Source organism: Streptomyces sp. NPDC041068, from assembly GCF_040647455.1.
Lineage (GTDB): Bacteria > Actinomycetota > Actinomycetes > Streptomycetales > Streptomycetaceae > Streptomyces.
Genome location: NZ_JBEZCG010000003.1, coordinates 601,761 through 643,296, shown reverse-complemented (window position 1 = coordinate 643,296; position 41,536 = coordinate 601,761). Strand labels below are relative to the sequence as shown.

28 protein-coding genes are annotated in these 41,536 nt (G+C 71.6%); 14 read left to right on the top strand and 14 right to left on the bottom strand.

What is annotated here, in order from left to right; genetic code table 11:
* The first annotated feature begins 752 nt into the window (after positions 1-752).
* Together AB0B50_RS09945 and ptsP are read left to right on the top strand one after the other, a co-directional pair.
* Positions 753-1,202: a PTS glucose transporter subunit IIA gene (locus tag AB0B50_RS09945; protein ID WP_362328192.1), complete on the top strand. Its 450-nt coding sequence runs from the start codon at positions 753-755 to the stop codon at positions 1,200-1,202.
* A 77-nt stretch (positions 1,203-1,279) separates the two neighbouring features.
* Entirely contained in the window at positions 1,280-2,950 is a 1,671-nt protein-coding gene (gene ptsP / locus AB0B50_RS09940) for a phosphoenolpyruvate--protein phosphotransferase (RefSeq protein ID WP_362328190.1), read from the top strand.
* Between the two features lie 59 nt (positions 2,951-3,009).
* On the opposite strand, the gene AB0B50_RS09935 is transcribed toward ptsP, so the two are convergent.
* Both AB0B50_RS09935 and AB0B50_RS09930 read right to left on the bottom strand, forming a co-directional pair.
* A complete protein-coding gene (locus tag AB0B50_RS09935; RefSeq protein WP_362328188.1) occupies positions 3,010-3,903 on the bottom strand; it encodes a hypothetical protein in 894 nt (297 codons plus the stop codon).
* A gap of 88 nt (positions 3,904-3,991) precedes the next feature.
* Entirely contained in the window at positions 3,992-5,977 is a 1,986-nt protein-coding gene (locus AB0B50_RS09930) for an acetoacetate--CoA ligase (protein WP_362328186.1), read from the bottom strand.
* Between the two features lie 215 nt (positions 5,978-6,192).
* On the opposite strand from AB0B50_RS09930, the gene AB0B50_RS09925 reads away from it, so the two are divergent.
* Positions 6,193-8,556 (top strand): glycoside hydrolase family 31 protein, encoded by a 2,364-nt coding sequence (locus tag AB0B50_RS09925; RefSeq protein ID WP_362328184.1) that lies wholly within the window; start codon positions 6,193-6,195, stop codon positions 8,554-8,556.
* A gap of 45 nt (positions 8,557-8,601) precedes the next feature.
* Here the strand turns inward: AB0B50_RS09925 and AB0B50_RS09920 are convergent, their stop codons facing one another.
* Positions 8,602-9,132: an NUDIX domain-containing protein gene (locus AB0B50_RS09920; RefSeq protein WP_362328182.1), complete on the bottom strand. Its 531-nt coding sequence runs from the start codon at positions 9,130-9,132 to the stop codon at positions 8,602-8,604.
* A gap of 73 nt (positions 9,133-9,205) precedes the next feature.
* Between AB0B50_RS09920 and AB0B50_RS09915 the strand changes: the two genes are divergently transcribed.
* The 5 genes from AB0B50_RS09915 to glpK all read left to right on the top strand — a co-directional run bounded on the left by AB0B50_RS09915 (position 9,206) and on the right by glpK (position 14,544).
* Positions 9,206-10,012: a M15 family metallopeptidase gene (locus AB0B50_RS09915; protein WP_362328180.1), complete on the top strand. Its 807-nt coding sequence runs from the start codon at positions 9,206-9,208 to the stop codon at positions 10,010-10,012.
* A gap of 194 nt (positions 10,013-10,206) precedes the next feature.
* The gene (locus tag AB0B50_RS09910) at positions 10,207-10,653 is read left to right on the top strand and encodes a zinc ribbon domain-containing protein (RefSeq protein WP_362328178.1); all 447 of its coding nucleotides are present in this window, start codon (positions 10,207-10,209) and stop codon (positions 10,651-10,653) included.
* Complete coding sequence (locus AB0B50_RS09905) at positions 10,650-11,840, top strand: lipid-transfer protein (protein ID WP_362328176.1); 1,191 nt, start codon at positions 10,650-10,652, stop codon at positions 11,838-11,840. The genes AB0B50_RS09910 and AB0B50_RS09905 overlap by 4 nt, the downstream gene beginning before the upstream one ends.
* A gap of 387 nt (positions 11,841-12,227) precedes the next feature.
* Complete coding sequence (locus AB0B50_RS09900; protein WP_362328174.1) at positions 12,228-12,983, top strand: MIP/aquaporin family protein; 756 nt, start codon at positions 12,228-12,230, stop codon at positions 12,981-12,983.
* A gap of 40 nt (positions 12,984-13,023) precedes the next feature.
* Entirely contained in the window at positions 13,024-14,544 is a 1,521-nt protein-coding gene (gene glpK / locus AB0B50_RS09895; protein ID WP_362328172.1) for a glycerol kinase GlpK, read from the top strand.
* A gap of 159 nt (positions 14,545-14,703) precedes the next feature.
* Here glpK and AB0B50_RS09890 read toward each other — a convergent pair whose 3' ends face one another.
* The 5 genes from AB0B50_RS09890 to AB0B50_RS09870 are packed head-to-tail and all read right to left on the bottom strand — an operon-like array spanning position 14,704 to position 23,023.
* Complete coding sequence (locus AB0B50_RS09890) at positions 14,704-15,309, bottom strand: ATP/GTP-binding protein (protein WP_362328170.1); 606 nt, start codon at positions 15,307-15,309, stop codon at positions 14,704-14,706.
* Positions 15,290-19,030, bottom strand: coding sequence for a hydantoinase B/oxoprolinase family protein (locus AB0B50_RS09885; RefSeq protein WP_362328168.1), 3,741 nt, complete (start codon positions 19,028-19,030; stop codon positions 15,290-15,292). The genes AB0B50_RS09890 and AB0B50_RS09885 overlap by 20 nt, the downstream gene beginning before the upstream one ends.
* A 25-nt stretch (positions 19,031-19,055) precedes the next feature.
* Positions 19,056-19,499 carry a DUF742 domain-containing protein gene (locus AB0B50_RS09880; RefSeq protein WP_362328167.1) on the bottom strand — a complete coding sequence of 148 codons (444 nt, stop codon included), beginning with the start codon at positions 19,497-19,499 and terminating at the stop codon, positions 19,056-19,058.
* A 9-nt stretch (positions 19,500-19,508) separates the two neighbouring features.
* Complete coding sequence (locus AB0B50_RS09875; RefSeq protein WP_362328165.1) at positions 19,509-19,949, bottom strand: roadblock/LC7 domain-containing protein; 441 nt, start codon at positions 19,947-19,949, stop codon at positions 19,509-19,511.
* Positions 19,946-23,023 (bottom strand): nitrate- and nitrite sensing domain-containing protein, encoded by a 3,078-nt coding sequence (locus tag AB0B50_RS09870; RefSeq protein WP_362328163.1) that lies wholly within the window; start codon positions 23,021-23,023, stop codon positions 19,946-19,948. The genes AB0B50_RS09875 and AB0B50_RS09870 overlap by 4 nt, the downstream gene beginning before the upstream one ends.
* 444 nt (positions 23,024-23,467) lie before the next feature.
* Here AB0B50_RS09870 and AB0B50_RS09865 point away from each other — a divergent pair, with 444 nt between their 5' ends.
* The gene (locus AB0B50_RS09865; protein WP_362328161.1) at positions 23,468-24,106 is read left to right on the top strand and encodes a hypothetical protein; all 639 of its coding nucleotides are present in this window, start codon (positions 23,468-23,470) and stop codon (positions 24,104-24,106) included.
* Positions 24,107-24,453: 347 nt separating this feature from the next.
* Here the strand turns inward: AB0B50_RS09865 and AB0B50_RS09860 are convergent, their stop codons facing one another.
* Positions 24,454-25,794, bottom strand: a complete 1,341-nt coding sequence (locus AB0B50_RS09860) for an FAD-dependent oxidoreductase (RefSeq protein ID WP_362328159.1) — start codon at positions 25,792-25,794, stop codon at positions 24,454-24,456.
* A complete protein-coding gene (locus AB0B50_RS09855) occupies positions 25,791-26,114 on the bottom strand; it encodes a bifunctional 3-phenylpropionate/cinnamic acid dioxygenase ferredoxin subunit (protein WP_362328157.1) in 324 nt (107 codons plus the stop codon). Before AB0B50_RS09855 ends, AB0B50_RS09860 begins: the two co-directional genes overlap by 4 nt.
* Positions 26,115-26,304: 190 nt before the next feature.
* Between AB0B50_RS09855 and AB0B50_RS09850 the strand changes: the two genes are divergently transcribed.
* From AB0B50_RS09850 to AB0B50_RS09830, 5 genes are all read left to right on the top strand, one after another.
* On the top strand, positions 26,305-27,135 hold the full coding sequence (locus tag AB0B50_RS09850) for an IclR family transcriptional regulator (protein ID WP_362328155.1): 831 nt from the start codon (positions 26,305-26,307) through the stop codon (positions 27,133-27,135).
* Between the two features lie 375 nt (positions 27,136-27,510).
* On the top strand, positions 27,511-28,596 hold the full coding sequence (locus AB0B50_RS09845; protein WP_362328153.1) for an S-(hydroxymethyl)mycothiol dehydrogenase: 1,086 nt from the start codon (positions 27,511-27,513) through the stop codon (positions 28,594-28,596).
* Between the two features lie 110 nt (positions 28,597-28,706).
* On the top strand, positions 28,707-31,112 hold the full coding sequence (locus AB0B50_RS09840) for an FAD-dependent oxidoreductase (RefSeq protein WP_362328266.1): 2,406 nt from the start codon (positions 28,707-28,709) through the stop codon (positions 31,110-31,112).
* An 11-nt stretch (positions 31,113-31,123) separates the two neighbouring features.
* Positions 31,124-32,278, top strand: a complete 1,155-nt coding sequence (gene solA / locus AB0B50_RS09835; protein WP_362328151.1) for an N-methyl-L-tryptophan oxidase — start codon at positions 31,124-31,126, stop codon at positions 32,276-32,278.
* Positions 32,275-33,420: an aromatic ring-hydroxylating dioxygenase subunit alpha gene (locus AB0B50_RS09830; RefSeq protein WP_362328149.1), complete on the top strand. Its 1,146-nt coding sequence runs from the start codon at positions 32,275-32,277 to the stop codon at positions 33,418-33,420. Before solA ends, AB0B50_RS09830 begins: the two co-directional genes overlap by 4 nt.
* On the opposite strand, the gene AB0B50_RS09825 is transcribed toward AB0B50_RS09830, so the two are convergent.
* The 4 genes from AB0B50_RS09825 to AB0B50_RS09810 form a co-directional block, all read right to left on the bottom strand.
* A complete protein-coding gene (locus AB0B50_RS09825; RefSeq protein ID WP_362328147.1) occupies positions 33,410-38,077 on the bottom strand; it encodes a hypothetical protein in 4,668 nt (1,555 codons plus the stop codon). The genes AB0B50_RS09830 and AB0B50_RS09825 overlap by 11 nt on opposite strands.
* Positions 38,078-38,168: 91 nt before the next feature.
* Complete coding sequence (locus tag AB0B50_RS09820; protein ID WP_362328145.1) at positions 38,169-39,062, bottom strand: hypothetical protein; 894 nt, start codon at positions 39,060-39,062, stop codon at positions 38,169-38,171.
* Positions 39,063-39,165: 103 nt separating this feature from the next.
* Positions 39,166-40,692, bottom strand: coding sequence for a hypothetical protein (locus AB0B50_RS09815; protein WP_362328143.1), 1,527 nt, complete (start codon positions 40,690-40,692; stop codon positions 39,166-39,168).
* A gap of 59 nt (positions 40,693-40,751) precedes the next feature.
* Positions 40,752-41,468 carry a GntR family transcriptional regulator gene (locus AB0B50_RS09810; RefSeq protein ID WP_362328141.1) on the bottom strand — a complete coding sequence of 239 codons (717 nt, stop codon included), beginning with the start codon at positions 41,466-41,468 and terminating at the stop codon, positions 40,752-40,754.
* Positions 41,469-41,536 lie beyond the last annotated feature (68 nt).

The window sequence follows — 41,536 nt, the reverse complement described above, 5'->3', positions numbered from 1 at the left end:
GTGTTAAGCACGCCGCCAGCGTTCGTCCTGAGCCAGGATCAAACTCTCCGTGAATGTTTTCCCGTAATCGGGACGACACACACGAGAGCGGAACCAAGGAGAGGAATAATCTCCCGGTTCACAGCGTCCTCGCTGTGCTGCCTGCACGGTCATGCCGTACAGGACTTTTTCAAAGGAACCTCGCCACCGGACTGCTGTCCAGTAGACGGGGTATCAACATATCTGGCGTTGACTTTTGGCACGCTGTTGAGTTCTCAAGGAACGGACGCTTCCTTTGTACTCACCCTCTCGGGCTTTCCTCCGGGCGCTTCCCTTCGGTGTTTCTTTTGTTCTTGCGTTTCCGACTCTATCAGACTCTTTCGTGTCCGATTTCCTCGGTGCCTTTCCGGTTCCCGCTCCGGCCTTTCAGCCTTCGCGTTTCCCTTTCCGGCGGCTCCGACTTTATCAGATCTCATTCGTCTCTCTGACCACGATCACCGCAGGCATGCGGAACCGGACCCAGAGATTAGGATCTGACGTGAAGGATGCTGCCGAGACCGGACGCTGTACCGCGTCCCACGGCCTCAGGCAGGAGTCCGACTCTACATCCGGTCCGGGGCAGGCGCAAATCGTTTGTGCTCTGCCTCTACGTCTGCCAACCGGGACCTCACATGCGGAACCGGGACTTCTTATGACTTACCCTTCTGAACAGTGCGCCGTCCAGGACAGGTAGTGACGGCGGCCATGAATCTCCACCCCCTGGGAGGCTTGCCATGACGAGTGTTTCGTCCCCGCTTGCAGGACGTGCCATTGGGCTCTCTGCTGTACCGGATCCCGTGTTCTCCGGCGCGATGGTCGGGCCCGGCACGGCCATCGATCCCGTGCGCGAGGCGTCCGAGGCCGTCTCTCCCGTGGACGGCATCGTCGTCTCCCTTCACCCCCACGCCTTCGTGGTGGTCGACGATCAGGGCCACGGCGTGCTGACGCACCTCGGCATCGACACCGTTCAGCTCAATGGCGAGGGCTTCGAGCTGCTCGTCAACAAGGGCGACACCGTACAGCGTGGCCAGGCCGTGGTGCGCTGGGACCCGGCCGCTGTCGAGGCCGCCGGCAAGTCCCCGGTGTGCCCGATCGTGGCCCTCGAGGCCACGGCCGAGTCCCTCTCCGACCTCGTCGAGGACGGCGACGTGAAGGCCGGCGACGCTCTCTTCAGCTGGAAGTGACGTCATCGCCGTCGCTGACGGCAGGTAGTTCAACCACCGCGGCGGCTGGGCCCGTCGCACTATCGGAGACGGGTGAAATGGAGACAACGCTGCGAGGCGTCGGTGTGAGCCACGGTGTGGCGATCGGCGAGGTTCGGCACATGGGTACGGCGGTTCTCGAGCCGCCGGCGAAGCAGATTCCCGCGGAGGAGGCCGAGCGCGAACAGGGGCGCGCTCGCCAGGCGGTGGAAGCTGTGGCGGCCGACCTGATTGCGCGCGGCAATCTGGCCGGTGGCGAGGCCCAGGCGGTGCTCGAGGCGCAGGCCATGATCGCCCAGGACCCGGAGCTCATGTCCGACGTCGATCGGCGCGTGACGGTCGGCAGCACGGCCGAGCGTGCCGTGTACGACGCGTTCTCCCACTACCGCGAACTGCTGGCCGGTGCCGGTGAGTACATGGCCGGTCGTGTGGCGGACCTCGACGACGTGCGGAACCGTATCGTCGCGCGGCTGCTCGGCGTCCCGATGCCCGGTGTGCCGGACAGCGACCAGCCGTACGTACTGATCGCGCGTGACCTCGCGCCCGCGGACACCGCGCTGCTCGACCCGGCGCTGGTCCTGGGCTTCGTCACCGAAGAGGGCGGGCCCACCAGCCACAGCGCGATCCTCGCGCGTGCGCTCGGGGTGCCGGCTGTCGTTGCGCTGCCGGGTGCCGGTGAGCTCGCCGAGGGCACGGTTGTCGCCGTCGACGGCAGCACCGGTGAGATCTTCGTGGACCCGAGCGCCGAGAAGCGGGAGCAGCTCGAGGCCGCCGCCGCCGAGCGCAAGGCCGCGCTCGCCGCGTCGACCGGGCCGGGTGCGACGTCCGACGGGCACAAGGTTCCGCTGCTCGCCAACGTCGGCGGTCCCGCCGATGTCCCGGCTGCCGTCGAGGCGGGTGCCGAGGGCGTCGGTCTGTTCCGTACCGAGTTCCTCTTCCTGGACGACAGCACCAAGGCGCCGTCCGAGGAGAAGCAGGTCGAGGCGTACCGCAAGGTGCTCGAGGCCTTCCCCGAGGGCCGTGTCGTCGTGCGTGTGCTGGATGCCGGTGCGGACAAGCCGCTGGACTTCCTGACGCCGGCCGACGAGCCGAACCCGGCGCTGGGCGTGCGTGGGCTGCGGTCGCTGCTCGATCACCCCGAGGTGCTCCGGACGCAGCTGACCGCGCTGGCCAAGGCCGCCGAGGGGCTGCCCGTCTACCTCGAGGTCATGGCGCCGATGGTCGCGGACCGCACCGACGCCAAGGCGTTCGCCGACGCGTGCCGCGAGGCGGGGCTGCAGGCCAAGTTCGGCGCGATGGTCGAGATTCCGTCGGCCGCGCTGCGGGCGCGCTCGATCCTCCAGGAGGTCGAGTTCCTGTCGCTGGGCACCAACGACCTGGCGCAGTACGCGTTCGCCGCGGACCGTCAGGTGGGCGCCGTGTCCCGGCTGCAGGACCCGTGGCAGCCCGCGCTGCTCGACCTCGTCGCGCTCTCCGCTGAGGCGGCGAAGGCCGAGGGCAAGAGCTGTGGCGTGTGCGGTGAGGCCGCGTCCGATCCGCTGCTCGCATGCGTGCTGACCGGTCTGGGTGTCACCTCCCTTTCGATGGGTGCGGCGTCCATTCCTTACGTGCGTGCGACGCTCGGCAAGTACACGCTGGCGCAGTGCGAGCGTGCCGCGTCGGCGGCGCGTGCCGCGGACACCGCCGAGGAGGCCCGCAAGGCCGCGCAGGCGGTGCTTTCGGGCGAGTAATCGGCCGCTGGCTGTTTCCAAGGGGCGCTCCACCGACTGGTGGGGCGCCCCTCGGGCGTTCAGTGCGTGTGCCCGCCGTGGGGCTCGCCGGCTTCGAGGTCGGGGGCCGCGCAGTAGTCGACGCCGGATTCCGGGGCGACGAGCTCTCCGGAGATGGCGTCGGTGCAGTACGCGTCGAAGACCTCGGCCGCGGTGAGGGGTTGGAGTCGTCCGCCGTTCAGGCGCCAGCCGTGGACGCGGTCGCGGGTGCCGTCGGCGCCCGCGCGCAGCACCATGCCCGCCGCGCGGTGGGTGGCGATGCCGACGGCGAGGACCGAGGTGAACTCCAGGGCCTCGGTCTCGTCCAGTCGGGCCCGGCCGTCGGCTTCGATCTCGACGTGGAGTGCGGCGAGGAGGGTCTCCGCGTCCGAGGGCACGCTGCACACCAGGTGCCGGGTGCCTGGGCCGGAGGGGTCGAGGGCCTTGGTGATCAGCTCCGAGGCCCGGGTGAACGCGGCCCGGCCGATGTCCTCGCCGCAGGTCGCGCAGGTGCCTGCGCGGGCGAGCACCATCGTCGCGTACTCCCAAGTGGCCTGCCTGACCGCTTCGTCGACGAGGTCGGGGACGAGGTCGGCGAGGGGCTGGCCCTCGTACGGGATGGTGGGGCCGCCTGCCGCCAGTTCGGAGGTGAAGCGGGTGCGGCTGACGGGGGCGTCCGGGTCCAGGCCCGTCTCGGCGCAGTACTCCTCGAACTCCTCGGGGTCGAAGAGCGCGACGGTGGTGTGCCCGCCCTGGGAGGCGAGGCTTCTGAGCAGGGTCTCGACCTGCTGGAGATAGGTCTCGTGGTCGTCGAAGGTAAAGGTGCGGTAGCGGCGCATCGCCGCGAAGTCCTCCTCGTCGGCCAACAGGCCGATGGTTCCGGCGACTTCGCGGCGCAGGGCGCGTCGCATCGTGTCGTGTCGGCTGTGCGCCATGGTTCCCCCTGCATTCGGTCGATCAATGCTCACTCAGCGTAACGAGAGGCACTGACAACGCCTGCCGAGCTGCGGGGGAACGTCGGTGTCAGGTGCGCTTGCGGGCCAGGTCCTCGTAGAACCCGAGGAGGTCGAGGTTGTCGACCGAGCCCGGATTGACCGCCTTGTCCAGTGCTGTGCCTTGGAGGAGACGCTTGACGGGGACCTCGATGCGCTTGCCGGTGAGGGTGTGCGGGATGCCGGGGACCTCGATGACCTCGTCGGGGACGTGGCGGGGTGAGAGCTGCTCGCGGATGGTGTGCTTGATGCGGTCGCGCAGGGCGTCGTCGAGTGCGGCGCCCTCGGCGAGGTGCACGAAGAGCGGCATCCAGTAGCCGCCGTCGGGCTGCTCGACGCCGATGACGAGGGACTCGCGGATCTCCGGGAGGCGTTCGACGGCTTCGTAGATGTCGGCGGAGCCCATGCGGACGCCCTGCCGGTTCAGTGTGGAGTCGGAGCGGCCGTGGATGACCACCGAGCCGCGTGAGGTGAGGGTGATCCAGTCGCCGTGCCGCCAGACGCCGGGGTAGGTGTCGAAGTAGCTGTCGTGGTAGCGGGTGCCGTCCGGGTCGTTCCAGAAGTGGATGGGCATGGACGGCATGGGGTTGGTGACGACCAGTTCGCCGACCTCGTCGGTCAGCGGCTTGCCCTGCGGGTCCCAGGACTGGAGGTCCGTGCCCAGGCAGGGGGCCTGAAGCTCGCCGATGTGGACGGGCAGGGTCGGTACGGCCCCCGCGAAGCAGGAGCAGACGTCCGTGCCGCCGCTGACCGATGCCGTCCACAGGCCGCCCGGGGTGTCGGCGAACTCGTCGTGCAGCCAGCGGAAGCCGTCGGGTGGCAGCGGGGAGCCGGTCGTGGCGACGCACGTGACCCTGGAGAGGTCGAAGTCGCGGGCCGGGTGGACGTCCGCCTTGCGGCAGGCCATGACGTATGCGGCCGAGGTCCCGAAGAGGGTGGCCCCGGTGCGTTCGGCGATGCGCCACTGGGCGCCGGTGTCGGGGTAGCCGGGGCTGCCGTCGTACAGGACGATCGTGGTGCCCGTCAGGAGGCCGGAGACGAGGAAGTTCCACATCATCCAGCCGGTCGACGTGTACCAGAAGAAGCGGTCGTCGGGGCCCAGGTCGCAGTGCAGGCCGAGCTGCTTGAGGTGTTCGACGAGGATGCCGCCCTGGGACTGGACGATCGCCTTGGGTAGGCCGGTGGTGCCGGACGAGTAGAGCACCCACAAGGGGTGGTCGAAGGGGACCTGTTCGAAGGTGGGGGCCACGTCGGCGGAGGTGAGGTCCGCCCATTCCAGGGCGCCTTCGGGGGCTTCGGTGCCGAGGAGCGGGATGTGGACGACCGCGCGGAGGCTGGGCAGTTCGGAGCGGAGCTCGGCGACGGTGTCGCGGCGGTCGTGCTCCTTGCCGCCGTAGCGGTAGCCGTCGACGGTGAACAGGACGACCGGCTCGACCTGCTGGAAGCGGTCCAGGACGCTGCGGGCGCCGAAGTCGGGGGCACAGGAGGTCCACACGGCGCCGACGGCGGCGCTGGCCAGGAGGGCGACGACGGCCTGCGGGATGTTCGGCAGGTAGCCGCTGACGCGGTCTCCGGGGCGTACGCCCAGCGTGCGCAGTTCCGCTGCCAGGGAGCCCACTTGGCGGCGCAGCTCGGCCCAGGTGACGGGCTGCGGGTCGTGGCTCTCGTCGACGTGGAGGAGTGCGGGGGTGTCCGCGCGCGCCGGGTCGTCGGCGGCGCGCAGTGCGTGCTCGGCGTAGTTGAGGGTCGAACCGGGGAACCACTCGGCGCCCGGCATGGTCCGCTCGCCCAGCACGCGCGCGTAGGGGGTCGAGAACCGGACGTCGAACCAGTCGGTGACGGCCTTCCAGAACGTGTCGAGCTCGGTGACCGACCAGCGGTGCAGCGCTTCGTAGCCACCGTCGGCCGGGGCCCCGTGGTGCTCGGCGGCCCAGGCCTGGAACCTGGTGACCTGGGCGTCGGCGATCCTCTCCGGGCTCGGCTGCCAGAGCGGCGCAGGGTTCGCTGAGGACGTCATGGGGCGGCTCCCGGACTGTACGCGTCGTATGCGTGTGAGGTGCGCACGTGCTGGGTGTGCGCGTGAACACGGCTGAAGGGGACGATGCCACGTGATCGACTTCCGCACCAGGGTGTGCCCCACACAGTCGGTTCCGGGGCTATGTGCCGTCGTCCCAGGTGAACGGCAGTTGAACGAAGCACACACGCGGCTTCTTCGGTGGCAGGGTGAGCAGCATGAACGGTCGTGACCTGGTGCGTTCGGTGAAGGCGGTCGGCATGGTCGGCACGGCGCGGGGGTTGCGCACGGTGCGCTCGTCGTGGCGCAGGTGGCGGACGGACGCGGCGGGGCTCGCTCCTCGGGGTGCCGAGCGGGCGCGGGTGCCCGGCACGGTGACGGCCGTGGAGCCGGGGCCCGGTGGTGGTGTGGTGCGGTTCGCCCGTTCCGAGCTGCGTGTGCGGGTGACCACCGGTGGGGCCGTCTTCTGGGGTTGGGACGGTGCCGGGCCCGAGCCTTCGTACGCGCTGTCGTGCCGGAGTCCCGAGCCGGATCCGCGGGCCGTGCTCGAACCCGACAAGGAGGGCGGCTGGCGGGTGGTGTCGGAGCGGGCGACGGTCGTCGTCTCGCGGCACGGGGCCGTCGAACTGCGCACGCCCGGCGGCGTGATGCTGCGGCGCGATCTGCCGCCGCGCTGGTGGGAGCCGGTCGAGGGCGGCGCGGCGCGTTGGGTGCAGCGGTCGGAGGTGGCGGCGGACGCACGGTTCTTCGGGCTCGGGGGTCGGGCCGGCGGGCCGCGGCTGCGGAACGGGACGTACCGGCTGTGGAACACCGATCCGGGTGGTTCCTTCGGGCCGGAGGACGATCCGCTGTACATCACCATGCCGGTGCAGATGGTGGTGGCCGACGCGGGTGCGCATCTGGTCTTCCACGACAACTCGTGGGAGGGCTCGGTCCATGTGCACGAGGGCGAGGAGGGGGCCGGGTCCGGTCATGACCGGACCGGGTCGTGCGAGGTACGGATGGACGGCGGGCCGCTGCGCTGCTGGGCGATGGTCGGTACCCCCGCGCGCGTGCTGCACACCTGGGCGTCGCTCACCGGGCCTCCGGCGCTGCCGCCGTCCTGGGCGCTCGGGCACCATCACGCGCGGTGGGGCTTCGGTAGTGAGCAGGAGGTGCGGCGGATCGTGGCGGGGTATCAGGAGCGCGGGCTGCCGCTGGACGCCGTGCACCTGGACATCGATCACTACGAAGCGCATCAGGTGTTCACCGTCGACAAGGAGCGATTTCCCAAACTGCCGCAGTTCGCGGACGAGTTGCGCAGGGACGGGATCCGGCTCGTCTCGATCGTCGATCCCGCGGTGAAGGCCGAGCCGGGCGTCGAGGTGTACGACAGCGGGACCGCGGCCGACGCGTTCGTGCGGGACGGCGCGGGGCGGGCGGTGCGCGGTGTCGTATGGCCCGGGGAGGCGGTGTATCCGGACTTCACCGACCCACGCGCGCGGGAGTGGTGGGGCCGACTCTACGAGGAGCGTATCGACCAGGGGTTCGCGGGGTTCTGGCACGACATGAACGAGCCGGTGTCGTTCGCCGCGTTCGGTGAGGCGACGCTGCCGCGTTCGGCGAGGCACTCCTTGGAGGGGCGCGGTGGCGACCACCGGGAGGCGCACAACGTGTACGGCCTGGCGATGGCCCGTGCCGGGTACGAGGGGCTGCGTGAACTGCACCCCGAGGAGCGGCCCTTCTTGTTCTCGCGTTCCGGGTGGGTGGGCATGCAGCGCTACGGAGGGACGTGGTCCGGTGATGTGTCCACGGGCTGGCCGGGGCTGCGCGCGTCGCTGTCGCTGGTGCTGGGGCTCGGGTTGTGCGGTGTGCCGTACTCGGGTCCCGATGTGGGCGGGTTCGACGGCAGTCCCTCGCCGGAGCTGTATCTGCGGTGGTTCCAACTGGGGGCGTATCTCCCGCTGTTCCGTACGCACGCGGCGATCGAGGCGGGGCGGCGCGAGCCCTGGGCGTTCGGGGACGAGGTGTTGGAGCACGCGCGTGTGGCGCTCGTCGAGCGCAGGCGGTTGTTGCCGTACTTCGTGACGCTGGCCCATCTCGCGCGGCGTACGGGCGCCCCTTATGTGCGGCCCTTGTGGTGGGCCACTCCGGAGGACCGGGGTCTGCGGGACTGCCAGGACGCGTTTCTGCTCGGGGACTCCTTGTTGGTGGCCCCGGTCATGGAGAGCGGTGCGGTGCGGCGTTCGGTGCGGCTGCCGCGGGGGCGGTGGTACGACACGGTGACGGGGAAGGCGTACGAAGGGGGCGGTCAGGTGTTGGTGGACGCTCCGTTGTCGCGCATCCCTGTGCTTGCGCGGGCGGGCACGGTGGTGCCGGTCAGGGGGCACGACGGCGGGCTCGAGCTGGAGGCGTGGGCGCCTGCCCAGGGACGTACGGGTGGGGGGCTCGTGGTCGCCGACACGGGTGACGGGTGGACAGAGGCGCCGCTCGAGCGGTTCACGACGCGGTGGAGCGAGGGGCGCGTGGTCGTCGAGAGGGACGGCGGTGAGGACGGGCCCGCACCGGGGCGTCCGGTGCGGGTGCGGGGGCTCGGCGGCTAGGGCAGGCCATGCGGGGGCCGAGGACCCCTTCGGCGGCTCGCGAGGTCAGTAGCGGCCCTCGAACCACGCGCGTGCCGCCAACGTGTGCAGCGGGAAGGCGAGTTCGTCGGGGCGGCGCAGCAGATGCCAGCCCTCGGTCTCGTCCGTCGGGGCGGAGACCGGCAGGTCCGTGGCAGGGCGTTCGGGCAGGAGGCCGAAGACCAGGAGGTAGCCGTCGGGTGCGCTCATGACGTCGGCCAGGCGGATGTCACGGCTGTGCGCGCCGATGCCCGTCTCCTCCTTGAGCTCGCGCACGACGGCGTCGCGCCAGTCCTCCCTGTCGTCGATGAACCCTCCCGGCAGGGCGATGCCCCCGCGCGCGGGAGGGATGGTGCGGGTCACGACGACCAATCCGGTGCCCTGTGTGTCGTACACAGGCTGGAGGGCGACCGCGACGGGGAGCGGATTGCGGTAGGCCACGGCGCCGCAGGCGGCGCAGGTGCGGGGCCAGCCGGAAGGCTGGTCTTCGTAGGCCACTCCGCAGCTCGAACAGTGGGAGCCTGGAACGGAGTTGGCGGGATGTGGGGATGCGGACACGCCGCGGACTGTATCCGATCCCCGCCGCGTCGGTCTTTCGCGGGTGGCGGTGATCCTGGTAGACGCAGGGGGCATGACAGGACTCGTCCCCGCCCTGCGGAATCTCGCCGTCGGTGCCGCCGCTCTGCTGGCCGTGACCGCCGCCCCTTCCCCCGCGCACGCGAAGCCCGAGCCGAAGGCTCCCGAGGAGTTCGTGGCACTGCGGGACGTCGACCCGACGATCATCCAGGAGATGCGCTACTTCACTCCGCACAACTTCGTGGGTGAGCGCGTCGACGGCTACAGGAAGCCGATGTGCATCCTCACCGAGCCCGCCGCCGAGGCGCTGCACAAGGCGCAGCGCACGCTGCTGCGCAAGGGCTACTCCCTGAAGGTGTACGACTGCTACCGGCCGCAGCGGGCCGTCGACCACTTCGTTCGCTGGGCCGAGGACCTGGGCGATGAGCGCATGAAGGCGGAGTTCTATCCCCGTGTCGACAAGTCGCGGCTGTTCGCGGACGGGTACATCGCCAAGAAGTCCGGGCACAGCCGCGGCTCGACGGTGGATCTGACGGTGGTGAGGCTGCCGGCCGCACCGACCCGCCCGTACGTCCCCGGGGAGCCGCTCACGCCGTGCCACGGGCCGCGGAGTGAGCGTTTCCCCGACAACTCGGTGGACATGGGTACGGGGTTCGACTGCTTCGACACGCTGTCGCACACGGACGATCCCCGCGTCACGGGCAAGCAGCGGATCAACCGCGATCTGCTGCGGAACGCGCTCACCAAGGAGGGCTTCGTCAATCTCCCCGAGGAGTGGTGGCACTTCACGTACAAGCCCGAGCTGTTCCCCGACACGTACTTCGACTTCCCTGTGTCGCGCAGGTCGCTCCAGGGCGGATAGCACCTCGTGCGGCGGAGGGTGTCCGGGTCCACCCCCGTCGGCCCCGGACACCCTCTCCGATACTCGGACGCGAGAGCGGACCATCCGGTTCACCTGCGGACGCCGCACTCTCCCCGCACTCCTCCCCCCTGCCGAAATACGGTTGCCCGTGGCACACTCCTGACGTTCCGTCAGATCCATCGCCTGGAGGAGCCTTGTCGCGTGCGTGCACGCCCGTAGTCGCCAACTGGTTCGCCGGGGAGGGTGAGGACTTCCGGCTTCTGGGTACGCGCTGTTCCGCGTGTGCCGCCGTCTTCTTTCCACGCGAGGACGGCTTCTGCCGCAATCCCGGCTGCGGAGGCGGCGAGCTCGTCGAGGTGTCCCTGTCGCGGCGCGGGCGCATCTGGTCGTACACCGACGGCCGCTACCGGCCACCCGCACCCTACGTCTCCGACCCGGAACTTCCTTGGCAGCCCTACACGTTGATCGCTGTGGAGCTGGAGGCGGAGCGCATGGTGGTGCTCGGCCAGTCGGCTCCGGGGGTCTCCGTCGCCGATCTGGAGGTCGGCATGGAGGTGGAGGTCGTCCCCGGCGTGCTCGACGAGGACGACGAGACGACGTGGACGACATGGCACTGGCAGCCGGTGGGGGTGAGCGCATGAGCGGCGAGGTGGCGGTGCTCGGCGCGGGCATGCACCCCTGGGGCAAATGGGGCCGCGGATTCGTCGAGTACGGAGTGGTGGCGGCACGCGCGGCACTCGCGGACGCCGGGGTCGACTGGCGGGACGTGGGCTCGATCGTCGGCGCGGACACGGTGCGGGGAGGCTATCCCGGGTACGTCGCCGGGGCGACGTTCGCCAAGGCCCTCGGCTGGCAGGGCGCACGGGTCGCGAGCGTGTACGCGGCGTGCGCGTCCGGCGCCCAGGCCATCAACACGGCACGTACACAGATCCTGGCCGGCATGGCCGACGTGGTCCTGGTGGTCGGCGCCGACGCGGCTCCCAAGGGGTTCTTCCGGCCCGCGGGCGGCGACCGGCCCGACGACCCCGACTGGCTGCGGTTCCGCGTCCTCGGCGCGACCAACCCCGCGTACTTCGGCCTCTACGCCCGCCGCAGGATGGCCGTCCACGGCGACACTCTGGAGGACTTCGCCCAGGTCAAGGTGAAGAACGCCGCATCGGGCGCGCTCAACGCGAACGCGCGCTACCGCAAGGCCGTCACCGTCGACGAGGTCGCCGCATCGGCCGTCGTGGCCGATCCGCTGAGGCTCCTGGACATCTGCGCCACTTCGGACGGGGCCGCGGCCCTCGTCCTCTCCAGCATGGAGTTCGCGCGGCGCCACGGAGCGGCGGATCCGGTGCGCGTCCGCGCGGTGTCCACGGTCACGCCGACCTATCCGAGGACGGTCCTTGACCTGCCGGACATCGCCACGGACTCGGCCGCGGCCGTGGACCCCGCCGACGGGACGTACCGCGCGTCCATCGCGCGAGCGGCGTACGAAGAAGCGGGCATCGGCCCCGACGACCTGTCCCTCGCGGAGGTCTACGACCTGTCCACCGCCCTGGAGCTGCAGTGGTACGAGGACCTGGGGCTCTGCGGCGAGGGCGAGGGCGCCAAGCTGCTGCGCGAAGGGGCGACCGCCCCTGGCGGACGCATACCGGTGAACACCAGTGGCGGACTGGCCTCCTTCGGAGAGGCCGTGCCCGCTCAGGCCATCGCTCAAGTCTGCGAGCTCACCTGGCAGTTGAGGGGGACGGCGGGGGCGCGGCAGATCGAAGGGGCGCGTGTGGGGATCACCGCGAACCAGGGGCTGTTCGGGCACGGGTCCGCGGTCGTCGCGGTCCGCTGAGTTCATGCCCGGCACTCCGACCGGTACGCCGAGGGACGCTCCGACGGGAAGCGCTCCCACCGGTTAACCGTTGCCGTCCGCGACCTTGACGCTCCATCACCATCGGTGAACACTTCCGGGTGTCAGTCGGCGTCGCCGTACCTCGGCTCCACGGCGTTCAGAACCTCTGCGCGCGCGAAGGGTCACGTACATAGGGCCTGCTCACCGGGTCATCCCCCAGGAGCGACGCGACTGCGACGGCACGCTCGTCGTGGACGCCGGGCGGGGCGCGGGAGACTCCCTGCCTCCGGCCGAATCAGCCGGGCGTATCCAGGCAGTAGTCGTGGGAAACGCACCCTTCACGGAGTACCGGGGCGCACCGCCCCGGGCGAGGGCCTAGGAGCCGCCATGTACTCGAATGGGGACATCTTCGTCGGTGAGGTCATCGGCACGGCGATTCTGATTCTGCTCGGCGCCGGCGTCTGTGCCGCCGTCACGCTCAGCCATTCGAAGGCGAAGGCCTCCGGGTGGGTCGTCATCGCCTTCGGGTGGGGCTTCGGTGTGCTCGCGGGGGCCTACACCGCAGGGCCGCTCTCCGGCGGCCACCTCAACCCCGCCGTCACGCTCGGCATCGCCATCGACACCGAGAAGTGGGACAAGGTCTGGGTCTATCTGCTCGGGCAGATGGTCGGCGCGGTGCTCGGCGCCGTCCTCGCGTACCTCGTCTATCTCGCGCAGTTCAACGCGAACGTCACACGGGGCGCGAAGGGCGACTCCGAAGGCGTGCACCAGCCGACGCCGACGCTCGGCATCTTCTCCACCATCCCGGAGATCCGGAACCCGGTCGCCAACCTCGTCACCGAGGTCATCGCGACCGTCGCGCTGGTGCTGCCGATCCTCGCCTTCGGTCTGACCAAGGGGCTCGGCGAGTCCGGTACACAGACGCTGATCGTGGCCTTCCTGGTCGTCGGCATCGGTCTCTCGCTCGGCGGGCCCACGGGCTACGCGATCAACCCCGCGCGCGACCTCGGTCCGCGCATCGTGCACACGTTCCTGCCGATCCCCAACAAGGGCACGTCCGACTGGAGCTACGCGTGGATTCCGGTGGCCGGACCGCTGATCGGCGGAGCCCTCGCGGGGCTCATCTACAACGCAGCCTTCTGAGTCTGCGCATCGACCCGAGTCTTCTCGTCAAGGGGTAGCCATGCCGGACAGCTCCGAGAAATTCGTCGCCGCCATCGACCAGGGCACCACGTCGAGCCGCTGCATCATCTTCAACCAGGACGGCGCTATCGTCGCCGTGGACCAGCGCGAGCACCGCCAGATCTTCCCCAAGCCCGGCTGGGTGGAGCACGACGCCACCGAGATCTGGTCCAAGGTGCAGGCGGTGGTCGCGGGGGCGATCGCCAAGGCCGGGCTCCGCGCCGACCAGGTCAGCGCGCTCGGCATCACCAACCAGCGTGAGACCACGGTCCTTTGGGACCGCGCCACGGGCAAGCCCGTGCACAACGCGATCGTCTGGCAGGACACCCGCACCTCGGCGCTCTGCAACGAACTGGGCGGCGCGGACGGCCAGGACCGCTTCCGCGAGCAGACCGGACTGCCCCTTGCGAGCTACTTCTCCGGGCCCAAGGCGGCCTGGCTGCTCGACAACGTGCCGGGACTGCGGGCCCGCGCGGAGCGGGGCGAGATCGCCTTCGGCACCATCGACTCCTGGCTGATCTGGAACCTCACGGGCGGCACCGACGGCGGCAAGCACGTCACCGACGTCACCAACGCGGGCCGCACCATGCTGATGAACCTGGAGACGCTCCAGTGGGACCAGTCGATCCTGTCGGCGATGAACGTCCCCGAGGCGGTCCTGCCGGAGATCAGGTCGTCGGCCGAGGTGTACGGCACGGCCGTGGGGCAGCTCTCCGGAGTGCCCGTCGCCTCCGCGCTCGGCGACCAGCAGGCGGCCGTCTTCGGACAGGCCTGCTACGACACCGGGACGGCCAAGAACACGTACGGCACGGGCAGCTTCCTGCTGCTCAACACCGGTAACCGGCCCGTCCCTTCGAAGAGCGGGCTGCTCACCACGATGGGCTACAAGATCGGCTCCGAGGCGCCCGTGTACTGCCTTGAGGGGTCGATTGCGATCACCGGCGCCCTGGTGCAGTGGTTCCGCGACCAGCTCGGCATCATCCGCAGCGCCGACGAGATCGAGCCGCTCGCGGCGAGCGTGGACGACAACGGCGGCGCGTACATCGTGCCCGCGTTCTCCGGTCTCTTCGCCCCCTACTGGCGCTCCGACGCGCGCGGCGTCGTCACCGGTCTCACCCGGTACGTCACCAAGGGGCACCTGGCACGCGCGGTCCTGGAGGCGACCAGCTGGCAGACCCGTGAGGTCGTCGACGCCATGTACCAGGACTCCGGGGTGCGGATCACCACCCTCAAGGTGGACGGCGGCATGACCAAGAACAACCTCCTGATGCAGCACCAGGCGGACGTCCTCGGCGTACCCGTGATCCGTCCGAAGGTCTCCGAGACGACCTGTCTGGGCGCGGCGTACGCGGCCGGGCTCGCGACGGGCGTGTGGAACGACCTCGACGAGCTCAAGGCGCATTGGCAGCAGGACGTCGAGTGGTCGCCGCAGATGGACGCGGAGACGCGCGAGAAGGAGTTCCACAACTGGCACAAGGCGGTGGAACGGAGCTTCGGCTGGCTGGAGGACGGAGAGGGCTGAGCCGAGCCGAGCTGCGGCCCGTACCCCGGTCGGCGGGGGTACGGGCCGTAGGTCCTTGAACGGCCTTGAGGCCCTGCGACTTTCAGGCCATGCCTTTTGGGGCCCTGCAGTTCTCGGACGATGCGGTTCTCGGACGATGCGGTTCTCGGACGATGCGGTCTAGGTGGTCGCGGGCTCCCTCACGGCGGCCGCGGCCGCCATCGCGTGCTCGACGACGTCGATGAGGACCTCCTTGACGGACTCGCGGTCCCGCGCGTCGCACAGGACGACGGGCACCTGCTCGTCGAGGTCGAGCGCCTGGCGCACGGCGTCGGCGGGGTAACGGTCCGCGCCCTCGAAGCAGTTGACGCCGACGACGAAGGGTATGGAGCGGCGCTCGAAGTAGTCGACGGCGGCGAAGCAGTCCTCCAGGCGGCGGGTGTCGGCGAGGACCACGGCACCCAGTGCCCCGGTGGCCAGCTCGTCCCAGAGGAACCAGAAGCGGTCCTGCCCGGGTGTGCCGAAGAGGTACAGGACGAGGTCCTCGCGGAGCGTGATGCGGCCGAAGTCCATGGCCACCGTGGTGGTGTGCTTGCCCGCCACGCCGCTGGTGTCGTCGATGGGGCGGCCGACCTCGCTGAGGGTCTCCTCGGTGCGCAGCGGCTTGATCTCGCTGACCGCCCCGACCAGCGTCGTCTTGCCGACGCCGAAGCCGCCCGCCACCAGGATCTTCAGCGTCACCGGCTCGACGGGGGCCTTGCCGCGCTCAGAACGCCTGAAGATCATCGCTCACTTCTCCTGCATCGGTGACTGCGTCAGTGACTACGTCGGTGGTGTCGCGCGGGGCCGGTCCGTATCCGCCGCCGCCCGGGGTTTCGATCACGAGTACGTCGCCGGGGCCCAGGTCGGCCGAGTCGCTGCCGCCGAGTTCCAGGACGCCGCCGTTCGCGCGTTCCACGCGGCCCGCGCCGAGCGCGCCGGTGGCGCCGCCCGCCATGCCGTACGGCGCGACCCTACGGTGCTGCGACAGGGTGGACACCGTCATCGGCTCGCGGAAGCGGATGCGGCGCACGGCCCCGTCCCCGCCGCGCCACCTCCCGCTGCCGCCGCTGCCCGGCCGGACCGCGAACTCCTCCAGGAGGACGGGCAGCCGCCACTCCAGGACTTCGGGGTCGGTGAGCCGCGAGTTGGTCATGTGGGTCTGTACGACGGGCGCCCCGTCGAAGCCGTCGCCCGCTCCGGAGCCGGAGGCCACCGTCTCGTAGTACTGGTGGCGGTCGTTGCCGAAGGTGACGTTGTTCATCGTCCCCGATCCCTCGGCCTGCACGCCCAGGGCGGCGTAGAGCGCGCCCGTGATGGCCTGCGAGGTCTCCACGTTGCCCGCGACGACGGCCGCGGGCGGCTCGGGAGCGAGCAGGGAGCCGGGCGGCACGATGATGCGCAGGGGGCGCAGACAGCCGTCGTTGAGGGGGATGTCGTCGTCGACGAGGGTGCGGAAGACGTACAGGACCGCGGCGTTGACCACCGCGAAGGGAGCGTTGAAGTTCGTGGCGAGCTGAGGCGACGTACCGCTGAAGTCGACGGTCGCGGAGCGTTCTTCGCGGTCGACGGTGACACGGACGTGGATCGTGGCGCCCGAGTCGGTTTGATAAGCGAACTCGCCCTCTTCCAGGACGTCGATGACACGGCGTACGGATTCTTCGGCGTTGTCCTGGACGTGCTTCATATACGCCTGGACGACGTCGAGGCCGAAGTTGTCGATCATCCGGGCGACTTCGTCGACGCCCTTCTGGTTGGCGGCGATCTGTGCGCGCAGGTCGGCGAGGTTGGTGTCCGGGTTGCGCGAGGGATAGCGGGCTTCGGTGAGCAGGCTCCAGGTCTCGGCCTCGCGGAAGCGACCCTCTTCCACGAGGAGCCAGTTGTCGAAGAGGACGCCCTCCTCCTCGATGGTGCGGCTGCCCGCGGGCATGGAGCCGGGGGCGATGCCACCGATCTCGGCGTGGTGGCCGCGCGAGGCCACGTAGAAGAGGATCCGCTCCTGTGAGGTGTGGTGCTCCCCCGGTGAAATGCCGTGCTCCCCCGGCCTGTCGAAGACCGGGGTGATGACGGTGACGTCGGGGAGGTGGGTGCCGCCGTGGTAGGGATCGTTGACCGCGTAGGTGTCCCCGGGGCGCATGGTGCTGCCGCGGCGTTCGATCACCTCCTTCACGCTGGTGCCCATCGAGCCCAAGTGGACGGGGATGTGCGGGGCGTTGGCGACGAGGTTGCCGTCGGGGTCGAACAGCGCGCAGGAGAAGTCGAGCCGTTCCTTGATGTTCACCGACTGCGCCGTGGACTCCAGGCGGGCGCCCATCTGTTCGGCGATGGACATGAAGAGGTTGTTGAAGACCTCCAGGAGGACAGGGTCGGCGGCGGTGCCGGCGGTGGAACTCTCCGGCGCCGCGACGCGTTCCATGACCAGGTGGCCCGCCTCCGTCGTCGCCGCCCGCCAGCCGTCGTCCACGACCGTCGTGGCACTGGCCTCGGTGATGATCGCCGGTCCGATGACGGTCTCGCCGGGCGGCAACTCCTCACGACGGTGCAGGAGTACGTCGTGCCAGGCGCCGCCGGTGTGCAGACGCACGCGCTGCGGGGTGCCCGGTGTCACCTCGCCCGCAAGGGCCGACAGGTCGGGCTGTTCGGTGAGCCCGGTGGCCTCCACGGAGAGGGCCTCGACGACGACCGGCCGATCCAGCGTGAAGGAGTACGTGGCGCGGTGGCGGTCCTCGAAGGCCCGGGTCATGGCGTCCGGGTCCGTGAGTTCCACGGTCAGGGCGGTGTCCGTGCCGTCGTAGCGCAGTTGGGCACGGCGGGTGACGCGGATGCGGTCGCCGGGCACGTCCTCGGCGAGGAGTTCGTCGCGGGCGGCGCTCTCCAGATCGTCGGCGGTCTTGAGGACATGGGGCATCGACGACGCCTCCAGCGGCGCCTCCACCGACTGTTCGCGCATCGCCGTGGTGTCGGCGAGGCCGATGCCCAGGGCGGAGAGCACACCGGCCATCGGGGGCACGAGGACGGTGCGGATGCCGAGCGAGTCGGCGACCATGCACGCGTGCTGGCCGCCCGCGCCGCCGAACGTGGTCAGGGCGTAGCGCGTGACGTCGTGGCCCTTCTGGACCGAGATGCGCTTGATCGCGCCCGCGATGTCGGCCACCGCGATCCGCAGATATCCCTCGGCGACCTGCTCGGGCGTGCGGTCGTCGCCGGTCGCCTCATGGATCTCGCGGGCCAGCTCCGCGAAGCGGTCGCGGACGAGCGCGTCGTCCAGGGGCTCATCGCCGTCCGGGCCGAACACCCTTGGGAAGTGGGTGGGTTGGACGCGCCCCAGGGCGACATTGGCATCGGTGACGGTGAGCGGCCCGCCACCCCGGTAGCTCGCCGGGCCCGGGTCTGCGCCCGCCGAGTCGGGGCCCACCCGGTAGCGGCTGCCGTCGAAGTGGAGCACGGAGCCGCCGCCCGCGGCGACGGTGTGGATGTCGAGCATCGGGGCGCGCAGCCTGACCCCGGCGATCTGCGTGGTGAAGACCCGCTCGTACTCGCCCGCGTGGTGCGACACGTCCGTCGACGTGCCGCCCATGTCGAAGCCGATGACGCGGTCGAAGCCGGCCAGGCGCGACATGCGGGCCATGCCCACGATGCCGCCCGCCGGGCCGGACAGGATCGCGTCCTTGCCGCGGAACTGGCCGGCCTCGGCGAGACCGCCGTTGGACTGCATGAACATCAGGCGGACGCCGTGGAGTTCGTCGGCGACCTGCTGGACGTAGCGGCGCAGGACCGGTGAGAGGTACGCGTCGACGACCGCGGTGTCCCCGCGCGGGACGAACTTCATCAGAGGGCTGACCTCGCTGGAGAGCGAGACCTGTGGGAAGCCGGTGCGGACGGCGAGGTCGCCGATGGCCCGTTCGTGGGCGGGGTACAGATGGCTGTGCATGCAGACGACCGCCACGGAGCGGATGCCGTCGTCGTACGCCTGCCTCAACGGCCCCTCGATGCCCTGCAGATCGGGTGGGCACAGCACGTCGCCGTCGGCGGTGACGCGCTCGTCGACCTCGATGACCCGGTCGTAGAGCAGTTCGGGGAGCACAATCCGGCGGGCGAAGATCTGCGGGCGGTTCTGGTAGCCGATGCGCAGGGCGTCGCGGAAGCCGCGGGTGACGACCAGGGCGGTGGGTTCGCCCTTGCGCTCCAGGAGGGCGTTGGTGGCGACGGTGGTGCCCATGCGGACGGTGTCGACCGCCTCCGCGCCGCCTTCTGCCCCGCTGCCGGTCCCGCCTTCTGCCCCGCTGTCGGTCCCGCCGTCGGTCCCGCTGGCTGCGAGGAGTTCTCGGATTCCCGCGACCGCCGCGTCCTGATACCTGGCCGGGTTGTCGGAGAGCAGTTTGTGCGTGCGGAGGCGACCGTCCGGGTGCCGCGCGACGATGTCGGTGAAGGTGCCGCCCCTGTCGACCCAGAACTGCCAGCCAGTCACGTTCTCACTCCCGCTTCCGCGCTGTTCAGAGCGCCCGGAGGCCGTTGATCACGTCGCGCAGAATACTCTCGTCCGGCAGCTCGGCCGGGGGTACGGGGCGGGTCACGTGCACCAGTTCGTCGTCCACGAGATCACCGATGAGGACGCGGACCACGCCGATGGGCAGGTCGAGTTCGGCCGCCAGCTCGGCGACCGACTGGGGCGTGTCCCGGCAGAGTTCGACGATGTCCACGTGCTCCGGAGACAGCGTCTGGTCGGCCTCCGGCACTCCGTAGGCACGTGCTTCCGCGATGACGACCGCGATCAGGTCGAGGCGGTGCTGGCCGACGCTCGTGGTGCGGCCGCGCGTCATGGCGTACGGCCGCACCACTGGACCGGCGTCGTCGTCGAACCAGTGGGGCGTCTCCTGCGCCCCCGGTATCCCCTGTCCGGCCTCTGCTCTCTGCGTCCCTCGACCGTCGTCGCTCATGACCTCCCACTACCCCCCGGCGGGCAGGTCCGTGCGCGGCGCCGTACCCAGATGCACACCCACCCTCTTGACCAGCAGCGTCATTTCGTACGCCACCAGGCCGACGTCGGAGTCCGCGTCCGACAGGACGGCGAGGCAGCTGCCGTCGCCCGCGGCCGTGACGAAGAGGAACGCGTCGTCGAGCTCGACCACGGTCTGGCGGACCCTGCCCGCCTCGAAGTGGCGGCCCACGCCCTTGGCGAGGCTGTGGAACCCGGAGGCGACGGCGGCGAGGTGCTCGCTGTCCTCCCTGGTCAGGTTCTTCGACACGCCGGTCGGCAGGCCGTCGCCCGAGAGCACGAGCGCCTTGCGGATGCTGGCGACGCGCTGCACCAGGTCGTCGAGGAGCCAGTTCAGCTCTCCCCGTCCGCCGGTCGTGGTGGTGCGTGTGTCGGCCTTCGGTGCGGTCATCGACCGTCCCCCTCAGATGTCGTTCCTGGTGCTGTGCCGTCCGTGGCGTCGTCGCCCGCGGCATTCTCGTCGCGGCCGCGCTGCCAGCCCCGCTGCAGCGAGGCCATGCGGCTGCGTACCTCTTCCGCGTCACGCTCCTCCGGCCGGGTCTCGGCGCGGTCGGTGCGGCGGTCGGGGCCGTCCTTCAGCTGCGGGGCGAGACTGGCCTGCCGGACACGGCGGGGCAGTCCGCCCGGAGCGGTCGTGGTGGTGGAGCTCCGGTCCCGTTCGGTCTCCGCGGCGGGGGCCGGTGCGGAGCGGGGCCTGGTCGTGCCCCGGTCCTGGGTGGTGGTGCGGCGGCCGCGACGGGGCAGCTCCGGCGGCGCGTCGTCGACGGCCGTGACGTCCCGGTGCGGTGGGGCGAGATCGGGCCATTCGGTGCGGGACCGCAGTGGCTGCGGAACCTCGTCCTCGGGTACCGGGTCCAGGGGCCTGCTGTCCGAAAGCCCGCTCTCCGTAGACCTGCTCTCCGTAGACCTGCTCTCCGTAGACCTGCTCTCCGAAAGCCTGCTCTCCGTGGACACGCCTTCCGAAGGCCTGCCTCCTGGGAACCTGCTCTCGGAGAACCGGCTGTCCTGACTCCGGCCGTCCTGACTCCGGCCGTCTTGCGTACGGCTGTCCTGGCTCCGGCTGTCCTGTGCGCGGCCGTCGTGCGTGCGGCTGTCCTGCGGCCTGCTGTGCGTGACCGGACGGCCGTGCGAGCTGACCAGCTTCGGGGTCCTGCGGCGCGGCAGCGGAACGGGGCCTACGGAGTGGGCGTCCTCGGCCGGTTCGTCGTCGACGTGGGTGGGGCCCACGTCCCGGCGGATCGGTTCCGCGCGGCTCGCCTCGCGGTCGTCGCGGGCCTGCTGGTGCTGCTCGCCGGGCGTGCCCGCGATCCGGCGGCGCGGGCGGAAGAGTCCACCGCGCTCGCTGTCCTCGTCGTCGAGCGCGCCGGGGAAGGCGTCGAGGTCCACCATGCCGACGGGCGCCTCCAGTTCGACGGGGCCGTCGAGGACGGAGGCGGGCAGGCCGGGAAGTTGCACGGGCACCTGGGAGAGGGCCGCTGTGCGGTCGGCCGTCTTGTCGGTGCCCACCGCGGGCTCCTTGGCCTGCGGCCGGTCGAGGCGGAAGCCGACGCCTCCGGTGTCGGGCACGTCGTCGGTGAGCAGTGCCTCCGGGATGAAGACGACGGCGGTCGTGCCGCCGTACGGAGAGGGCTGCAGCGAGACGCGGACGCGCTGGCGCTGCGCGAGCCGGCTGACCACGAACAGGCCGAGCCGGTCGGTGTCGGACAGCTCGAACTCGGGGGTCTCCGCAAGCCGCAGATTGGCGTCCAGGAGCGCGTCGGGAGCCATGCCGAGGCCCCGGTCGTGGATCTCCAGGGTGAAGCCGTTCGCGACGTGCTCGCCGAGGACCTGCACCGCGGTGTGCGGGGGCGAGAACACCGTGGCGTTCTCCAGGAGTTCGGCCAGCAGGTGCGTGAGGTCGGCGACGGCGGGTCCGGTGACCGCGATGCGGGGCAGGCGGCGGACCTCGATGCGTTCGTAGTCCTCGACCTCGGCGACGGCGGCGCGGACGACGTCCATGAGCTGGACGGGCTTGCGCCACTGCCGCGAGGGGGCCGCGCCGGAGAGGATCACGAGACCCTCGGCGTGCCGCCGCATGCGGGTGGTCAGGTGGTCGAGGCGGAAGAGGTCGGCGAGCTCGTCGGTGTCCTCGGTCCTGCGCTCCATGGTGTCCAGGAGGGTGAGCTGCTTGTGCAGCAGGACCTGACTGCGGCGGGCGAGGTTGACGAAGACCTCGGAGACGCCGCGACGCAGGTCGGCCTGTTTCACGGTGGCCTCGACGGCGGCGCGCTGCAGGGTGTTGAGGGCCTGCCCGACCTGTCCGATCTCGTCCTTGCCGTACGTGAGGCGGGGCGCCTCGGTCTCCACGTCCACCTGCTCCCCGGCCGCCAGGCGGCGCAGGACGCCCGGCAGCCGGACGCCGGAGGCCTCGTGGGCCTCCAGCCGCAGGCGGCGCAGGTCCTTGATGAGACTGCGGCCGATGCGTACGGACATGAAGAGCGAGAGCAGCAGGGCGAGCAGGCCGAGCACACCGGCGAGGATCACACGCAGGATCACGTCGAAGGCCTCGGGCTCGACGCGTTCCCGGAAGCGGTCGCTCGCTTCGATGTCGCGCTCGGAGAGGTCCTTGAGGACCCTGCCCGCGGCGCCGTCCCAGTGCGAGGACGTCACCGCGCGCGGGGTGCCGGGCGAGGACTCGACGACGTCCTGCTCCGCCTTGCGGAGTTGGGCGGTCTCGGCACCCTTCCAGTAGCGCTCGTAGCCGCCGCGCTCGTCCTCGGGAAGCTGCGCGAGGTTCACCTCGTACAGGAGGGTGCGCTGCGCGCGGAGCTCGGAGATCTGCCGGAGCTCACCGCCGGTGATCCGCCGCGCGACGAGTGCCGAGCCGATCATCGCGTCCTCACGGGACAGCAGTTCACGCGCGCGTGAGACGCCGACGAGCGCGCGGCCCTGCTGGTCGAAGCTCACGTCGTCGAGGCCCGCGAAGCCGTTGAGGCTGTTGAGCAGTTCGAAGCAGGGGTCGATCAGCTTGGTGTACATCTTCAGGGCGCCGACGCGGCCGATCGTGCCCTCTTCGACGCTGCGGCGCAGTGACTCGACGCCGTCCAGGGCCTCGACGAGCGCGGTCAGACGCTTGCCCGAACCGCTGTCGATGCTTCCGCGAACGTTCGAATCCGCGGCGTTCGAGCGGACCTTGGAGATCACGTCGTCGGTCGCGGAGCGGCTGCGGCGCAGTGCGGCCATGGCGTCCGACGCGCGCGGGTCGGCGAGGTAGACGGCGGTCTGACGGCGCTCCTGCTGAACGACGCGGACCGTGTCCTCGACCGGGTAGCCGATCTTGTCGACGACGTTGGCGGTGTCGATCAGTCTGACCGCCTCGCGGCCGGTGATGACGGTGGCGAAACCCCAGATCGCGGTCAGGGAAACCAACGGCACGAGCAGCAGTGCCACGATCTTCCGGCGGATGGACTTCCCGCGAAAGCGCATGGCCTCCCCTAGATCGGCCCCCTGAGGCCGTTGCACGGGCCAGGGGCACACATGTGCGTCAACAAACGGCGCGAGCCTACTACCGACTCACGAGCAACTCGAAGACGCATCCGAGCGCTTTTCAGCCGTGACGCGAAAGGGACGTCCCTAGTTGTCCCTCCATTACGGGAGATTGCGTCCCAGCATGTGGCGCATGCCACCCGCCCCCATCCTCCGTTCCACGCACGCCAGTTGGCCGGAATTCTTCGCCGCACGGAAGCGGAGCGGGAATCTTTCCGATCTCCCGCTCGTCCAACAGGAAGAGAGCCGCGGGTCTGGGGCACGGCGCAGGGCAGGCGGCATATAGCGCAGCAAAACGGGCAGCCACAGGTGAGTTGGGCCTGAGGGCTTGAGGACCTGAGGATGCTCCATGAACGGCCGCGAGGCAGCGGGGGGAGTGACGAAATGATGGGCACGGCAGAGCGCCACAGGGCGTCCGGGAGTGTGACACCCGGGAGCGGCACGTCCGCCCCCGGCGGACGTGCCGCCGAGGGAACGGACAAGGCGGCACCGGTCGGCACAGCGGCACCGGTCAGCGAAGCGGCACCGGTCGGAAAAGCGGCGCTTGACGAGGTCGCGGCGGCGTGGGGTGCGGTGCCGCGGGAGGCGGCGGTGCAGGAGGCGGTGCCTCAGGAGCGTGAACGCCCCGCGCCGAGGCCGTCGTTGTGGGTCGAGGAGCCCGCCCGCAGACGGCGGCTGCCGGATCCGGTGCGCACGGCCGCCGTGCGGGCCGTGATCATAGTGGCGGCCACCCTGGTGCAGGCGATGATCGCCGTCCTGTGCACGCTCGCCGGGTCCTGGCTCTCCTTCCCCATGGTCCTCAGCAGCGTGGCCAGCACGGTCGTGGCCACCTGGGGCGTGCTCGACGTATGGGTGACCCGCCAGGTGTGGAACCAACGGCACGGAGTCGTGTCGATGCCGAGCAGCACGGCGCGGCGGCTGCGGCGCGAGCGGCGTAAGGCCCGACGTCAGGCGCGGGCCGCTGCGCGCGGCAAGGAGCGGATACAAAGGCGGGGTGGGGCGGGGCAGTTGTCGCACTCCTGAGTGTGCGGTAGGGCGGAGCAGCTGTGGCGCTCCTGGGCGCGAGGGAGAGCGGGGGCAACTGTCGCACTCCTGAGCGCGAGAGAGGGCGGCGCAACTGTGGCTGTGGCGCTCCCGAGTCGGTGTGCGGCGGGGCTCGGCGTCTGAGCTGCCGTACGCCTCGGCACATCGGGGCGCCGCAGAGCGTCGGCGCGCCGCAGGGCTTCCGGACATCTCAGCGCGTCCGCACGGCACAGCACGGCCGGACATCTCAGCACGTCCAGACATCTCAGCGCGTCCGCACACCTCCGCGCACCCACGCCCCGCAGAGCCCCCGCACACCACAGCGCATCCGCACACTCGGGCCCGCCTCAAACCCCCGCGGGTTCCCCCGACCCCTCCCCGGCCCGAGCGGCGGCCAGCTCCCTGCGCACCTTCATGAACGGTCGGGCCCGGTCGATCGCCAGGACCGCTGTCGTTCGGCCCTCCCGTTCGTAGACGGCCAGGAAGCCGCCCTCACCCAGGGCGTCCGGGGAGCCCTCGACTACGCGCACCGTGTCGCCCTCGCCCCTCCGCCCCGCGAACTGGATGCGGGAGCCGTACTGGTCCGACCAGAAGTACGGCAGCGGGCGCGCCGTTTCGACCGTGCGCCCGGCCAGCAAGTTCCGTACGGCGAGGCGAGGTTGCTCCGTGGCACTCGTCCAGTGCTCGGCGCGGATTCCGCCCGCTCTGGCGACATCGCCCACCGCGACGACCTGCGGCAGGGCGGTGACACAGCCGTCGTCGCACAGGACGCCGTCGTCCACGGCGAGGGGCGAGCCCGCGAGCCACGCGGTGTTGGGTGCCGCCCCGATGCCTACGACGACCACATCGGCGGGCAGCGCCCGGCCGTCGGCGAGGTCCACCGCGGCGACGGCTCCTCCACGGCCCATGGTCACTACGCCTCCAACACCCGTGGTCACTGCACCTCCACCACCCATGGCCGCCGCGCCGCCGCCCGAACTCCCTCCGCCCGAACTCCCTCCGCTCTCACGCCCCGCACCCCGCAGCCCCGCCACTCCCACGCCCGTCAGCAGCCTCGCCCCGCCGCGCGCGTGCAGCCCCGCGCACACCGTTGCCATCTCGGCCCCCAGTTGGGCCACGAGCGGCACCGGCGCGGCCTCGACGACCGTGACGTCATGCCCGAGCGCCACGCACGAGGACGCGGTCTCCGCCCCGATGAAGCCGCCGCCGATCACCACGACGCGCCGCGGTCCCCGGGTCAGCTCCGCCCGCAGCGCGCGGGCGTCGTCCAGAGTCCGCAGAGTGTGGACGCCCGCGAGCCGGGGCCCGGGAAGGGAGCGCGCGGACGCCCCGGTGGCGATCACCACGCCGTCGGACGGCAGGGCGCGGCCGTCGTCGAGCACGACGGTGCGGCCCCGTGCGTCGAGGGCATGCGCGCGCGTGCCGAGAATCCACTCGGCGTCCAGCTCCTCGCTCTCCTCCGCGTCGGACAAGGCGAGTTGACCCTCTTCCGCGCCCCCGGACGAGTCTCCGGTGAGGAACTCCTTGGACAGCGGCGGCCGGTCGTACGGCTGATGCGGTTCCGCTCCGACGACGACCAGGCGACCGTCGAAACCCTGGGCGCGCAGTTCCCGCGCCGCGTAGAGGCCGGCGAGCGAGGCGCCGACCACGGTGACGGTCCTCAGCCGTCCCGCGGTGCCGACGCTCATGCGGCGGACCCCTCCTCGGTGGCGGTGAGGCTCACGTGGATCATGCCGTCCTCGACGTACACCTGGTGGGTGCGCACGGACCGGCGGGCGGGCAGGCACGTGGGCCGGCCCGTGCGGAGATCGAATGAGGCGGCGTGCAGCGGGCATTCGACCAGACAGCCCTCAAGCCATCCCTCCGACAGGGACGCGTCCTGGTGGCTGCATGTGTCGTCGATGGCGAAGAGCTCGCCGTCGGCGTTGAACACCGCGACGGGCGGCGTGGTGTCGAGGCGGACGGACTCGCCCGCGGGGAGGTCTTCGAGGCGGCATACGGGAATCATGGGCCCCCCTCTTGATGTCATTCGGCCCGGTCCTCGCCCCTTCTGGGGCCAAGACCCTTCGGTAACATGATGTTTCGCATGGCGCACGAGGGAGCGCTATGCGCAACAGAATCCGGGCGGGGCGCCCACCGCGTCAAGGGCTTCCCGAATACGCGGCTTCAACAGGCCGCCAGGTGGTGAGAGTTCAGATATGACGGGCACGCGGAAACAGGCTGATCAGGACAGGGAGACGCACCGGGAATCACGGGAGAGGCAGCCGAAGGGAGCCGCCGGATCCGTCCAGTCCGTGGACCGCGCGGTGAGCGTGCTGGAGATCCTCGCGCGCCACGGGGAGGCCGGAGTCACCGAGATAGCCGACGAGTTGGGCGTCCACAAGTCGACGGCCTTCCGGCTCCTCGGGGTGCTCGAGAACCGCGGCCTCGTCGGTCAGGCGAAGGACCGCGGGAAGTACTTCCTGGGCGCGGGCGTACTCCGCCTGGCGGGGGCGGCGGCAGTGCGCATGGACATCTCCCAGGAAGGCGGCCCGGTCTGCCGCGAGCTCGCGGACGAGCTGGGCGAGACGGTCAACATCGCGGTCCTGGACGACGACGCCGCGGTCAACATCATGCAGGCCAGGGGCCCGGCGTCGGTGACCGCACAGAACTGGCTCGGCCGGCGCACGCCGCTGCACGCCACCTCCAGCGGCAAGGTGCTCCTCGCGCATCTGCCGACGACGCTGCGCGAGGGACTGATGGCCCGCACGCTGCCGCGCCTGACCGAGCACACGGTGACCGGCACGGTGGCGCTGCGCGGCGAGTTGGAGACCGTGATGGAGCAGGGGTTCGCCGTCGCCGTCGAGGAGTTGGAGGTGGGCCTCGCCGCCGTCGCCGCGCCCGTGCGTGCACACGACGGCAAGGTGATCGGCGCGCTCAGCGCGTCGGGGCCCGTGTACCGCCTGACCGAGGACCGGCTGACCGAGCTCGCCAAGCGCACGGTCGCGGCCTCCGTGGAGCTCTCGCGGCGGATGGGGTACGGCTTCTGACGGACCGTCCGGCACGACGTCACCGAGTACGCGAGGGCCGGGCGTCGGCGCCTCGAGGTCGACCGCCGGGCCGCGGAGACGAGGGCGGGGGCCAGGACGGAGACGAAGGCGAGGACGGAGACGAAGGCAGGAGCGAGGGCGAAGACAAGGGCGGGGCCAGGGAACTCCTGGCCCCGCCCTCCCGTGTGTCGGCCTCGTTTCGCCGCGCCCCCGCTGATTTGCGAAGGCTTAACTCCGCCCTCTTGACGGCCTCTTGATGGCGTTCCCACTATGTCTCTCATAGCGCAACCGATCGTGCAGTGCGCAACACAACATCTTCCATCCCGCGCCGCCACAACGTCTTCCCGTCATGCGCAACAGCAGAGGAGCCTGGCCGTGCCCCACGAGGTCCGTGCCGTCGTCGCCGCGAAAAAGGGCGCACCCGTCGAGGTGCAGACGATCGTCGTGCCAGATCCCGGCCCGGGAGAGGTACTCGTCTCCGTGCAGGCCTGCGGGGTCTGCCACACGGATCTGCACTACCGGGAGGGCGCGATCAACGACGACTTCCCGTTCCTGCTCGGCCACGAGGCGGCCGGCACCGTCGAGGCGGTCGGCGCGGACGTCGCCGACCTCGTGCCCGGCGACTGTGTGGTGATCGCCTGGCGCGCGCCCTGCGGATCCTGCCGGTCCTGTGTGCGTGGCCGCCCCTGGTACTGCTTCGACTCGCGCAACGCCGCACAGCCCATGACGCTCCTGGACGGCACCCCGCTCAGCCCGGCCCTCGGCATCGGCGCCTTCGCGGAGAAGACCCTGGTGGCCGCGGGCCAGGCCGTGAAGGTCGACCCGGCGGCACGCCCCGACGCCGTGGCCCTGATCGGCTGCGGCGTGATGGCGGGGTACGGTGCCGCCGTGAACACCGGCGGGGTGGGCCGCGGCGACACCGTCGCGGTCATCGGCTGCGGCGGCGTCGGCAACGCTGCGATCGCCGGGGCGTCCCTGGCCGGGGCCCGCCGCGTCATCGCCGTCGACATCGACGACGCGAAGCTGGACGGTGCGACCCGGTTCGGGGCCACGCACACCGTCAACTCCCGTGGCACGGACCCGGTTTCGGCGGTCCGTGAGCTGACCGGCGGCCACGGCGTCGACGTCGCGATCGACGCGGTCGGCATCCCCACCACGTACAAGCAGGCCTTCTACATGCGCGACCACGCGGGCGTGCTCGTCCAGGTCGGGGTGCCCGATCCGGAGATGGTGATCGATCTGCCGCTGCTCGACCTGTTCTCGCGCGGCGGCGCCCTCAAGTCGTCCTGGTACGGCGACTGCCTGCCCACCCGTGACTTCCCGATCCTCGTCGACCAGTACCTCACCCGCCGTCTCGACCTGGGCGGCTTCGTCTCCGAGACCATCGCCCTGGACCAGGTGGAGGAGGCGTTCGTGCGAATGCAGCGGGGCGAGGTGCTGCGATCGGTGGTGGTCCTGTGAGCAGCGCTCAGGGTTCATGCCCTCGCACCACCCGGCCCCAAGGTCCCCGGGGCGCCACCCGTGCCCGGGATCCACACGCCGACGGGCCCGAAGGCCCCCGCGTCGTCGTCATCGGCGCTGGCGTCGTCGGCTGCTCGCTCGCCGACGAGCTGACCGAGCGCGGCTGGACCGACGTCACCGTCCTGGAGCAGGGGCCGCTGCCCGCGCCGGGCGGATCCACCTCGCACGCGCCGGGCCTGGTCTTCCGGACGAGCCCGTCCAAGACCCTGACCGCCTTCGCCACGTACACCGTGGAGAAGTTCGGCGCCCTGGAGTCGGACGGCCTACCCTGCTTCAACCCCGTCGGCGGCCTCGAACTCGCCACCACGGCCGAGCGCTGGTCCGACCTGCACCGCAAGGCCGGGCTGGCCGCGTCCTGGGGCGTGCGCGCCGAACTCGTCGGCCCCGCCCGCTGCAAGGAACTGTGGCCGCTCGTCGACGAGACCAAGGTGTACGGCGGTCTGTACACGCCCGAGGACGGTCTGGCCCGCGCCGTGCCTGCCTGCCGCGCGCAGATGGAACGGGCACGCGCGCGTGGAGCACGATTTCTCGACCGGCACACCGTGACAGGCATCGAGCAGGACGGCGGCCGCGTCACCGCCGTCGTCACCGACCGCGGCACCTTCCCCGCCGACCACGTCGTCTCCGCGGCCGGATTCTGGGGCCCGGTGATCGGCCGGATGGCAGGCGTCGACGTCCCGCTGCTCCCCCTCGCCCACCAGTACGCGAGGACCGCGCCCCTGCCCGAGCTCACGGGGGTCAACGATCCGCGTACGGAGGCCTCGCGTCCGATCCTCCGCTTCCAGGACCGCGACCTGTACTTCCGCGAGCACACCGACCGCATCGGCATCGGCTCGTACGCCCATCGCCCGCTGTCCGTCGACCCGTTCACGGTTCCGGCGTACGACGACTCCGCGGACATGCCGTCCTCGTACCCCTTCACCGAGGAGGATTTCGCGCCGAGTTGGGAGGACTGCCGTTGGCTGCTCCCCGCCCTGAGGCGGACGGAGATCGAGGAGGGCTTCAACGGCGTCTTCTCCTTCACGCCCGACGGCATGCCCGTGCTCGGCGAGTCCCGCGCCCTGCGCGGCTTCTGGCTCGCGGAGGCCGTGTGGGTCACGCACTCCGCGGGCGTCGCCAGGGCGGTCGCCGAGTGGATGGTCGACGGGCGGCCTTCGCTCGACCTGCACGACTGCGAGCTGACGCGCTTCGAGGACGCGCAGCGCTCCCCCGCGTACGTCGCCGAGCGCGGCGCCCAGCAGTTCGTCGAGGTCTACGACGTGATCCACCCGCTCCAGCCGATGGAACGGCCGCGCCCCCTACGGGTCAGCCCCTTCCACGCCCGCCAGCAGGAGCTGGGCGCGGTCTTCCTGGAGGGCGGCGGCTGGGAGCGCCCGCACTGGTACGAGGCCAACTCCCGCCTGGCCGACGGCATCGAGGTGCCCGAGCGCGACGCCTGGTCCGCCCGCCACTGGTCCCCGATCGCGGCGGCCGAGGCGCGCGCCACCCGCGAGAAGGTCGCCCTCTACGACATGACGCCGCTGCGCCGCCTGGAGGTCACGGGCCCCGGCGCCCTCGCCTTCCTGCAGCGCATGACCACCAACAACCTCGCCAAGAAGCCCGGTTCGGTGACGTACACCCTCCTCCTCGACGAGACGGGCGGCATCCGCTCCGACCTGACCGCGGCCCGGCTCGCGCCCGACCGCTTCCAGGTGGGCGCCAACTCCCCCTCGGATCTGGACTGGTTGCTCCGGCACGCCCCCAGGGACGTACACATCAGGGACATCACCTCGGGGACCTGCTGCGTCGGCGTCTGGGGGCCGCTGGCCCGCACGCTCGTCCAGCCGCTCACCCGCGACGACTTCTCGCACGAGGCGTTCGGCTACTTCAAGGCCAAGGAGACCTACATCGGGCACGTCCCGGTGACCGCGATGCGCCTGAGTTACGTCGGTGAACTGGGCTGGGAGCTCTACACCACCGCGGACCTGGGGCTCCGCCTCTGGGACACGCTGTGGGAGGCGGGGCGCGAGCACGGCGTGATCGCGGCGGGACGGTCCGCCTTCAACAGCCTGCGTCTGGAGAAGGGCTACCGCGCCTGGGGCCAGGACATGACCACCGAACACCACCCCTACGAGGCGGGCGTCGGCTTCGCGGTCCGCATGAACAAGGGTGATTTCGTGGGCCGTTCGGCGCTGGAGGGGCGCGGGCAGCCTTCACGGAGACTCACCCCCCTCCTGCTCGACGACCCCGCCGCCGTCGTCCTCGGCAAGGAGCCCGTGTACGTCGACGGCGCCCCTGCCGGGTACGTCACCAGCGCCTCCTACGGGTACACCCTGGGCCGCTGTGTCGCGTACGCCTGGCTGCCGCCGCTGGAGGCGGGCACGGGCGTGCACGTCGAGTACTTCGGCGAGAAGGTTCCCGCGACGGTCGCCGAAGAGCCCCTGTTCGACCCGGAGATGACCCGCATCCGCCGCTAGGAGGCCCTGACGTGTCCCCCACCTACGACGTGATCGTGATCGGCCTGGGCGGCATGGGCAGCGCCGCCGCCCACCACCTGTCCGCGCGCGGCGCCCGCGTCCTCGGCCTGGAGAAGTTCGGCCCGGTCCACAACCGCGGCTCCAGCCACGGCGGTTCGCGCATCACCCGCCAGTCCTACTTCGAGGACCCCGCGTACGTACCGTTGCTCCTGCGCGCCTACGAGCTCTACGACCGCCTCGAACGCGACACCGGCCGCGACATCGCCACCCTGTGCGGCGGTGTGATGCTGGGCCGCCCCGACAGCCGCACGGTCTCCGGCTCACGCCTCTCGGCCGAGCGCTGGGACCTGCCCCACGAGATGCTCGACGCCAAGGAGATCCGCCGCCGCTTCCCGACACTGACGCCGCGCGACGACGAGGTGGCGCTGTACGAGGCGCGGGCGGGCCTCGTCCGCCCCGAGAACACCGTGGCCGCGCACCTCCAGCTGGCGACCCGGCAAGGCGCCGACCTGCACTTCGAGGAGCCGATGACGCACTGGGAGCCGTACCGGGACGGCGTCCGCGTGCACACCACCGAAGACGTCTACACAGCGGGCCAGTTGGTGATCTGCCCGGGGGCGTGGGCACCTGGGCTGCTGACCGATCTCGGGGTGCCTTTCACCATCGAGCGGCAGATCATGCACTGGTTCCAGCCCACCGGCGGCGTGGAGCCCTTCCGGCCGGAGAACCACCCGATCTACATCTGGGAGGACGCGGAGGGCGTCCAGGTGTACGGCTTCCCCGCCATCGACGGGCCCGGCCTCGGCGCGAAGGTCGCCTTCTTCCGCAAGGGCACGCCCTGCACCCCCGAGACGATCGAACGCACGGTCCACGACCACGAGGTCGCCGCGATGGCCGCACAGGTGGCGCGGCTGATCCCCGACCTGCCCGGCCGCTTCCTCAAGGCCGCCACCTGCATGTACTCCAACACCCCCGACGAGCACTTCGTCATCGCACGCCATCCGGCACACCCCGGCTCGGTCACCGTCGCGGCCGGCTTCTCCGGGCACGGGTTCAAGTTCGTACCCGTGGTCGGCGAGATCGTCGCCGACCTGGCCCTGGACGGTGCCACCGGGCATCCCATCGAGCTGTTCGACCCCGGCCGGCTCACGGCCGCGCCCGTATGAGGAGTACGACAACCGTGACGACGAGCCCCTCCTTGCCCCCGAGTCTCATCGCGACCCTCCCCGGCCCCTCCTACACCGACCCGGAGATCTTCCGCCAGGAGCAGGAGCGCGTCTTCGAGGCGCTCTGGTTCTGCGCGGTGCGCTCCGCCGACCTCGACGAACCCGGCGACTTCCGCACCGTTCCGGTCGGCCGGGAGAGCGTCCTGGTCAGCCGGTCGCGCACCGGGGAGCTGCGTGCCTTCCTCAACGTCTGCCGCCACCGCGGCGCCCGCCTGTGCACCGAGGAGTCAGGACAGGTGCGGCGCGCCCTCCAATGCCCGTACCACGCATGGACGTACGACCTCGAAGGACGCCTCGTCGCCGCGCCCAATCTGACGAAGATGCCGGACGTGGACCGCGCCGCGTACGGCCTGGTGAAGGTGGCCCTGCGGGAGTGGCTCGGCTATGCCTGGGTGTGCCTGGCCGACGAGCCGCCCTCCTTCGAGGAGACCGTGATCGGCGCCGCGGTCGAACGCCTGGGCGACGCGGCGTCCATCGAGCATTACGGAACCGAGCGGCTCGCGCTCGGCAGGCGCATCACGTACGACGTACGCGCCAACTGGAAGCTGATCGTCGAGAACTTCATGGAGTGCTATCACTGCGCGACGATCCACCCCGAACTCACCGATGTCCTGCCGGAGTTCGCGGACGGGTTCGCCGCCCAGTACTACGTCGGGCACGGCGCCTCGTTCGGCGAGGAGGTCGGCGGCTTCACGGTCGACGGCAGCGCGGGCTTCGGCCGCCTTCCCGAGGTATCCGAGGACCAGGACCGCCGCTACTACGCGATCACCGTGAAGCCGACCGTGTTCATCAACCTCGTCCCCGACCACGTGATCCTGCACCGGATGTTCCCGATGGCCGAGGACCGCACGGTCGTCGAGTGCGACTGGCTGTACGCACCCGAGGTCGTCGCCTCCGGAGCCGACCTGGCGAAGTCCGTGGAGCTCTTCCACCGGGTCAACGCCCAGGACTTCGCGGCCTGCGAGCGCACCCAGCCCGCGATGGCGTCACGCGCCTACCGCGAGGGCGGGGTGCTGGTGCCGACCGAGCACCACATCGGCCTGTTCCACGAGTGGCTGACGAAACGGCTCGCTACGGAGTGACCGGATTCGGCCGCTTGTACATCCGCGTCGCCGTGATCTCCCCGTGCACCGTCTCGCCGTCCGGGTCCTGCTGCGGCAGGCCCGGACGCAGGTGCTCCTCGACGCTGATGTACTTCAGGCCCGCCCGCAGGTCCGCGTCGTTCCGCAACCGGATGACCAGCGGGAACTCCGCGAGCGCGGTCGTGTCGAACAGGCCGGTCGTGTAGAGCAGCTGTACGCCGAGGGCGTCCGAGACGGCCCGCTGGAGCTCCAGGAGGTACGTCGCGTTCGCGCGGCCGATGGGGTTGTCCAGGAAGAGCGTGCCCGCGTGCCGGTGCTTGTCGCGGCCCCGGTCGTTGCTGCGCAGGGCGGCCATCGTGCAGTACAGGGCGATGGCCGCGGTGAGCAGCTGACCGCCGGAGAACACGTCGCCCATCTGACCGACCGGCACGCGCTCGGCGCGCAGCACGGCGTCCGGCTTGAGGATCTCGACGGCGACGCCGCGCGGCTCCAGGGCGGCCTGAACTCCGCGCAGCAGCAGGGACATTCCGTCGCGCCGCATGTCCGAGTTCTTCTTGACGGCCGCGCGCGTGGCCTCGTCGATGACCTCGCCGAGCCGCTCGACCAGCGTGGCCTGGTCGGGCTCCTCGAAGCGGACGCGCAGGAACTCCTGACCCGACCACTCACCCAGGCCCTCGGGCAGGCGGGAGAGGCGCTGGGCGGACCTCAGGGTCGCGAGCGCGGACTCGACCAGGCCCCGCAGTCGGTCGACGATGCTGTCGCGGTTGCGCTCCAGCTGCTCCAACTCGTCGGTGAGGACGCGCAGTCGGGGCGCGAAGGCGTCGGCCCACTTCTTGGCGTGCTCGGGCAGCGCGGAGGCGGGCAGCTCGCGGATCTGCTGCCGGGCGGGGGTGCGCACCTGCTCGTACCGCGTCGAGTTCGCGTGGCGTACGAGGATGTCACTGGCCTCGCGGACGGCGGACTCGGCGGCCGACAGATCGGCGGCGCAGCCGCGCAAAGAGCGGCGGGCCTCGGCGGCGGACTGGCGTGCTTCTTCGAGGGAGCCGGGGTAGGCCTCGGGGGTCTCCTCGCCCTCCTCCTCCTGGTGCTCGCGCAGGAGGTCGCGCAGCAGGGCCGCGGTCTCGTCGAAGCCGCCGGCCGCGTCCTCGGTGACGCGGTGGGTGTGCAGCAGGGCGGCGTGGGCCTCCTTGGCGCGGCTCAACGCCTCGGTGTGCGCGGCCAGTTCGCCGGTGGCGGTGCGCAGCAGGGCCTGGGCCTGCTCGGCGTCGGCGGGGACGAGGCCTTCGGGGAGCTCGGTGTGGGCCTCGCCGTCCTCGGGGGCGTGCCGCTCGGCCTCGCCGCGCAGCCGGCCGAGCTGCTCGCTGGCGGTGGAGGCGCGGGCCTCGATGAGCTGGACCTGGGCCTCCGCGCGCGCGGCGGCTGCCTGCCGGGACGGGCCGTCGGAGCCGTCCGGGCCTTCGAGGAGCAGGGCGGCGCGGGTGCGGACCTTGTTGCTGAGCCGGTCGAGCTCGGCGAGGGCGGCGCTCTCGTCGCTCTCGGCGCGGGCCTGTTCGGCGCGGAGGTCGGCGCCGACACCGACCTTCTCGTAGAGCTGGGAGGCGGCGCGGTAGGCCTCGCGCAGGGCGGGCAGCGACGCCTTGGGGGCCTCGCTCTCCTCCGGTACGTCCTCGGGAGCCCCGGCGATCTCGGCACGCTCGGCGCGCAGCGCGCGGGCGGTGCGGCGGGCGTCGTCGGCGGCGCGCTGGGCGGCGCGGCGGTCCTCGTCGGCGGCGCGGGCGCGGTCCAGGCAGGTCTGGGCGCGGGCCTCGGACTCGACGGCGTCGTCGGCCAGTTCGCGCAGCTTGGCCTGCCAGCCGGCCCGCTCACGGAGCCGGAACGCGAGGCCCGCGAGGGCGTCGGCGGCGCGGCGGGCGCGCTGGGCCGCCTCCTGGCGTTCGTCACGCACGCGTGCCGCCTCGCCTGCGGCCTCGTCGGCCTCGGCGCGCGCGGTGCGGGCCTCGGCCAGCTCGGCCTCGGCCTCCTCGGCGAAGGCGCGCGCTTCCCGGGCCGCGGCGGCGAGCTCGGCGAGGCGGCCGCTCGGGCAGCCGCCGCGCCAGGAGTTCAGGCGGGCGGCGAGCTCGCGGTCCTTGGCGAGGCGGACGGCGAGCGCCCGGATCTCATCGTCCCGCTGTGCGGCGCGCTGCCGCAGTGCCTGCCGCTCCTCGTCGGCGGCGTGCTCGTCGTGCATGGCCGGGTTCGGCGGTACGAGGAAGACGCCGCTGTCCGCCGCCTGCTCGCCCGGGGTGGGGGCGAGCAGGGCGGCGGCGGTGCCGACGGCGACGGCCGAACGGGGCAGCAGGGCGGCATCCGCGAGGGCGTCGCGGGCCCGGGCGTGCGTGTCGGGGTCGGTGATGACCACGCCGTCGACGAGCTCGGGCCTGGCGGCGAGCACGCGCGCGTGGTCGGCGGGGTCGACGGCCTGGGCGAGATAGCGCCAGCCGGGCAGCGCGGGGATGCCGTGCTCGCCGAGGAATTCCACGGTGGCGAGGACGTCGGGTCCGGGTGGAAGGAGGCCGCCGTCACCGAGGGCGCCGAGGATGCGGGAGTCGTCGGCGGCGGCGGTGCGCAGCTCGAACAGCTGCCGCTCGGCGGAGGCGACGCCCTCTTCGAGGAGGGTGCGCAGGTCGTCGGCGGAGCGGTCCAACTCCTCTACGGAGAGGGCGCTTCCCCCGGCACCCTCTCCGACGCCTTCTCCCGAGCCGCCCGCCTCGCCGGAGGCTCCTTCGACGCCGGTCCCGGCTCCCTGGCGGGGCTGCGGCACTCCGCTGCCGCCTCCGGGCAGACTCAGCAGCTCGGCGATCCGCGGGTCACCGGCGATGGAACCGGCGGCGCGGCACTCCGCGTCGTGGGCGACCTCGGCGGCGGTCGCCGCGTCCGAGGCGCGGGCCGCGGTCAGCTCGGCGCGGGCCTCGGCCGCGGCCGCCTCCTTGGCGTGGTCGGCGGCCCGGCGCGCGGCCTCGCGCGCGGTGTCCCAGGCGGCGACGGTGGTCTTCTCGGCGTCGCTCGCGGCGAGCGCGGCGCGGGCCGGGTCGGCGTCGGGCGCGGTGTCGTCGATCCAGCCCGCGCGCACCGCCTCCGCGGTCTCCTGCTCCACCTCTGCCAGGCGCTGCTTGAGGTGCCCCACCTCACTGCGGGCGCGCTGGGCCTCGGTGGCGGCGGCTGTGGCATCGCGATGCGCCGTCTCACCGGTCTCCTGGAGGGCGGCGGAGCGCTCCTCCTCCTCGTTCGCGAGGTTCTCGGCGCCTTCGGCGGCGGTGTGCAGGGCGCGCACGAGGTCGGACGCGGCCTTGGCACGGGCGGCGAGCGCGGGCGCCGCGTCGCGCTCGGCCTCGCGGATCGCGACGGCCACGCGCGCGGAGCGGTCGGCGGCGGCGCGGTGGCGCAGCACGGCCTCGGCGGCCTGCCAGGCGGAGTGCAGCGTGCGTGCCTCGACGAGCTCGCGGCGCTGGGCGGCGGCAGCCTTCTCGGCGACGGTGAGCGCCAAGGAGGCGTGGCGGTAGGCCAGTTCGGCGGAGATCCGGGCGCTCTTGCCGCGGGCCCGCTCGGCCTCGGTGACGGTGTGGGCGGCGGCGGTGACCTGCTCGGCGAGGTCGGCGGCGCGGCCCCGCTCCTCGACGCCGCGCGCGGAGAGCCTGCGCGCCAGGGTCCTGGTGCGGCGCTCGGCGCCCGCGTGCACGTCACGCGCGCGTGCCCGGGTGTCGGCGGCGTCGACGATGCGCCCGAGCAGGTCGACGGAGCCCGCGGTGAAGTCCCGCTCCGCCATCAGCTCGGCACGGCGGCCGAGCTTGTTGCCGAAGCCGTGGACGAGGTCGGCGAGGCCGTCCGTGTCGCGCGTGTCCGTGACGGCGCGCAGCAGCAGGTCGGTGAAGTCGGAGTCCTTCTTCACGGCGAAGAGACCGGCCGCCTCGCCCTCGTCGGCGTTCATCTCCCGCTGGTAGCGGAAGAGTTCGGGGTCGAGGCCGAGGTCGCCGAGGTGTTCGTTCCAGCGGTCGTGGATCTCTTCCCAGTGCACTTCGAGGTGGGGGTATGCCTTGACCGCCTCGGTCATGGCGTCGCGGAAGCCCTTCATGGTGCGCCGCCTCCCCTGGGCGCCCGACGCGCCCTCCACGGACGGCCGCACGGCGGTGGACTCGGCGACGGGCAGCGAGTCCAGGCTCATACCGGGTCCCGGCCGGAAGGAGTACCAGGCCTCGGCGAACTTGCGCGGGTCGTTGGAGACCTGCCGGCCGCGCCATTCGCTGACCTTGCCGACGACCACGCACTCGCCGGTGAGGGTGTGCTGCCACTCCAGGGCGACGTGCCCGCAGTCGTCGGCGAGCAGGAACTTGCGCAGCACGCCGGAGCTGGCGCCGCCGAGGGTGTTTCGGTGCCCCGGCAGCATCACCGAGAAGATCAGCTTGAGCAGGACGGACTTGCCTCCGCCGTTCTCCAGGAAGAGCACACCTGCGGGCGCGGGGCGGCGCGGCGGGCCGACCGGCTCGTCCTCGAAGAACTCCGCCTGGGTGGGCGCGGGATCGGGCACCTCGGCGCCCACGCCGCGCAGATCGAGCACGGTGTCGGCGTAGCGCGCACCGGCCGGACCGATGGAGTAGAGGCGGACCCGGGACAGCTCGTACATGGCGGCGGACTCTCGTCGTAAGTCGTGCGGAACGGCAGGAAGTTGAGGGGAGGCGGGGCCTAGGGGGCGGCCTGCCGGGACGCGGGCGGCGTCAGGAGTGGAACGGCAGCCCCGCGTCGGCGGCCAGCTCCAGGTCGTCGGGGTCTTCGGGCGGCAGCAGGGTCGCCGAGCCGTCGGTGACCGGCACGACGCCGAGCTCCAGGAGTTCGGCCATGGCCGCGCTGCCCGCCATGTCGCGGACCTGGAGCTGATAGCGGGCCGTGGTGCGGTACGTGCCTCCGGAGTCGTCCCCCGTGCGCTGCAGGAACCCGGAGTCGGTGAGGAAAGCGACGGCCTTGCCGATGATGCCGGTGGTCGATCCGGCGAGACGGCGGGCGTCCTTGGTGGCGCCGGTCGAGCTGCGCCTGGCCCAGATCCGCCAGGCAGCTTCGAGGCCGGGGGCATCGGTGGTCGGGTCGGTGTTCTCGCCCTGTTCCTCGGCGCGCTCCTCCAGGCGGCGGCAGGCCTGGCGCACGAACGCGTCGACTCCGTTGACCGTGACGCGGCCGATGTATCCGTCGTCGGCGAGGTCCTCGGGGCGCGGGAACGCCATGGCGGCGACGGCGAGATGGGCGAGGCCGTGCAGGAAGCGGTCGGTGGAGTCGGTCGCGGCACGGCGGGCGTAGTCGCCCATGCGCACGGCGAAGACGGAGTCCTCGGCGGCGGTCACGGCCATGCCCGCGCGCGGGGACACCTCCAGGACGACGAGGCCGAGCCCCGCGGCGACGGCGTCGGCGAGGCGCGCGAAGGGCGGGTCCTCGCGGTAGCGGCGGAGGAGTTCCGCGTACTCCTGGTCGCGGGCGGGCTGGAGCTTGGGCTGCAGGCCGAAGGCGACGAGCCGCGCGGCGTCGGCGGCGTCGGCCGGGGTGACGGGCGCGGTGGCGGCGGGCGCCGCGGTGGAGTCCGGCTCGCCCCACGCGGCGTGCTCTGCGGGGTGGTCGGTCACGGCGTGTGCTCCTTGCGGCGGTGGATCGGTCGTACGTACTCGGGGGTGCCCGGCGTCACGTTCCCGGGGGTGCCCGGCGTCATGGCGTGCGGTCTCGTGGGCATCAGGCGGCCTCCGTCCGGTCGGCCGCCATCCCGACGGCGTCCAGGAGGGCGGTGCCGACGATGAGGTCGGCGCCGCCGAACTCCTCGTCGTCGAGCTCGGTGCCGTCGTCCACGGCGAAGAGCAGCTTCTCCTCGCCCTGGCGGTAGGCGGTGCCGACCGGCGGGCTGGCCGCGTGCACGGCCAGCAGGGCCACCAGGTAGGGCAGTTCGGGGTCGCGGTCGCGGGCCTCGGCGAGCAGTCCGGACAGGCGGCGCGGGGCGTCCGACGGCAGGTCGAGCAGTTCCATGGCGCTCGCGAGCTGCTCCTCGCTGAAGCGGCTGTCGTCCGGGGTGGCGATGAGGTCGGGCTCGGGCATCTCGGCGCCGAGGTGCTCGCGCTCTATGGGCGGGGTGAGCAGTATGTCGACGAGGTCGCCCACACGGACGGAGACCGGTGTGCGCAGGCCGGTCCCACGCGCGAAGAAGGCGTCCGTCACGTGGATCGCCTGCTCGGCGGGGAGCGGCAGGAGCGGGGCGACGAGCTGCCCGTACAGATCGAGGCCCGCGCGCGCGGTGGGGGTGGCGAAGGCCTGCCGGTCCTGCTCGGCGCGGAACAGGGGGCCTGCCTCCAGGAGGCGGGACTGCAGCTGGGTGTGGCGGCGGATGCAGTCCTTGACGATGTCCACCAGCTCGGCCGCGCGGCGCTTCTGCTCCGGGTCCTCGGACTCGTCACGCGCCTTGCGGATGTTGGTCAGGATGGCGTTCTCGTGGCGGTAGCGGTCGGCGACGTGGTCGAGCGCCTCCGCGATCATGTCGGGGACGGCCTGGAGCCAGTCCACCGCGCGGACGTTGCGCCGGGTCGCGTCGAGGGCCTTGCGCAGCGTTTCCGAGTACTGCACGGTCCGATAGCGCGCCTGCTCGGCGGCGAGCTGGGCGTCGGCGAGCCTGCCGCGGCTGATCAGCACCTCCAGCTTCACCTCGGCGGCGATCTGGGCGCTGGTCACGTCCGTGTCGAGGGCGCCCACCAGGACGTTGACCGCCTCGTCGGTGGTGCGCAGGTAGACACTGCCGCCGTAGCCGGGGACCTCTTCGAGGAGCTTGAAGTCGTAGTCCCTTCGGACATACGTCCCATCCGGCGCGAACGTGCCGTACACGGCGCGGAAGCCGCGGTCGACGCTGCCGACGTTGATCAGGTTTTCCAGGACCCAGCGGGCCACGCGCTCGTGCTCGGCGGCCGGGCGCTGCGGGGCCTGGGCGGCGACGCGCGGGAGCAGCCTGGTGACGATCTGCTCGTGGTCGGCGCCGGTGTCGAAGTCCATGTTGAGCGTGACGAGGTCGATGGCGGAGAGGGCCACCTCCGCCATCGCGTACACCGAGTACTCGCCCGCGAGGTTGGCCTTGCGCACGTCGAGGTCGTGCAGCGGAGCCGTGCAGGCGAGGGCGCGCAGGCGGCGCGCCAGGCCCTCGTCGGCGGCCGGGCCCAGAGCGGGCCGCGGCCCCGCGCTGAGCTGGGGCGGAGCGGTGTCCGTAACGGCAGGCGAAGTCACGGTGCACAGACTAGGTCCTCGGTCTGACAACGGTCGAAACGGCGCAGACCCGGCAGGGTTCAGGCGCCGGTCCGCTCGCCGTCGGCGACGCGCGCCGCATAGGCGTCGACGACCCCGCGCAGCGAGTCGTCGAGGTACTCGGCGAGCAGCGTCTCGGCCTCGTCGCGCCGCCCCTCCTGGAGCGCCTGGAGGATCTGCCGGTTGCGGACGAGGTAGGGCTCGTGGAGCCGCCGGGGGTCGTCCACCACGTGGAAGGCGAGGCGCAGTTCGGCGAAGACGCTGCGCATCAGTTCGTCGGTGCGCTCGCTCCCGGCGAGGGCGACGAGCTCCCGATGGAAGTGGATGTTGGCGGTGGAGACGCCTTTCCAGTCGGCCTCGCGCGCGGCGCGCCGCCCCTCCGCCACGGCGTCGGCGAGTCCGTCCACCGTGTACGGCGGTGTGCCGAGTCCGCGGACGACCGCGCATTCGACGAGGGAGCGGGTGCGGTAGATGTCCACCACGTCCGCTTCGGTCAGCACGCGCACGAAGACCCCGCGGTTGAGCTGGTGCTCCAGGAGCCGCTCGTGCGTGAGCAGCCGGAAGGCCTCGCGCAGGGTGTTGCGCGAGACGCCGAGGGCGCCGCCGATGCTGTCCTCCGAGAGCCGCGTCCCGGGCGGGAAGTAGCCCTCGGCGATGCGGCTCCTGAGGATGTCCGAGACCCGCTCGGCCGTGCTGGTGCGCCCGAGGAGCGCGCGGTCGTCGGCCAGTCCGTTCACATCACCCATCCCCTCCGCCATGCCCGGATTCAATCGCAGATGCAAGAACGAGACAACATGGGTATTGAGGGATCGTTCAACGATCCTCT

Bases quoted from the DNA above. Each gene is read 5' to 3' on its own strand.
- AB0B50_RS09945 (WP_362328192.1), top strand. From the start codon at position 753: ATGACGAGTGTTTCGTCCCCGCTTGCAGGACGTGCCATTGGGCTCTCT.
- AB0B50_RS09855 (WP_362328157.1), bottom strand. From the start codon at position 26,114: ATGATTCCCGTATGCCGCCTCGAAGACCTCCCCGCGGGCGAGTCCGTC.
- AB0B50_RS09875 (WP_362328165.1), bottom strand. From the start codon at position 19,949: ATGACCGCACCGAAGGCCGACACACGCACCACCACGACCGGCGGACGG.
- AB0B50_RS09870 (WP_362328163.1), bottom strand. From the start codon at position 23,023: ATGCGCTTTCGCGGGAAGTCCATCCGCCGGAAGATCGTGGCACTGCTG.
- AB0B50_RS09915 (WP_362328180.1), top strand. From the start codon at position 9,206: ATGACAGGACTCGTCCCCGCCCTGCGGAATCTCGCCGTCGGTGCCGCC.
- AB0B50_RS09880 (WP_362328167.1), bottom strand. From the start codon at position 19,499: ATGAGCGACGACGGTCGAGGGACGCAGAGAGCAGAGGCCGGACAGGGG.
- AB0B50_RS09925 (WP_362328184.1), top strand. From the start codon at position 6,193: ATGAACGGTCGTGACCTGGTGCGTTCGGTGAAGGCGGTCGGCATGGTC.
- AB0B50_RS09905 (WP_362328176.1), top strand. From the start codon at position 10,650: ATGAGCGGCGAGGTGGCGGTGCTCGGCGCGGGCATGCACCCCTGGGGC.
- AB0B50_RS09810 (WP_362328141.1), bottom strand. From the start codon at position 41,468: ATGGCGGAGGGGATGGGTGATGTGAACGGACTGGCCGACGACCGCGCG.
- AB0B50_RS09900 (WP_362328174.1), top strand. From the start codon at position 12,228: ATGTACTCGAATGGGGACATCTTCGTCGGTGAGGTCATCGGCACGGCG.
- AB0B50_RS09930 (WP_362328186.1), bottom strand. From the start codon at position 5,977: ATGACGTCCTCAGCGAACCCTGCGCCGCTCTGGCAGCCGAGCCCGGAG.
- ptsP (WP_362328190.1), top strand. From the start codon at position 1,280: ATGGAGACAACGCTGCGAGGCGTCGGTGTGAGCCACGGTGTGGCGATC.
- glpK (WP_362328172.1), top strand. From the start codon at position 13,024: ATGCCGGACAGCTCCGAGAAATTCGTCGCCGCCATCGACCAGGGCACC.
- AB0B50_RS09860 (WP_362328159.1), bottom strand. From the start codon at position 25,794: ATGAGCGTCGGCACCGCGGGACGGCTGAGGACCGTCACCGTGGTCGGC.
- AB0B50_RS09825 (WP_362328147.1), bottom strand. From the start codon at position 38,077: ATGTACGAGCTGTCCCGGGTCCGCCTCTACTCCATCGGTCCGGCCGGT.
- AB0B50_RS09830 (WP_362328149.1), top strand. From the start codon at position 32,275: ATGAGGAGTACGACAACCGTGACGACGAGCCCCTCCTTGCCCCCGAGT.
- AB0B50_RS09935 (WP_362328188.1), bottom strand. From the start codon at position 3,903: ATGGCGCACAGCCGACACGACACGATGCGACGCGCCCTGCGCCGCGAA.
- AB0B50_RS09850 (WP_362328155.1), top strand. From the start codon at position 26,305: ATGACGGGCACGCGGAAACAGGCTGATCAGGACAGGGAGACGCACCGG.
- AB0B50_RS09865 (WP_362328161.1), top strand. From the start codon at position 23,468: ATGATGGGCACGGCAGAGCGCCACAGGGCGTCCGGGAGTGTGACACCC.
- AB0B50_RS09890 (WP_362328170.1), bottom strand. From the start codon at position 15,309: ATGATCTTCAGGCGTTCTGAGCGCGGCAAGGCCCCCGTCGAGCCGGTG.